Annotated in this window: 58 protein-coding genes and 1 tRNA gene (1 of these 59 running past the window's edge); 21 read left to right on the forward strand and 38 right to left on the reverse strand. The window is 37.6% G+C overall.

Annotated elements, in window-relative coordinates:
- Positions 1 to 157: 157 nt before the first annotated feature.
- On the reverse strand, positions 158 to 2,038 hold the full coding sequence (locus PQG52_RS09870) for a glycosyltransferase family 2 protein (RefSeq protein ID WP_271829293.1): 1,881 nt from the start codon (positions 2,036 to 2,038) through the stop codon (positions 158 to 160).
- 110 nt (positions 2,039 to 2,148) lie between these two features.
- Positions 2,149 to 3,120, reverse strand: coding sequence for an SDR family NAD(P)-dependent oxidoreductase (locus PQG52_RS09875; protein WP_271829294.1), 972 nt, complete (start codon positions 3,118 to 3,120; stop codon positions 2,149 to 2,151).
- 611 nt (positions 3,121 to 3,731) lie between these two features.
- Here PQG52_RS09875 and PQG52_RS09880 point away from each other — a divergent pair.
- Complete coding sequence (locus PQG52_RS09880; RefSeq protein ID WP_271829295.1) at positions 3,732 to 4,592, forward strand: hypothetical protein; 861 nt, start codon at positions 3,732 to 3,734, stop codon at positions 4,590 to 4,592.
- Positions 4,593 to 4,696: 104 nt separating this feature from the next.
- Positions 4,697 to 5,179 (forward strand): hypothetical protein, encoded by a 483-nt coding sequence (locus PQG52_RS09885; protein WP_271829297.1) that lies wholly within the window; start codon positions 4,697 to 4,699, stop codon positions 5,177 to 5,179.
- Here PQG52_RS09885 and PQG52_RS09890 read toward each other — a convergent pair.
- Entirely contained in the window at positions 5,166 to 5,423 is a 258-nt protein-coding gene (locus PQG52_RS09890) for a hypothetical protein (protein ID WP_271829298.1), read from the reverse strand. The two genes, PQG52_RS09885 and PQG52_RS09890, sit on opposite strands and share 14 nt — an antisense overlap.
- Positions 5,424 to 5,626: 203 nt before the next feature.
- Between PQG52_RS09890 and dps the strand changes: the two genes are divergently transcribed.
- Positions 5,627 to 6,121, forward strand: coding sequence for a DNA starvation/stationary phase protection protein Dps (gene dps / locus PQG52_RS09895; RefSeq protein WP_271790372.1), 495 nt, complete (start codon positions 5,627 to 5,629; stop codon positions 6,119 to 6,121).
- A gap of 76 nt (positions 6,122 to 6,197) precedes the next feature.
- Here dps and PQG52_RS09900 read toward each other — a convergent pair whose 3' ends face one another.
- Together PQG52_RS09900 and PQG52_RS09905 are read right to left on the reverse strand one after the other, a co-directional pair.
- Complete coding sequence (locus tag PQG52_RS09900; protein WP_271829414.1) at positions 6,198 to 6,713, reverse strand: DUF192 domain-containing protein; 516 nt, start codon at positions 6,711 to 6,713, stop codon at positions 6,198 to 6,200.
- A 55-nt stretch (positions 6,714 to 6,768) separates the two neighbouring features.
- Complete coding sequence (locus tag PQG52_RS09905) at positions 6,769 to 7,443, reverse strand: MBL fold metallo-hydrolase (RefSeq protein ID WP_271829300.1); 675 nt, start codon at positions 7,441 to 7,443, stop codon at positions 6,769 to 6,771.
- A gap of 332 nt (positions 7,444 to 7,775) precedes the next feature.
- Here PQG52_RS09905 and PQG52_RS09910 point away from each other — a divergent pair, with 332 nt between their 5' ends.
- Positions 7,776 to 8,528, forward strand: a complete 753-nt coding sequence (locus PQG52_RS09910; protein ID WP_408869550.1) for a CHAP domain-containing protein — start codon at positions 7,776 to 7,778, stop codon at positions 8,526 to 8,528.
- 8 nt (positions 8,529 to 8,536) lie between these two features.
- Here PQG52_RS09910 and PQG52_RS09915 read toward each other — a convergent pair whose 3' ends face one another.
- The 15 genes from PQG52_RS09915 to rfaD all read right to left on the reverse strand — a co-directional run bounded on the left by PQG52_RS09915 (position 8,537) and on the right by rfaD (position 20,864).
- The gene (locus PQG52_RS09915) at positions 8,537 to 8,995 is read right to left on the reverse strand and encodes a 23S rRNA (pseudouridine(1915)-N(3))-methyltransferase RlmH (RefSeq protein WP_271829302.1); all 459 of its coding nucleotides are present in this window, start codon (positions 8,993 to 8,995) and stop codon (positions 8,537 to 8,539) included.
- Positions 8,995 to 9,435 (reverse strand): ribosome silencing factor, encoded by a 441-nt coding sequence (gene rsfS / locus PQG52_RS09920; protein WP_271829304.1) that lies wholly within the window; start codon positions 9,433 to 9,435, stop codon positions 8,995 to 8,997. The genes PQG52_RS09915 and rsfS overlap by 1 nt, the downstream gene beginning before the upstream one ends.
- A 28-nt stretch (positions 9,436 to 9,463) precedes the next feature.
- Complete coding sequence (locus PQG52_RS09925) at positions 9,464 to 10,078, reverse strand: nicotinate-nucleotide adenylyltransferase (RefSeq protein WP_271801892.1); 615 nt, start codon at positions 10,076 to 10,078, stop codon at positions 9,464 to 9,466.
- The gene (locus PQG52_RS09930; protein ID WP_271829305.1) at positions 10,079 to 11,341 is read right to left on the reverse strand and encodes a glutamate-5-semialdehyde dehydrogenase; all 1,263 of its coding nucleotides are present in this window, start codon (positions 11,339 to 11,341) and stop codon (positions 10,079 to 10,081) included. It abuts the gene before it with no gap.
- A gap of 61 nt (positions 11,342 to 11,402) precedes the next feature.
- Entirely contained in the window at positions 11,403 to 12,497 is a 1,095-nt protein-coding gene (gene ychF, locus PQG52_RS09935) for a redox-regulated ATPase YchF (protein ID WP_271829307.1), read from the reverse strand.
- A 3-nt stretch (positions 12,498 to 12,500) separates the two neighbouring features.
- Entirely contained in the window at positions 12,501 to 13,073 is a 573-nt protein-coding gene (pth, locus tag PQG52_RS09940) for an aminoacyl-tRNA hydrolase (protein ID WP_271790365.1), read from the reverse strand.
- 29 nt (positions 13,074 to 13,102) lie between these two features.
- The gene (locus PQG52_RS09945) at positions 13,103 to 13,750 is read right to left on the reverse strand and encodes a 50S ribosomal protein L25/general stress protein Ctc (RefSeq protein ID WP_271790364.1); all 648 of its coding nucleotides are present in this window, start codon (positions 13,748 to 13,750) and stop codon (positions 13,103 to 13,105) included.
- Between the two features lie 122 nt (positions 13,751 to 13,872).
- Positions 13,873 to 14,097: a hypothetical protein gene (locus PQG52_RS09950; protein ID WP_271829308.1), complete on the reverse strand. Its 225-nt coding sequence runs from the start codon at positions 14,095 to 14,097 to the stop codon at positions 13,873 to 13,875.
- 530 nt (positions 14,098 to 14,627) lie between these two features.
- Positions 14,628 to 15,239 (reverse strand): histidine phosphatase family protein, encoded by a 612-nt coding sequence (locus tag PQG52_RS09955; protein ID WP_271829309.1) that lies wholly within the window; start codon positions 15,237 to 15,239, stop codon positions 14,628 to 14,630.
- A gap of 21 nt (positions 15,240 to 15,260) precedes the next feature.
- A complete protein-coding gene (locus PQG52_RS09960; RefSeq protein ID WP_271790360.1) occupies positions 15,261 to 16,196 on the reverse strand; it encodes a ribose-phosphate pyrophosphokinase in 936 nt (311 codons plus the stop codon).
- Between the two features lie 37 nt (positions 16,197 to 16,233).
- The gene (locus tag PQG52_RS09965) at positions 16,234 to 17,202 is read right to left on the reverse strand and encodes a hypothetical protein (RefSeq protein ID WP_271829310.1); all 969 of its coding nucleotides are present in this window, start codon (positions 17,200 to 17,202) and stop codon (positions 16,234 to 16,236) included.
- Positions 17,203 to 17,205: 3 nt separating this feature from the next.
- Positions 17,206 to 17,982: a peptidoglycan editing factor PgeF gene (gene pgeF / locus PQG52_RS09970; protein WP_271829311.1), complete on the reverse strand. Its 777-nt coding sequence runs from the start codon at positions 17,980 to 17,982 to the stop codon at positions 17,206 to 17,208.
- Positions 17,983 to 19,020, reverse strand: a complete 1,038-nt coding sequence (locus tag PQG52_RS09975; RefSeq protein WP_271829313.1) for a class I SAM-dependent methyltransferase — start codon at positions 19,018 to 19,020, stop codon at positions 17,983 to 17,985. It abuts the gene before it with no gap.
- Positions 19,013 to 19,840, reverse strand: coding sequence for a prolipoprotein diacylglyceryl transferase (gene lgt / locus PQG52_RS09980; protein WP_271829315.1), 828 nt, complete (start codon positions 19,838 to 19,840; stop codon positions 19,013 to 19,015). The genes PQG52_RS09975 and lgt overlap by 8 nt, the downstream gene beginning before the upstream one ends.
- 40 nt (positions 19,841 to 19,880) lie before the next feature.
- Complete coding sequence (rfaD, locus tag PQG52_RS09985) at positions 19,881 to 20,864, reverse strand: ADP-glyceromanno-heptose 6-epimerase (protein WP_271829415.1); 984 nt, start codon at positions 20,862 to 20,864, stop codon at positions 19,881 to 19,883.
- A 124-nt stretch (positions 20,865 to 20,988) separates the two neighbouring features.
- Between rfaD and PQG52_RS09990 the strand changes: the two genes are divergently transcribed.
- The 10 genes from PQG52_RS09990 (at position 20,989) to PQG52_RS10035 (ending at position 28,037) form a co-directional block, all read left to right on the forward strand.
- Positions 20,989 to 21,255, forward strand: a complete 267-nt coding sequence (locus tag PQG52_RS09990) for an accessory factor UbiK family protein (protein ID WP_271829316.1) — start codon at positions 20,989 to 20,991, stop codon at positions 21,253 to 21,255.
- A gap of 77 nt (positions 21,256 to 21,332) precedes the next feature.
- Entirely contained in the window at positions 21,333 to 21,665 is a 333-nt protein-coding gene (locus PQG52_RS09995; protein ID WP_271829318.1) for a tRNA-binding protein, read from the forward strand.
- 27 nt (positions 21,666 to 21,692) lie between these two features.
- Positions 21,693 to 22,490, forward strand: coding sequence for a pyrroline-5-carboxylate reductase (proC, locus tag PQG52_RS10000; protein ID WP_271829319.1), 798 nt, complete (start codon positions 21,693 to 21,695; stop codon positions 22,488 to 22,490).
- 57 nt (positions 22,491 to 22,547) lie between these two features.
- Positions 22,548 to 23,180 carry a TetR family transcriptional regulator gene (locus PQG52_RS10005; RefSeq protein WP_271829320.1) on the forward strand — a complete coding sequence of 211 codons (633 nt, stop codon included), beginning with the start codon at positions 22,548 to 22,550 and terminating at the stop codon, positions 23,178 to 23,180.
- Between the two features lie 72 nt (positions 23,181 to 23,252).
- A tRNA-Gln gene (locus tag PQG52_RS10010) sits at positions 23,253 to 23,327 on the forward strand.
- 304 nt (positions 23,328 to 23,631) lie between these two features.
- The gene (locus PQG52_RS10015) at positions 23,632 to 23,919 is read left to right on the forward strand and encodes a hypothetical protein (protein WP_271790351.1); all 288 of its coding nucleotides are present in this window, start codon (positions 23,632 to 23,634) and stop codon (positions 23,917 to 23,919) included.
- A gap of 135 nt (positions 23,920 to 24,054) precedes the next feature.
- Positions 24,055 to 24,552, forward strand: a complete 498-nt coding sequence (locus tag PQG52_RS10020; RefSeq protein ID WP_271829321.1) for a metallophosphoesterase family protein — start codon at positions 24,055 to 24,057, stop codon at positions 24,550 to 24,552.
- A gap of 60 nt (positions 24,553 to 24,612) precedes the next feature.
- On the forward strand, positions 24,613 to 25,398 hold the full coding sequence (locus PQG52_RS10025; protein WP_271829322.1) for a M48 family metallopeptidase: 786 nt from the start codon (positions 24,613 to 24,615) through the stop codon (positions 25,396 to 25,398).
- Positions 25,399 to 25,429: 31 nt separating this feature from the next.
- Positions 25,430 to 27,130: a SulP family inorganic anion transporter gene (locus PQG52_RS10030; RefSeq protein ID WP_271829323.1), complete on the forward strand. Its 1,701-nt coding sequence runs from the start codon at positions 25,430 to 25,432 to the stop codon at positions 27,128 to 27,130.
- Positions 27,123 to 28,037, forward strand: coding sequence for a rhamnan synthesis F family protein (locus tag PQG52_RS10035; protein WP_271829324.1), 915 nt, complete (start codon positions 27,123 to 27,125; stop codon positions 28,035 to 28,037). Before PQG52_RS10030 ends, PQG52_RS10035 begins: the two co-directional genes overlap by 8 nt.
- A gap of 15 nt (positions 28,038 to 28,052) precedes the next feature.
- On the opposite strand, the gene PQG52_RS10040 is transcribed toward PQG52_RS10035, so the two are convergent.
- From PQG52_RS10040 to PQG52_RS10055, 4 genes are all read right to left on the reverse strand, one after another.
- Entirely contained in the window at positions 28,053 to 28,730 is a 678-nt protein-coding gene (locus PQG52_RS10040; protein ID WP_271829326.1) for a T6SS effector amidase Tae4 family protein, read from the reverse strand.
- A 77-nt stretch (positions 28,731 to 28,807) separates the two neighbouring features.
- Complete coding sequence (locus PQG52_RS10045; RefSeq protein ID WP_271829328.1) at positions 28,808 to 31,564, reverse strand: glycosyltransferase; 2,757 nt, start codon at positions 31,562 to 31,564, stop codon at positions 28,808 to 28,810.
- A 75-nt stretch (positions 31,565 to 31,639) separates the two neighbouring features.
- The gene (locus PQG52_RS10050; protein WP_271829329.1) at positions 31,640 to 32,797 is read right to left on the reverse strand and encodes a hypothetical protein; all 1,158 of its coding nucleotides are present in this window, start codon (positions 32,795 to 32,797) and stop codon (positions 31,640 to 31,642) included.
- Positions 32,798 to 33,301: 504 nt separating this feature from the next.
- Entirely contained in the window at positions 33,302 to 34,735 is a 1,434-nt protein-coding gene (locus tag PQG52_RS10055; protein ID WP_271829330.1) for a beta strand repeat-containing protein, read from the reverse strand.
- A gap of 423 nt (positions 34,736 to 35,158) precedes the next feature.
- On the opposite strand from PQG52_RS10055, the gene PQG52_RS10060 reads away from it, so the two are divergent.
- The 4 genes from PQG52_RS10060 (at position 35,159) to PQG52_RS10075 (ending at position 40,816) form a co-directional block, all read left to right on the forward strand.
- Positions 35,159 to 38,260: a glycosyltransferase gene (locus PQG52_RS10060; RefSeq protein WP_271829331.1), complete on the forward strand. Its 3,102-nt coding sequence runs from the start codon at positions 35,159 to 35,161 to the stop codon at positions 38,258 to 38,260.
- A 62-nt stretch (positions 38,261 to 38,322) separates the two neighbouring features.
- On the forward strand, positions 38,323 to 39,204 hold the full coding sequence (locus PQG52_RS10065; RefSeq protein WP_271829332.1) for a hypothetical protein: 882 nt from the start codon (positions 38,323 to 38,325) through the stop codon (positions 39,202 to 39,204).
- Between the two features lie 123 nt (positions 39,205 to 39,327).
- Positions 39,328 to 40,050, forward strand: a complete 723-nt coding sequence (locus PQG52_RS10070) for a tetratricopeptide repeat protein (RefSeq protein WP_271829334.1) — start codon at positions 39,328 to 39,330, stop codon at positions 40,048 to 40,050.
- 184 nt (positions 40,051 to 40,234) lie between these two features.
- The gene (locus tag PQG52_RS10075) at positions 40,235 to 40,816 is read left to right on the forward strand and encodes a tetratricopeptide repeat protein (RefSeq protein ID WP_271829335.1); all 582 of its coding nucleotides are present in this window, start codon (positions 40,235 to 40,237) and stop codon (positions 40,814 to 40,816) included.
- Between the two features lie 66 nt (positions 40,817 to 40,882).
- Here PQG52_RS10075 and PQG52_RS10080 read toward each other — a convergent pair whose 3' ends face one another.
- The 6 genes from PQG52_RS10080 to PQG52_RS10105 all read right to left on the reverse strand — a co-directional run bounded on the left by PQG52_RS10080 (position 40,883) and on the right by PQG52_RS10105 (position 45,318).
- Complete coding sequence (locus PQG52_RS10080) at positions 40,883 to 42,919, reverse strand: NAD(+) synthase (protein WP_271829337.1); 2,037 nt, start codon at positions 42,917 to 42,919, stop codon at positions 40,883 to 40,885.
- A gap of 57 nt (positions 42,920 to 42,976) precedes the next feature.
- Entirely contained in the window at positions 42,977 to 43,498 is a 522-nt protein-coding gene (locus PQG52_RS10085; RefSeq protein ID WP_271829338.1) for a disulfide bond formation protein B, read from the reverse strand.
- Positions 43,499 to 43,660: 162 nt separating this feature from the next.
- Positions 43,661 to 44,194 (reverse strand): DUF2155 domain-containing protein, encoded by a 534-nt coding sequence (locus PQG52_RS10090; protein ID WP_271829339.1) that lies wholly within the window; start codon positions 44,192 to 44,194, stop codon positions 43,661 to 43,663.
- Positions 44,191 to 44,397, reverse strand: a complete 207-nt coding sequence (locus tag PQG52_RS10095) for a hypothetical protein (protein ID WP_271829341.1) — start codon at positions 44,395 to 44,397, stop codon at positions 44,191 to 44,193. Before PQG52_RS10095 ends, PQG52_RS10090 begins: the two co-directional genes overlap by 4 nt.
- 11 nt (positions 44,398 to 44,408) lie before the next feature.
- Positions 44,409 to 44,933 (reverse strand): outer membrane lipid asymmetry maintenance protein MlaD, encoded by a 525-nt coding sequence (gene mlaD, locus PQG52_RS10100; protein WP_271829342.1) that lies wholly within the window; start codon positions 44,931 to 44,933, stop codon positions 44,409 to 44,411.
- Between the two features lie 16 nt (positions 44,934 to 44,949).
- Positions 44,950 to 45,318 (reverse strand): NADH-ubiquinone oxidoreductase subunit NDUFA12 family protein, encoded by a 369-nt coding sequence (locus PQG52_RS10105; RefSeq protein ID WP_271829343.1) that lies wholly within the window; start codon positions 45,316 to 45,318, stop codon positions 44,950 to 44,952.
- A 404-nt stretch (positions 45,319 to 45,722) separates the two neighbouring features.
- Here PQG52_RS10105 and PQG52_RS10110 point away from each other — a divergent pair, with 404 nt between their 5' ends.
- Together PQG52_RS10110 and PQG52_RS10115 are read left to right on the forward strand one after the other, a co-directional pair.
- Positions 45,723 to 47,270 carry a TSCPD domain-containing protein gene (locus PQG52_RS10110; RefSeq protein ID WP_271829344.1) on the forward strand — a complete coding sequence of 516 codons (1,548 nt, stop codon included), beginning with the start codon at positions 45,723 to 45,725 and terminating at the stop codon, positions 47,268 to 47,270.
- A gap of 11 nt (positions 47,271 to 47,281) precedes the next feature.
- Positions 47,282 to 47,743: a RidA family protein gene (locus tag PQG52_RS10115; RefSeq protein ID WP_271829345.1), complete on the forward strand. Its 462-nt coding sequence runs from the start codon at positions 47,282 to 47,284 to the stop codon at positions 47,741 to 47,743.
- A gap of 76 nt (positions 47,744 to 47,819) precedes the next feature.
- Here PQG52_RS10115 and PQG52_RS10120 read toward each other — a convergent pair whose 3' ends face one another.
- The 8 genes from PQG52_RS10120 to gap all read right to left on the reverse strand — a co-directional run bounded on the left by PQG52_RS10120 (position 47,820) and on the right by gap (position 56,821).
- Entirely contained in the window at positions 47,820 to 49,136 is a 1,317-nt protein-coding gene (locus PQG52_RS10120) for an APC family permease (protein WP_271829347.1), read from the reverse strand.
- A 49-nt stretch (positions 49,137 to 49,185) separates the two neighbouring features.
- Positions 49,186 to 50,007: a carbon-nitrogen hydrolase family protein gene (locus PQG52_RS10125; protein ID WP_271829348.1), complete on the reverse strand. Its 822-nt coding sequence runs from the start codon at positions 50,005 to 50,007 to the stop codon at positions 49,186 to 49,188.
- A 147-nt stretch (positions 50,008 to 50,154) separates the two neighbouring features.
- The gene (locus PQG52_RS10130; RefSeq protein ID WP_271829349.1) at positions 50,155 to 50,619 is read right to left on the reverse strand and encodes a hypothetical protein; all 465 of its coding nucleotides are present in this window, start codon (positions 50,617 to 50,619) and stop codon (positions 50,155 to 50,157) included.
- Positions 50,616 to 51,062: a MarR family winged helix-turn-helix transcriptional regulator gene (locus tag PQG52_RS10135; protein ID WP_271829351.1), complete on the reverse strand. Its 447-nt coding sequence runs from the start codon at positions 51,060 to 51,062 to the stop codon at positions 50,616 to 50,618. Before PQG52_RS10135 ends, PQG52_RS10130 begins: the two co-directional genes overlap by 4 nt.
- A gap of 63 nt (positions 51,063 to 51,125) precedes the next feature.
- Positions 51,126 to 51,470: a GIY-YIG nuclease family protein gene (locus PQG52_RS10140; protein ID WP_271829352.1), complete on the reverse strand. Its 345-nt coding sequence runs from the start codon at positions 51,468 to 51,470 to the stop codon at positions 51,126 to 51,128.
- 616 nt (positions 51,471 to 52,086) lie between these two features.
- On the reverse strand, positions 52,087 to 54,399 hold the full coding sequence (locus tag PQG52_RS10145) for a nitric-oxide reductase large subunit (protein WP_271829353.1): 2,313 nt from the start codon (positions 54,397 to 54,399) through the stop codon (positions 52,087 to 52,089).
- Positions 54,400 to 54,569: 170 nt separating this feature from the next.
- Complete coding sequence (locus tag PQG52_RS10150) at positions 54,570 to 55,799, reverse strand: phosphoglycerate kinase (RefSeq protein ID WP_271829354.1); 1,230 nt, start codon at positions 55,797 to 55,799, stop codon at positions 54,570 to 54,572.
- 2 nt (positions 55,800 to 55,801) lie between these two features.
- Complete coding sequence (gene gap / locus PQG52_RS10155; protein ID WP_271829355.1) at positions 55,802 to 56,821, reverse strand: type I glyceraldehyde-3-phosphate dehydrogenase; 1,020 nt, start codon at positions 56,819 to 56,821, stop codon at positions 55,802 to 55,804.
- A 490-nt stretch (positions 56,822 to 57,311) separates the two neighbouring features.
- On the opposite strand from gap, the gene PQG52_RS10160 reads away from it, so the two are divergent.
- Positions 57,312 to 57,671, forward strand: partial view of a hypothetical protein gene (locus PQG52_RS10160; RefSeq protein WP_271829357.1) — the 5' portion only. The gene runs 90 nt beyond the window's last position; 360 of the gene's 450 nt are visible here — the first part of the coding sequence; it begins with the start codon at positions 57,312 to 57,314; its stop codon lies beyond the right edge, outside the window.

The following is a 57,671-nucleotide window of genomic DNA, read 5'->3' on the forward strand; positions in this document are numbered from 1 at the left end:
CTTTTCCTTAAATATAAAAAAATTAATTATCCCATATACTTATAAAAAATCATTGAAAATCCAGAACAACAGGAATCTACTAAATATAAAATATACGTGGAATACATAAAAGAAAAAACCTCATCACATTAAATGATGAGATTATTAAAAATAAGATTTACTCTTGAATGAATTTTAATAGCTGCTTTGCATTATGCCCTAATTGCTCTTGATTTTCTAACATAAAGTTCAACATATTGGTAACACGATCATCTGTAATCCTAAGGATCTGCTGAAATGCCTGATCTACCTTAGGCAAACTTAATAGCTGATCTACGACCTCTTGAAGTTCATATTCTTTAAAAAGATAATTTTCCAAAATCTTAGCCCCATATTTCATATGTTGCTGATTGAAGGTATCAATAGTATGCTCTTTAAATAAGCTCATATCCACAGGGCTATCTGAGTAAGCGTCTAAAACATCACCACGATATAAGCGAAGCAAAAATTCTTTTGCTGATTTAAAGTGATAATGAATTACGTTTGCTATCCCTCTATGATTATGATCCGCCCACATAGGATCATCAGAATAATTTCCAGAATTATGCGCAAAACGATGAATATCACCTTGTATCAAACGATAAGTTGCATGATATTTAGCACTCCAAACCGCATAATGGGCTCCCGAACTAATCATATACCGTGGTTTTGACATACTTTTTATCAGATTATTCGCCAATCCTATCACATCTTCGTTGATAAAATATTGAATACGCTTTGTAACAAAGTCTTTTTTATAATCCATCAGATTACTAGAGCAAGTATACTGCCAATTAAAACCAACTGCATCAACTTCGTTTCTTTCAATCCATTTCAATAAATCATGAATATTTTTAAAGCTATCACGATTGATTGATAGGAATTCATCAACATCCAGCAAAAGAGCCCATTCATAATCTAATATTTCAGGAAGTGAAGAAAACGTGTAGTTGCAAACCTTAGCCTGCGGTCTAACATCGCTCCCCATTTCATTTTTAATCCAGGTAATAACGTTAGCTTCTGCCAAAGCCTGCAACAGGGCATCGGAACCATCATCATTATTATTACTAAAAACAAAGAAATGCTCAAAACCAAGTTTACGATGCCAAGCTAGCCACTCTAAAATAGACGTTCCTTCGTTTCTTACCGTTGTCACCACACATGTTCTTTTACGTGGCTCGATAATACGTCTATAGGCACAATTCACCGCATGAGTAAAAGAAGAAAATTCATGCTTTGTAAAATGTTTTTGTAAAACATCAAACACCTGATTACATTCTATAATTTGTCTGCCTTGCCTATTTTCTTGCCAATCCAGCAGCGGATTCAAAGCATTCTTTACCCAATAGTCATCGCAAAAAACTTCTACAAAATCTTTTCTAAAATCCACAGAATTCTGCATTTCATAGGATATTTCGTTAAGATCTTTGACCCCTAAAAAAGGATAATACATATTAATAATATCGATTTTAAAATCATTTGGGCAGCGAGATTCAAGTATTCTCTTTACAAACTGAAGCCCAGGCAACCTATCAAAAACTTCATTTAAATATAAAAAGTAATCTTTTAGATTGGCTGAAATATTATTATATTCTGCAACCTCTAAAGATATCTCCTCCCAAGATAATTTTTGATCAACCATACGACACAAATGTAAGCCATAAGAAACTCTTAATCCTCCTAGATCTGCTTCTGTCGATAATGGAGGAATAGAGATCCAAGAGTGGTCTTGTAAATCATATAGCGATACAGTATGAGGAGAATACCCCCCTTCAATCCCAACGGGAAAGATTTTAGATGCAAATGGCCTGTCTCCTAGCAGCATGGGGAGATCACCATCTTCAGAAAACAAAAATAAAATACCTGGATATCTGTTTAAACAAAAAGCTATTATTTTCGCAACACCATGCTCTTCAGAAGCTACACAAATTTTTCCATATTGTTCTCTTCCATAATGATCTTTACTAGTTATTGCAGACAAATAACTACCTTCGGAATTTTTTAAATAAAAAGCTTGCATCTAACTCTGAACCCCATAGTATAATATAAATCTAAGACGCGTAATATACGCTTTCTTAAGTAAAAATGACAACTTATTTTCCTTGTAACCAAAGCAAATCACGCCAAGTGTTAACAAAAAAAACCATTACACAATTTTAACCAATTAGTAAACAACCATACCCCGTCCGATAATTTCGTTCTGGGTGACCAACCTGTGACGTTGTATATTGCACTGATATCAGATAAGGTTGCTTCTATATCCGTTTCGGGACGAGTAATGTAATTGATAATTGCTTTTTTACCAATATTTTCTTCTAAACAAGCAACAAGATGCTCAACTTTTTCCTGGCGACTATTGCCAATATTGAAAATCCCATAATCCTCTAAGTGAGAACATTCTAGCAAACTGAGTAATGCATCAATAACGTCATCAATATACGTAAAATCTCTGGAGAGATTTTGACCTGTATATAAAGTAATCGGTTTATCTTCGATAATGGCTTTGGCAAAAAGATAATATGCCATATCTGGTCTGCCCCAAGGTCCGTAAACTGTAAAAAAGCGCAACCCTGTTTGTTTTAATCCATATAAATGATGATAGGTGAACGATAAAAGTTCGGCAGATTGCTTGGACGCTGCGTAAACGGAACTTGGGCGATCTACTCTATCTGCTTCACTAAAGGGTAATTTTTTATTTAATCCATAAACAGATGAGGATGAAGCATAAAAAATTCTCTGTAAGTTAGGGAGCTGACGAGCCATCTCTAAAATAGCGACTTGCCCCATCACATTGGTTTGAATATACGAATACGGATTTTCTAAGGAATATCTTACGCCAGCTTGCGCAGCTAGATTAAAAATAATCTGAATATCAGAATGGCGTTGAACAATATGTTCCATTGCAGATACATCCGTAATATCTGCATGATAAAATGTAAAATTCTTGAATTGTTTTAATTGATCGCAACGTGCTTGCTTTAATATTGGAGAATAATAGTCATTTAGATTATCAATACCAATAACGGTTTCCCCACGTGCCAACAGGGTTTTAGAAAGATGAAATCCAATAAATCCACCCGCACCTGTTACCAAAAAAACCACACTCGATATCCTATAATTATTTTACTAGATTCAATCTATTTGTTTTAACAAAATATAGCAAATTGTCACTGTGAAATTATCATTTATATATATTATTATCTATCGTGCGGTTATAGTTACACATCTTTTATTTTTTAAACACTCTTATTTATAAATAACGCAACACGACATTTTTGTTTAACCTATTTGAAAATAAAAAATTAAGCAGCATGTCACCATACAAATACAACTTGAAGACAATATTTTACTCTTAGTGAGAAATTAGGGGCAACTTATTACAAAGTAATCTTGAATATATTAAATAATATTTAAAGTGATAACTCATTATATTATAAAAGATTTATCAACACTTTACTGGGACTCAATGTTTAACGAAATTCAAGTACAGACATTATTATATGTCAAGCCGTAAACCTGTTTTTTTGCCTTTCATTTCCCTGTCATTGATGCCCCAATTCTATTCAAATAAAAAACCATAAACTTTTCGGAGAAAATTGGATGATGTGGTTATAAGGTACTCATATTTCGACGTTTCCAGATCATTGATTAGATACTATACACGAACATTATCCTATTTTATCGTTCAACAAACAATGATAAGATGGTGCGATTTGAAACGATATTTTGAAGATCTTCTCTCTTTACTTCATTCTGATATGCGAAGATGGTATTATGCAGCAATGACCACCGCAAAGAATTGGATGTGCCATATAGATCGTTATCAAGAGTATAAAGAGCTTTCTAAACACGAAATGTTTGCCTTGGAAAAAAGCAATGATGGTTTAGCTTATGATGAAAAGATTTCATTTGAAAAAGCCGAAGTAATACTTAGCCATATCAATTTGGATATTTGCTCAATGACCCAAAATACTACGTTAAATTCCCCGATAGAAATAATTGTTGCCTATGTAGAAGGTACTCTTTCTTCCTCTGAGTTTATCAACGAGCTGTATCATAACCCAGATTTAGAAAAACTATTATCCGAGCCTATTCATATTGCCCCCTATGTAGATCAAATAGGAACGCTTTATTTATATTTACTATCGTTAGATTTAAATCATACTGGTGGCATACTCAATGCAACTCATACGCTTTCCCTCTATTTAACAAAAAAGGGAATATTGTTTAATCAATCAAAAATAACAAATAGTAATTTTGATATATATCTTAAAGTTCAGCCTAAATGGTTACAAATACCAGAATCTTATTTTCAAAAACTACTTGCTGAGACACAAGGTAAAACAGGAAAAGAATTAGAGTGGGCGTTAAAACAAAAAATCAAAGAGCATTTTCATTTTTTGAAAAAACCACCACGCTGGTTACAAGATACATTCTGGCCTATTGAGAATGATAAACCACTTATTTTTATCGATCAACTCAGTATTTCCCCACTATTTCATGATGAAACACAACTCTATATTTTTTACAATGAAGAAAATAATAGCTTTATAACGATCAAACAATCGATTTGAAGTCTATATTATGGCATCACCTATTCGATGATTAAAATTGCCAAATAGAAGATCGACCAGAAATTTGTTATAATACTTATCTATAGACCAAGGTCAAATCACTCATGGACGAACAAGACTTTATCCAAGAACTCGAGCAATATTCAGCCTTATTGACGCAACATAATGCCGAAGTTGTAGGTTGCACAAAAGAACAGATTCGAGAGCTAGAAGCCTTTCATAAAATTCAATTACCCACATTTTATAAAATATATTTACGTTATTTTGGTGTAACCGCAGGAACTCTCTTTTTAGGGAGCGATGCTTATTATGATTGCCTCATAGGTTCAGATAATATTACCCAAGGATTCATCGAGTTACTTCATGAAAATAATATCACTCCACCCGATCATTTATTCGCTATACTTTTACACCAAGGGTATGCAGGCGAATTCTTTATCACCAAACCTTATATGGATGACCCTATCATTTATAATTATTGTGAAGGCAGAAATATCCAAGAAGATTCTTTATTTAGCAAGAATATCCTTAGATTCTTTCAAGAACATATCGACTATTGGAAAAAAGGAATCATCAAAGCATCATAAATTTCTCGAAATAATATTGGATATTTGCTTTATTCACTTTTTCTAAAATAACTGCCTTAGAATCTTGAAAATATCCATTCGTTTTGATCTCTACTTCACATTCTTGTCCAAAACGTGCACTGTCATAAAAATTTATATAAAACTCTTGATGATCCACAATAATTGTAAAATTAAGTAAACAGCCCTTAACCTCAGATTCAAACTCGTATAAATCATCATACCAATGTGGAAATATGATTTGCATGTTACCCTGCCTTCAATGTGACCGTTATATTATATTATTTTATTAATAATTATTAATAAAATATTAAATTAATTAATATTATCAATCATGCTTATTTATATTTAAATCGATAAGTATCATGAATAATAAAAATATATTTTACTATTGAATTTCAAGTAAAATATACATATCCTTAATACATGTTATTTAAAGGAGATCTATTTATGCCTAAAACTAAATTATATCCTACATTAAACAACCTTCCCTCTAATACCAAAACAGTCGTTATTCAATTATTGAACGAACGTCTTGCAGACGGTCTTGATGTGGCATTGCTAACCAAACAAGCACACTGGAATATGAAAGGCCCTCAATTCATCGGCGTTCATGAAATGGTTGATGGTTTCCGTGGAGAGCTAGACGCATTTAACGATGATATGGCTGAACGTATTACAGCTCTTGGTGGAACGGCTTTTGGAACTTCTCAAGATATTGCTCATACCTCAAAAATTGCCGCTTATCCGACTAACATTGTTAAAGTCGAAGATCATATTGAAGCTTTGATTGAACGTTACGGCACATTTGCAAATGCAGTTCGTAAAGCTATCGATGAAGCTGATGAAGCTGGCGATGCAGATACTGCTGATTTATTCACCGGGATTTCAAGAGCACTCGATAAACAATTATGGTTCTTAGAGGCTCATAAACCAGTTAAATAGGTCGTCAACCAACTTTGGCAATCAAAAAGAATCTTTGTATAAAATTACAAAGATTCTTTTTTTATTTTAAATGATTCTATTTCTTTTTATTCTCTTGTTTAACTACAGACTTCTTTTCCGTAATTGTCCTAGGTGCATCGAAAGCAGGGCTTTCAATTTTATCACCTACTGTAATGCCTAATTTCTCTGTAATTCCGCCTTGTAACTCTAATGTTGCAATCACTGCACCCTGACTACTAATAGGGGCTAAACTGTAAGGAACTGTATTTTCTGCAATGGCTCTAATGTAATGGTTCATATCAATAAAAACCATATCCAAAGGCACTACTGTATTTTTCATCCACATATTGCTGACTTGCGGAGCTGGCCAAACAAATAACATTCCGCCATTTTCTGGAATGCTTGTTCTAAACATTTCACCAACTTCTTGTTGCATTGGGGTCTTGGCAATTTCAACTGAAAATTCGTGCTTTTGACCGTTTTTTGTCACAATAGTCAAAGGCTGCTTGGCTAATTCAGGTTGAGCTTTTGTAATTTCATGTTCGATAGACTCTGCCATCGTAACAGAAACATTTCCAAAACTGGTCATCATTACAGAAACCAAGACCAACGGTATAAAATGCTTTTTCACTATTATATTTCTTTCTTTAAATCAAAAATGGATTATTCAATTTTTCATAACCAATCGTACTACCAATACCATGACCAGGCAGCACATAAACATCATCACCCAAAGGTAACAATTTGTCTTTAATTGTTTGTATCAACAAATTCCCATTTCCATAAGGGAAATCAGCACGTCCAATCGTCCCTTTGAATAAAACATCCCCTGTAATCATAAAACGCGCTTTGGCTTCATAAAAAACCACATGACCTGGAGTATGACCTGGGACATGCAAAACTTCAAATTCCATACCCTCAAACGATAAAATTTCTTGATCTTTTAAAAACCGAGTTGGGTTTACATTCTGAACATGCTCTGCACTGGTGCCGAAACCTGCTGCATCTTTTGCGACTTTTTCTAATAAAAATTGATCTTCGATGCCCGGCCCCAAAATAGGAATTTCTCTTTTATATTTTTCTTGTAAATATTGTTGTAAAGCTGTGGTAACACCAACGTGATCAAAATGACCATGAGTTAATAAAATGGCTTGTATGTCCACATCATCTGCTTCAATAGTCTCGATAACAAAGGATAAATCGCCACCAGGGTCACTAATAATACCTTTTTTAATATTCTGATCCCACACCATCATACAGTTCTGGCGCAACATGGTAACTGGCATAATCTCTATTCTCAGAGATGCAATTGAAAGGAACAATAGATATACTCCATTAATATAGAAATCTTTCTATAGCTCTTACCATAGATAACGTCCTTGGCTTAATAAAATAATAAAATGAATGATCTATTTGAAATATATGTTCAACTATTTTTGTTGCTTCATTACATCAAAAAAACACACAACATCTTCAAAAACTAGAAAAAAATCATTAGATCAACATTTTATCTTGACCCAGACAATCATGACCCGTAAAAAATAACTACATTTCCACAATTTAGATAAATAATTTAGGGTTGCCGATGAAAAACGTCTACGTGCATAATTATGCTAAAACGAAATTAACCTCATTTCTTTTAATGTTTTCATGTATGGTGTTTTCAACATCATATGCACATGCACGTTCAACACATCATAATACAAAAAAAGTAACACACCATAAAAATGCAGGTGTACATGTTCAAAAAGCTTCTGCAACAAGCAAAAGCAACCATCATTCTAAAAAAAATAGCCATTTTAAAACACGCAAAGTAAGCTATAGACACAAAGGTTATCGCCACGGTGGTGGACACGTCATCCAATGTGTAACATTTGCACGCTCTGCCTCTGATGTTCAATTATCTGGAAATGCGGGAAATTGGTGGGCTAACGCTGCAGGTATTTATGAGCGTGGAAATACACCAGAACCAAACAGTGTTCTAAGCTTCCGCTCAACTCGTAAGATGCCTTATGGACACGTTGCTGTTGTTACACAAGTTGTCGATTCTAGAACGGTTATTATTGACCAATCTCATTGGGCACAAAGAGGCATCAGCCGCAATACCCCAGTGATTGACGTTTCCCCAAATAATGACTGGACTGCGGTTCGTGTTGCAACCAATGGTGATAAAAGCACTTTTGGTAGCATTTACCCAACCCATGGATTTATTTATCCAAACGGTGGCCGAAACGTAGAAACGCAGAATGTTTCTACACAACGTAAAGCGCCAAAACGCAATATCAAAACATGGTCTGCAGATGCAGCAACCACCAAAGGATATTCAAAAACAAATACACAGGTTGCTTTAAGCCCCAACGTATCTGATGATTTCTTTGCTGACGCGCCAGATCGCTCAATTCGATAGTTTAAAAATCAGGGGCGCCCTTGGCGATGATAAGGGTGTCCTTGTAGAATAGTTTGTACTCTATAAATCTGTTCAGCCAGTAAAATACGAACTAACATATGGGGCCAAGTTAAACTCCCCAAAGATAAAACTAAATCAGAACGTTCGATTGCAGCATGATGCAACCCCTCTGCCCCACCGATTAAAAAAGATATTGGCCTGGATTCCTCGATCCATGTTTGCATCTTGTTTGCAAAAACCAAACTGCTATAATTTTTTCCACCTTCATCAAGGCTAATTACAACAGAGCGATCAGGCAACGCATTTAATAAAGCTTGTGTTTCTTTTAATTTTGCTTCCTCGGGGCTACCTTTTGCCTCATTCACTTCGATAATTGAAAGTCTAGGGCGAATCCGTTTAGCATATCGATCCACAAGCTCTAATTCAGCTTTATGCCGCATTTTTCCTACAGCAATAATTGAAAACATTATTCTTGAGGTTCTTCAGTTGATGCTTGAGCAGCATCCAGAATCTCTACATTCCAGATTTTTTCAATATTGTAATATTCGCGTGCTTCTCCACGGAATAAATGAACAATAATATCCCCTGCATCCAGCAAGACCCAATCCGGACTTTGCTCCATAGTTGTTTTTTTGATGCCTTGTTCGAATAGTAATTTATCCAAATGGGTTGCCATTGCCAAAATCTGACGATCCACTTGGCCACTTGCAATAATCATCCGATCTGCAAAAGATGCTTTTCCAACCAAATCAATGACGACAACATTTTCTGCTTTATCTTCTTCCAAAGATTCAACCATCAAAGCCACAACTTGATTTAATCTTGCATCATCCAATATTGATACTCTCTTTGCAGCTTTTTCAGGGCCTGTTTGCACAACTTCTTTGCGTGAAATTTGTTCATTCATATTATTTATCCTTTTTTTGATCTAACTTTTATTGTTCTAATAACTGTTTGCGTTGCTGTCTTAACGCAGTTGCTGAAATACTATTCTCTGGTGCTGGAACAAATACCCATGCTGGAGGTTGGAAATCGGCTAATATTGTCGCATAACGAGAAGGCAACCGTGCTTTTCTGACCCATTGAGCTGCCTGCCCGTTTAATGCACTATATATATAGGATGGTCTAGGGAAAACCGCCATAGGCACAATTTTTAATATTTCTTGCCAGTGCGACCACAAAGCCATTTGTGCTAATCCATCCGCCCCCATTAACCATACAAATTTACAGCATGGAAAACGTTGTTTTAACAAACGAATACTATCGCAACTATATCGTGTATTTAATCGACATTCGATATCCGTCGGAAGCAACCGTCGCCCTGTTATACGCTCTTTGACCATTTGATATCTTTCTTCAAATGGAGCCATTTCAGTGCCAACTTTTAACGGGTTTCCTGGCGATACCATTAACCATACTTGGTCAAGTTGAAGGAACTTTAATGCCCGATTGGCAAGCTGCAAGTGTCCTTCATGTATAGGATTAAAAGAGCCTCCGAATAATCCGACTCGTATATTTCTGCGATCTCCCCAAGTCGGTATTGATGTCATTTAGGAACGCACCTGACCATCACCATAGACTTCATAACGATAGCTGGTTAATTGCTCTATTCCAACGGGCCCTCTGGCGTGTAATCTTCCAGTAGCAATGCCAATTTCTGCACCAAAACCAAACTCTCCCCCATCGCAGAACTGGGTTGACGTATTCCGCATCACCACGGCACTCGGAACCGAATCCATAAAATATCGAACGGCTTGATCGTCTTCGGAAAGAATTGCTTCGGTATGACCGCTGCCATATTTCACTATATGATGAATCGCCTCATCGATATCTTTCACAACTGCAACCGACAAAACTGAATCCAACCATTCCGTGGCAAAATCTTCATCTGACGCTGGTTCAATTACTTGGGCTATCTGACATGCCAGTTGATTGCCGACAAAACGACAGCCAAGTTTTTGTAAATCATCAACTAAAATGGGTAATAATTCATTTGCAATCGCTTGGTCAATCAAAAGCGTTTCTGTCGCCCCACAAATCCCTGTCCGACGCATTTTTGCATTCGCCAACACTTTTCGAGCCTTTTCGAAATCTGCTTTTTCATGAATATAAGTATGACATAGACCCGCAGCATGCGCCAATACAGGAACTCTTGCTTCTTGTTGAACGAACTTGATTAAAGAATATCCTCCTCTTGGAATAATCACATCAATAATCCCCACTGCATGCAACATATCCATGACATGTTGACGATTACTGTCGGGGGGCATTGCAATCGAATCAGGATTTAATCCTGCGTCAATCATCCCTTGTTGCATGGCTTTATGAATCGCCATAGAGGTTAAGTGAGTCTCTGATCCACCCCGTAAAACGATTCCATTTCCTGATTTAATACAAATCCCAACGGCATCAGCACCCACATTAGGGCGACTTTCGTAAATCATCCCAACAACGCCCAAAGGCACTGACACACGTTTAAAATGCAAGCCATTGGGCCTATCCCAACTGGCCAATTCTTTTCCCAAAGGATCAGGCAATTCGGCAATATCTTCTAATCCTTTGGCCATGGCTTCTATACGATCATGCGTTAATGTCATGCGATCTTTAAAAGCAGCAGAAACATCCGCTTTCGCCACTTCATCACCATTGACTGCTAAAATCTCAGCTTCAGCAGTACGTAATGCTTGGGCTGCACAACGTAGTGCTTGATTACGTTGTTGAATATCGGTACGTGCCAATTGAAAAGCAGCGTCTCTGACATTTTGTGCTAGTTCTTTAATTGTTAAAATCGTATTTGAACTGACAGAGACCATTGCTTTACCTTTCATTGACCTGCTTCAATATCTGAAAAATTGATATTTTCAGTAAAGCAAATTATACGTTGAAACGGAAGAGTAAAACATCACCATCTTTGACAATATATTCTTTTCCTTCGATCCGTGCTTTACCTGCTTCTTTGGCACCTGCTTCACCTTTAAACTGCACATAGTCAGCATAAGCAACCGTTTCACAAGCAATAAAGCCACGTTCAAAATCATTATGAATAACTGCAGCTGCTTGAGGGGCTTTGGTTCCTTTGAAAATTGTCCAAGCTCTGGTTTCTTTAGGACCACAGGTAAAATAAGTAATCAGATTTAACAAATGATAGCCCGCTGCAATCACCCGATCCAGACCACTATTTTCCAACCCTAGCCCTGTAAGGAACTCCATTTGGTCTTCTTTGCCTAATTGGCTGACTTCTGCTTCAATATCTGCAGACACAATCACCGCTTCTGCCCCTTGTGTTTTAGCCATTTCTAGAACTTTGGCTGAATATGCATTCCCAGTAGCTGCGGATTCTTCTTCAACGTTACATACATATAAAACAGGCTTGCTGGTTAACAGTTGAAGACGCGCAACCGCTTTTTCTTCACCTGCTGGAATCACGTCACGAACAGGTTTGCCGTCTTGTAGAGCCTTGATTAAAGGTTCAACCAATTCTAAGGTTGCTTGTGCTTCTTTATCATTTCCACGTGCTCTTTTTTGCAGCGCAACAGTGCGTTTTTCAAGGCTTTCAAGATCAGCAATCATTAATTCAGTTTCAATGATTTCCGCATCACGAATAGGGTCTACAGATCCCTCTACATGGGTAATATCATCATTATCAAAACAACGAAGCACATGAATAATTGCATCCACTTCACGAATATTCGCAAGGAACTGATTGCCCAGCCCTTCGCCTTTAGAAGCCCCTTTGACCAATCCAGCAATATCAACGAATTCTAAACTGGTTGGAATAATTTGTTTAGAGTTCGTAATTTCGGATAGAATATTCAACCGTGTATCTGGAACAGCCACACGACCCACATTCGGTTCAATTGTACAAAATGGATAATTTGCTGATTGTGCAGCAGCCGTTGCTGTTAATGCGTTAAACAAAGTTGATTTACCCACATTCGGCAACCCAACAATACCACAATTAAACCCCATTTTTTATTCCTTCATTAACAAAGAGACTTTGGTCATAAATCCATCCATTTTTTGTTCTACTAATAACGGTGCTGCTTTGGCAACCGCATCAATAAATGGATCCAACCATTCCTGATCTTTTTTTGAAAAATTGCTTAATACATAACTGGCGACTTGTGCTTTGTCACCAGGATGACCTATCCCCAGACGCACACGCCAATAGTTTTGATCGCTTAACATTTTATCCGTTGAACGCAGACCATTATGTCCTGCGGCACCCCCACCTTTTTTAATTTTTACGCGGCCAGGTGATAAATCAAGCTCATCATGAAAAACAACTAAATGTTCCAAGGGAATTTTATAAAAAGCAATTGCTTGTTGGATACTTTCCCCAGAAAGATTCATATATGTCATTGGTTTTAACAGGAGGATCTTTTCACCACCAATATTTCCTTCGGCAACTTCACCCCGAAAACGCTTACGCCATGGTGAAAAACCATGGCATTGCGCGATTCGATCGACCGCCATAAAACCAATATTATGGCGGTTTGCCTGCATTCCAGACTCAGGATTACCAAGCCCAGCCCACAGTAACATGATCTATTCTTTCTATATTTAAAAGAAAATTATTCTTCAGATGCTTTTTCTTCAGATGCTGCTTCTTCAGCTTCAGCTGCTTCATCTTCTACTTCAACAGCTACTGTTGGCGCAGCGATTGTAGCAATCACGAAATCTTCTTCATGTTGGTTGGTGTGGGTAACGTTTTCTGTTCCTTGTAGCTGTGACCAGCTAATAGTATCATGAAGATCCAAGCCAGAAATATCAGCTGTGAATGCTTCTGGAATATGATCCACATCACAATTAATTTCAACAGAGTGATAAACGGTATTTAATACACCATCACGTTTAATACCTGGGCATTCATCTTCACCAACAAAGTGAACAGGAATTTCAACACGGATTTGTTGACCAGCAACCATGCGTTGGAAATCAACATGTAATGGACGGTCTGTTACAGGGTGTAATTGTACTGCACGCATTAATGCAACAGATGTTTTTTTACCATCAACAACAATTTGGTATAATTGAGAACGCCATGAACCATGAAGTTCACGCATAATTAAACGTGGGTCAATCGCAATCATTACAGGTTCAGATTTACCGCCATATACCACGCCAGGTACAAGACCTTCACGACGTGTTGCGCGCGCTGCCCCCTTACCAGCCTTCGCACGCACTTCAACATTTAACTCTACAAATTTTTTCGCTGCCACTTTAAAAAACTCCTTAATATAAAAGGCAAAAATAAACACCAACCTCCAGGGGTGCTGGTGCAAAGTTACTCTTTAACGAAAAAACACTGAAAAAGCAAATATCTTTATAGAAAAGTTAAGTTTTATTGATCTTCTTCGGTTTCATTGGGTGGAGGAAGCAGTTTATGATCGTCAGGAGGTGGTAGTTGTGGATGTTCCGCAATATCTATTAAATGACCAAAAGACCTCATTACTTTATAAAATAGTTTGTAAGCGTATTCTAAGTTCTTACATCCTGCGCCAATAGCATAAGTTGTATCAACAAAAGCCATTTCAAATTTCTGTAAAGATGTTTTTGTTTGATCCAACTCTTTCTCAAAAGCACTTAACTTTGAAAATATAGAATTTCGAAGTCTTTCATTTTCTATATTTGCGTTATCTAATATAGTTTTAATCGTAACTACATAAGTGCGTATTCTACCCTTCCACTTAGCGTCAAAACAATAGAGCAATCATCGTCTTTTAATTCATTTAAAAATTTTATATTTTCAATTTGATCACAAATAATGAAAGCATGTTCAATGCAATCTTCTATAGGATGATTACTATTTATACTTTTTATTTCTTGAATGTCATATGATCGAGCTAACTTAATAATCTCACTTGATAATTGTTCAAGACCTACTCTGACTACCTCTCTATAAACACTGTTCTCATCATAACGTGTGCATAATCTTGCATCCTACTAGCTATAAGAGACATTTTATCTAACGCATTTTGTGGTATTTTTTCTTGCATTTAAAATACTACCTTATTCAACACTATAAAACGCTAAAACAACCAATAACCTATAAAAAAAGCTGCTTATATTTCTATAAACAGCTTTTTTATCAATCGCTTATTCTAAAGGCAGCGCATGCAAATCCCACACACTTCCCCCATTTTCAGGAGGGCGCGCGCACATTGGTTGAGCATTGGGCAAGCGAACATTGACTTTCAACCCCATCAAGCAACGTAATGCTCGGAAAACCCCACCATGAGCAACAATTAAAACTGTCCCATTTTGCGCTTTACAAATAGACCGATTCACTGCCTCTGCAATACGATTACATAAGACCGCAAAGGGCTCTGCATTTTCAGGTGTAAACGTTCCCGCAATCCAATCGTCATACCATGGTCCCATTGGCTGTGCTTCTTCAACCCCAAAGCAAACTTCTTTCAGTCCATCATCCAACTCGATTGGCAATGTCACGCCGACTTTTTGTTTAATAATATCAGCTGTCATTTCAGCCGTTTTACGTGCACGTCCCAACGGAGAGCTGACAATCTGGGTAATCGGTAATTCCAAATGATCCCAATGATTCGCAATTGCATTCCCCGCAGCCACCGCTTGGGACAGTCCCACTGTATTTAACGGAATATCAGTTCTGCCCTGTGATAAATTACGTGCGTTCCAATCTGTTTGACCGTGACGCAGATACCAATATGGACGAGTCAGTAAAGCAGACATTATACAAACCTTTTTATTAAATTAATCGAACAAAGAAGAAACAGAACTTTCATCCGCAACGGCACGAATGGCTCTGGCTAATAATTGATTTAACGAGATTTGACGTATCTTCGTCGCTGCGCGAACCGCATCTGTCTCGAGAATACTATCGGTTATCACCAACTCTCCCAACACAGAATTTTGCACTCTTTCAGCTGCACTGCCTGATAATACGCCATGCGTTACATAGGCATCTGTTCCCTCTGCCCCTGCATTAATCAATGCCTGCGCCGCATTACAAAGCGATCCACCACTATCGATAATGTCATCGACTAAAATACAATGACGACCTTCAACATTCCCAATGACGTTCATCACTTCGGACACACCAGCCCGTTCACGCCTTTTATCAATAATGGCTAAATCAACATCCAAACGTTTTGCCAATTGACGTGCTCTGACCACCCCACCAACATCGGGTGAAACGACCATTAAGTTGCTTTTTCCTGCATATTTCTTCTTGATATCTTGAGTAAATAGCGGAGCTGCATACAGATTATCCACAGGAATATCGAAAAAGCCTTGGATTTGTCCTGCATGTAGATCAAGGGTCAAGATACGACTTGCCCCTGCTTCAACCAACAAATTCGCAACCAATTTCGCACTGATTGGCGTTCTGGGGCCAGATTTACGATCTTGACGGGCATAGCCAAAATACGGCATCACCGCTGTAATACGTCTAGCAGACCCTCGGCGCAACGCATCCAACATAATTAATAATTCCATCAAATTATCATTAGTTGGATAGCTGGTGCTTTGCACAGCAAAGATATCTTCGCCACGCACGTTTTCGTAAATCTCTACAAATACTTCTTTATCTGCAAAACGCTGTACAGAAGCATCGCATAAAGGCATTTTTAACTCTGCGGCAACAGCTTCTGCCAATAAACGATTACCATTCCCAGAAATAATTTTCATCAACGCAACTCCGATATCAATAAAATATTCATCTAATTTACTTTTTACTTGTTAATTCTGGTGGAGCAATAAGACCTTTATTCGCTCCATTAGTTAATGGTTTCTCATCACGCCCAGAAAAATTGCTGATTACACGCTTTACGCCCCCTGCGGCTTCTTCCCCAACAGCAGAACCCGTATCGCCCCAATATACATCTAAACTATGTGCAGGCACATCATTAATTTGCATCACTTTCCCTGCTTCTTTACCAGCTTTATCAAGAATATGCCATGCAATTTCAACATGTTGCACCGGATTCCCTCTGGTTCCAGCAGCACCATCGGTCACACTCACTTTACAATCGACAATATAATCGGCTTTATCTTGCTTTGATTGTATTTCGTTTGATTTATCTTTTAGAGAAGTCACAAATTGTCTGGCAATCACAATATTTCCATCCCCTGGTGCCCCTGTGACCCCTTTGAAATAAATCTGAGCAGGGCGATTCTTTAGACTATGAGGGTCTTTTGCCATGACCCCAGCCTCTAACCCTTTTAATACATCAGTCACCACTGGGGCTGTTTGGCTTGCTACTTGTGCCAAGATTGTTTCATTACCACTGGCCCAATCCTGTACTGAAACAGGCATCATATCACGGGTGGCAGCGACTTTCCCATCAGGGGAAATGACACTAAATTGTGGAGTAACGACACCATCCTTGGATTGCGCTTTCATCATTAAAAGCCATTCGCCTTTTTGAGCAGTCCCAACAACAGGAGGCACCGTCTGATCGGTCATGGCTTTGACCATATCTTGAGCCAAGATTGCAGAATCTTTTTCGGTTAATAACGCTTCTGTTGGCACTGGAACGATTAATCGTGCTGGCGGAGGTGCCGTTAATTTCCCCCCTGCTGAGCCTTCTTTTTTCTCAAAAGGATGAGGCATCGTTACGCATCCAACCAAAGGGATCATAACCAATAAGCTCAATCCTACTTTGAATAAAGAGGTTCTCTGAATATTCAACATTTATTATCCCTTTTTATTACAAGCAATCACTGAAATCTGATGCCCCAAAGGTCCTCCACCAGCGAGTGTCCGACGACGGTGACTAAAGAAATGGGTTTCGTCCCCTAATGTATCTCTGCCTATTAACGCAGCAATGGCAACACGTCGCCTTCTTAAACGATCAACACAGTAATGCCCTAAATCAAAAAGATATTGGTCGTCAGTCACGTGTTTGAAAAATACACCGGCATGAGCATCTAGATCTAAAACTTGCTGTTTCATGTCTTCTTTGACCTCATAGCGAGAACCATCAATACAAGGTCCCACCACAGCAATAATTTCGTTTGTTTTTGCGCCCAACGCTTCCATCTGCATAATGGTTTCTTCTAAAACTCCACCCGCAGCACCTCGCCATCCTGCATGTGCAGCCCCAACAATACGCCCATCGAATGTTGTAAATAACACAGGACCGCAATCAGCTGTCAAAACGCTGACGGCAACATCTGGATCATCGGTAACACCACCATCGACTTCACAACGATCGCAATTTTCTTTGGTAACATGCATGACTTTGGCACTATGTACCTGCATCCCGCCCCATAAATATTCATCAGACACCCCAATATTTTGAGCAACACGATGACGATTTTCCTGAATGTGTTCTGGCTTATCTTCGGTTTTAATCCCACAATTCAACGAAGCATATCCGCCTTGGGACACGCCCCCTACTCGTGTAAAAAAGCCGTGTCGAACTTTATCTTTCAGCAAAGAGTGACGAATCACCAAAAGCTCAGAACTCATTTATTTTATTTCCTTATTTAATTCAAATGCAGGAGGTATCGGTAAATCAGGATGCATAATCGCCATAACTTTGAATAGATCGCCCATTTCACTGGGGTCTATTAAGCGATAAACAGCCTCTGCAATTTGTTTTTGTTCTATTTCCGTAGCACGTGCTGCTAACATTTTTGCTCTGACAAGTAATCCTAGTTGTTTTAAAAACTCACCCTGAGTTTGAATACCATAAGCCCGCGCGCCTGTTGCTATCACAATTTCTTTTAATGCTAAAAAATCAACATGAGCCGTTAAATCTGCTTCACCAGGATCAATAAAAGGGGAAACTTTTTTCCCACCCGCAATAGCTTGCAACGTATCACCCCATACAGGGCTGGCATATCCATAATCAATAAACAACGCTGCCCCACCGTCTTTATATATTCTTTGTGCTACATTCTTGATAATATCTTGTCCAGCTTCACAGACCTCGACAATATCCCCATCTTTCACGGGACGTTGAAAGATGGGAGCTTTCGGCAAATCGGCTACTTGTTTTTGGAATAATTGTCCTTGATATACATAATGCTCTGCCCATTCACCAGAACTTACTTTTACAAATTGACGAATAGGCAGGGCATCTAAAAACTCATTAGCCACCAAAATCATCGGCTGAGAAGGAATAGAATCAATGGAAGCATACCAACGCACGGATATATCTGTATGATATGCAATGGCTTGTTTTTGTATTTGCCGCAACCGTTCAGAGGTTTCGACAAAAATAACCGAACAATTTTGATAAATATCAGGTGCAGCTTGGCGAATGACGCGCAACATATCTGCCATTAATGTGCCTTGACCTGGTCCAGCCTCTACTAACGTGATGGCTGAATCACCAGGCATAGCGTGAATAACTGCAATGACCCACGCCGCAATTAATTCGCCAAACATTTGGGAAATTTCTGGTGCTGTTATAAAATCAGCAAAAGGATTTTTTTGTCCATAATAGGCAGCATTCGCAGCCGCCATAAAGTGATCCAGTCTGATGGGTTGACTGTTAGTCATTCTCGACGGTTAACCCTTTAAGTTTAGGAAGACGGAAAGATTGCCAAATAAAGAATGATCCCGCAATAACCATCGGTATACACAAAATCTGACCCATTGTAATCCCCCCAACAATAAACCCTAGGAAATCATCTGGTTCACGGAATAACTCACAAAAACTGCGTGCAATCGCATAACCTAGCAAGAAAATCCCAGACAGTAACCCTGCATGTTCACGAATGGATTTACGATAGGCTAAAATCATCATAATGCTGAATAATACAACCCCTTCCAACAGACATTCATACAGTTCAGAAGGATGTCTGGCACCCACTACATTTGGATAAAACATTCGCCATGGCAGCCAATCAGGGGCAACTCGTCCAACCAATTCATGATTAATAAAATTGGCAAAACGCCCCAAGCCCAAGCCCAATGGTACCACTGTCGTTACACGATCAGAAAACCCAAGGAAGCTCAACTTATATTTACAGCTAAATAAGATCAGGGCAATAATTACACCCAACGCGCCACCGTGAAAGGACATGCCGCCATGCCAGACTTTAAAAATCTCTAAAGGATGAGGCAAATAATATCCAGGTTGGTAAAAGAGACAATATCCCAATCGCCCCCCTAAAATTACCCCAAGTGTTGCCCATGTTAGAAAATCATCGACTTGCTCTTTAGTTGCGACAATCGGGTCTTTACGCACCAAACGACGCACCAATAACCATCCGCAAATCAATGCCGTGATATATGCCATTGCATACCAACGAATGGATAATGGACCAATCTGTAGCATCACAGGATTAAAATTAGGATAATACAATGGACCAAACATAAGCAGCTTTATCTTTCAATGAAATAATCAAAAAAATTATTTACAGGTAAGAATCTGATTTACGCAAGTAGTCGTGAATATATTGTCCTATTCCATCCTCTAATGATGTGAATGATTTCGTATATCCAGCTTTTCTTATTTTATCCATGTTGGCTTGCGTAAAATATTGATATTGCCCTTTTAACGCCTCTGGCATTTCAATAAAATCAACTGTCTTATCTACATTCATTGCACTACAAACTGCATATGCCAAGTCTAAATAAGTTCTGGCTTGTCCTGTCCCACAATTATAAATACCGCTGATCGCAGTAGGATTCTCTAGGAACCATAAAATCATGTCAACCACATCCCCAACCCAGATAAAATCACGGGCTTGCCCACCATCAGCCAAATGAGTTTGATCTGATTTAAAGAGTTTTGGAGCATTTCCTTGGACAATATCGTCAAACTTTACTTTGACAACTGAAATCATTTTTCCTTTATGATATTCATTTGGCCCATACACATTAAAGAACTTTAACCCTACCCACTGTGGGGGAGTAGGTTGATGATTTCTTACCATTTTCAATATTTGCATATCAAAAACTTGTTTAGACCAACCATATAAATTCAAAGGTTTTAACTGATGAATAATGCTGTGGTTATCTGTGAATTCCGAGGCTTTATTCGCCCCACCATAGGTCGCAGCAGAGGACGCATAGATAAATCTGACCTGATGTTCAGCACACCATTTCCATAACTTCATCGATAAATCGACATTGGTCTGCCAAACCAAATCCCCATCACGAGCAGTGGTTTCACTAATTGCGCCCAGATGAACAACAGCGGTCACATTTTTAGCGGTCTTTAGAAATTCGTCTAAGGCTTCTGGCGCAATCACAGCATCTGGAGCATGCTTGGCAATATTACGCCATTTCCCTTGATCCCCTAGCCAATCAACGATAATTGTTTCTTCTTTTAACGCATACAGCTTGGCTTGTAAGCAAGAACCAATAAATCCAGTCGCACCAGTAATAATAATCATAATATGTTTCGAATACAAAGATTGTAAGTTAAAAACCAAAGACAAATTTACAAATTGCATGATACCTAGCTATAATGAATTATACTAGTCTCTATATCCACTTTTTTAACTGGGAATATAAATTATGTCTGATCCTAAAAAAATATTTGGCGACGCGTCAAAAGCCGCTGGCAGTGCTTTTTCTGTCTTTGGCGGAATCAAAGAGGAAATCTCTGGCATTGTCAAAGGACGCGTGGATGAAATTTTATCAACATTGCACCTTGTACGCCGTGAAGAATTCGAAATTATGACCGAAATTGCTAGCCGCACCCGTTCTGCACAAGAAAAATTAGAAGAACAAGTGCAAGCACTAGAAGAACGCCTTGCAAAACTGGAAAATAAAAATCAATAAAATCGACTTTGACCATCGCTATTTTATTGAAAAATAAAATCAAGCCCGTCATCCTCTTTTTGAAAAGGAAACCTTAAATGGATATCATTGAATGGACAGATTTTGAAAAAGTCGTGATGGTTGCTGGCACCATTATCAAAGTCGAAGAATTCCCAGAGGCTCGGAAACCTGCTTATAAAGTATGGGTAGATTTCGGAGCCTATGGCGAACGCAAAACCAGCGCACAAATTGTCAGCCTTTATACAAAAGAAGAATTAATCGGCAAACAAATTATCGGTGTCATTAATTTTCCAGAAAAACAAATCGGTTCTTTTCGATCACAATTTTTACTAACGGGGTTTGAAACAGATCAAGGGATCGTTATTTCAACCATTGAACGCCAAGTTCCCAACGGAACAAGGATCTCTTAATTTATAACTCATTAAAGGAATTAACTCATGGCAAATTTACCCTCTATTCTCTTGATTGGTTGCGGTCATATGGGACATGCAATGTTAAAAGGATGGTTGAAAAAAGGGCTAGAGACCTCGGTTATTGTTCATCGGCACACACTTGAGTTACCGTCACCGCATCAACATGTACAATCCATTGCCGAAATTCCCAAAGCGTTCAAACCCAAAGCCATTATTTTAGCCATGAAACCTGCCCAAGCTGCGGAAATTATCCCTTCTTTGGCACCTTGGACAAAAGAAGCTGTTATTTTATCTGTCTTAGGGGGACGTGATCTTACTTGGCTGAAAAACCAATTTGGAGACCATCAGCCTGTCGTGCGTGTTATGCCAAATACTCCATCAGAACTTGGGCTAGGAATGACTTCTGTTGTTGCTGACCCGACAGTAACCGACCAACAAAAACAACTTGCGGATGATTTATTGCATGCTGTTGGTGAAGTTGCTTGGCTCGATTCAGAAAAAGAAATGGACGTAGCAACGGCAATTGCAGGCTGTGGTCCTGCTTATATTTTCTTGTTGGCTGAATTATTACAAAAAGTTGGTGAAGAAAAAGGACTTTCAACAGAGTTGGCTCGCTTATTGGCAAGACAAACTGTTGTTGGGTCAGCAGCGCTGTTGGGCAATTCCAGTCAAGAATCCGAAATATTACGCAAAGCCGTCGCAACACCAGGGGGCATTACAGAGCGCGCCGTTAATGTCTTAATTGATTCAAAAGCATGGCCTGATTCTTTATCCAAAGCCATTCAGGCCGCTGCTGATCGATCAAAAGAAATGGCTTCTTAATTGCAATCAATAGACTTATTGTGATCAATAAGTCTTTCATAATCTTGGACGTATACGATGAATAACGAAGAACTAAACCTGAGACTTCTTAATAGTGCAATGAACATTGCTGCAGAGCAAGGATGGAACCAAATGTCTATTGTCGAAGCTGCACGACAAGCAGACATTCCCACTCATACAGCACGTCAACAATTCCCATGTAAATCATCTTTGCTGCTATACTTAAATCGTTTAGCGGATGAATCTGCATTGGAACAGGCCTATCACGGCCAAGTTGTGGCAGATTATTTATTCGATTTATTCATGAGCCGTTTTGATTTTTTCCAAGATTATCGAAAAGGTCTTATCTCTGCATTGCATAATTTGCCTTTTAACCCTGCCCTTGCCGTTATCATGGGCGTTGCAACCCAGAACAGTATGAAGTGGATTGCAGAATCAGCACAAATTAGAACAAATGGAATCAGAGGACTTGCTTGTATCAAAGGATTAACAGGCATCTGGGCACTCAATATACGTGTTTGGATCAAAGACGATACCGCTGATTTATCACAAACGATGGCATCCCTCGATCAAACCATTAAAAAAGCAGGGAAATTTGCACCTTATTTTGTCGTAAAAAATGACCATTTAGCACCAGAGAACCAGCCTGAACATCAAGATGAGCCCTTTATTTCTGAAAAAAATGAATAAAAATTAAAAAAATGCATTTTTCCTCTTTACGTCCATAAAGAAATCGTCTAAAAGTTGCTTCGTGACCAACGTTGGGGTGTAGCCAAGCGGTAAGGCAGCGGATTTTGATTCCGCCATTCGGAGGTTCGATCCCTCCCACCCCAGCCACTTAATCAGCGCATATATAGCTTTAACAATTTATATGCTTTATAGTCATATTTACTCCCTAAATTTTAACACTATTTTTATCCTATGTAATCCGTAGACTCTATACTGATAAAAACCGTATTTAATACTATTATAATATATTATGCGTTTTTTTTTATAAAATGCGTGATTATTTGCACACAACTAAATATTTAAAAATTCCCAATGAAATTCAACTTGTTATGTTTTTTTATTTATTATAAAATCGATATTGTCTCATATATGCATTGAGATAATATCGTTATATAACATTATGGTGATTAAAATGAGAGAACTTAGTATCGTAGAAATTCAAACCGTAGCTGGTGCTGGATTTATCAAAGATGGTTTGTCAAGCATCGGCGGAAATGTCGGAAATTTCGGCTATAACTTAATCAGCTCATATCTAAATGTTCAACTTCCTGTTCTAGGTAATGTAAACCTCTCAAACTTACTTCCTACCCTAGGAAAAGATGTTGGGACTGCTATCGGTTCCCAAGTCGGTGGACAAATTGAATCCACACTTACCAGCCTTCCATTAGTTGGTGGTGTAATTGGTAAAATACTAGGATAATTTCTTAAAAATGTATGTAAAATTAAATTTTACATACATTTTTAGCTAATACTGTTCATGATAATATCTTTAATATAATTGTTAATACCGTTAGTATACCCACTTACTCTACTCTTTTTATTTATTGAAATTATCATGACAACTTGGTTTACATCAGACACACATTTCGATCATAAATCTATTATCACTTTGTGTAACCGTCCCTTCAACAATGTTGAAGAAATGAACCAAACATTAATATTGAATTGGAACAAGTCCGTAAAACCAGAGGACGAAATTTATCATCTTGGCGATGTTTGCTGGTCAAAAGATGCTTCCCCGCTATTATCCCAGTTAAATGGAAAAAAACATTTAATTATTGGAAATCACGACTCCAAAGCTATTCAAGGAGCATCGGAATGGACATCCGTTCATCAATATAAGGAACTGAAAATAGAAGGAACTCATGTCGTTTTATTTCATTACCCTATAAGAGAATGGGCTGGATTTTATCGTGGCTCTATTCATCTATATGGTCACGTGCATGGTTCCATTGAGCCTTATGAAAATGCCTATGATGTTGGGGTTGATGTCTGTAATTTTGCACCTGTTGATTTACATTCACTTCTTAAAGAGAAAATAACTCCATCATAGACTATATTCTCATCAACTTAATATTTCATATATAATTTTATCTAATTTCTAAGTAAAATAGTGGCTTTATATCCAAAAAAATTCAATTTCAATTATCATGGCTATTTAATTCCTTGTGAATTATATCTCCCTCATCCTTTAACCAAAAAACCGAAAATCTCTTTATCTATAACCCCTGAACAGATTCTCAGAATCCGAGCTCCACAAAAAACGCCCCGTACATATCTGATTGGCGTTATCGAAAAACATGCAAGTAAGATCGTTCAGCATATAGAAACACAGCAAAACCACCTGAAGAAACGAGAAAAGCTTCAATTTATACAATCTGAAAAACATCTTTTTCTCGGAAAGTATTATCCTTTAAATATTAAAGAAAATATTCATTACAAACCCAATATCCAACTTATTGATGGTATACTAAACATCAATATACGCCAGAATACCCCACAAAAAATTGAGCGTCTGTTGGATAGCTGGTATCGCTTTCAAGCACTTGATCTATTTTTCAAACGGATTCTTGTTATAAAACCTTCCATTCCATGGATCGATTGGGAGAACCAGCCACCAATTTTGCGTATTAAAAAAATGACCAGTCGATGGGGCAGTTATATTAATCGTTCCCCCAGCATCATAACATTAAACCAACATTTAATTAAAGCACCCTTGTCTTGCATCGATTATGTCATCATACATGAGCTATGCCACGCAAAAGAGCTTAATCACAGCAAGAAATTTCATGCCTTAGTTGCCAAAATCATGCCAGATTGGAAAATCTACCAATCACAACTGAAAGAACGAGCATCTTTATTGCTTTACAATGCTCAATCAAAGGCAGAAGATAAATAGATTAAAACGTTCATTTATTTTATTTTGTAGCATGAAAATTCAATTACCTGCTGGAATACGCTCTTTACGTGGTTTAACCTTACCTATTGCTTTTAATGATATTATCGCAGGGATCTTAGTTTCAAGTGTGGCTATTCCTGTTGGGCTGGCATATGCAAATTTAATGGGTGTTCCTGTTATCATTGGATTATATGCCTGTATTATACCAGTTCTGATTTATGCAATCTTTGGGTCTTCACCGTTCTTGATTGTTGGTCCTGATACAGCCGTCAGCAACATCGTTGGGGTCAGTTTAACGGCATTTGCTTTGACAACACCTGATGCAAGGATCCAAGGTGCGGCAGCGATTGCTATTGGGGTGGGTATTGTCAGTATCATTGCTGGCAAATTGCGATTTGGATTTATTGCCAATTTTTTATCTCGCCCAATTTTGACAGGGTATTTAGCAGGTATTGGTATACAACTAGTCATTTCGCAATTATCAGTTATCACGCGTATCTATAGCCCCCCTGGCAATTTTTTTGAGCAAACTTTATTCTTTATCAACCATTTATCATCTATCCATTGGATGACGTTTGGATTGTCTATCATCTTTTTCATTTTTATTAGGGCTTGTACCTATTACAAACCTTCAATTCCTGCACCTATTATTACTGTAATCATTTCTATACTGCTTTCATGGGGATTTAGTTTAAATCAACATGGGATTATGATGCTTGGCACTTTACCCTCTGGCTTACCCAGCTTCCACATTCCCTCTTTTAATTTCCCTTTAACTGATTTTATCGAAACGATTATCGCAATTACACTTATCAGTTTTTCCAGTGGTATTATTACCGCACGAAGTTTCGCAGCAAAAATAGGCCAACAAGTCGACGGAAATAAAGAACTGATTAGTTTTGGGGTTGCAAATATTTGCTCTGGGCTATTTCAAAGCTTTACAGTCACAGGGGCAGACTCCAGAACGGCTGTTGGTATAAACTCTGGAGGGAAAACCGCACTGGTAGGAATCAGTTCAGCGATTACAATTGCTCTGATTATTACTTTTTTTGCTCATCCGCTCAGCTTTTTACCTTCCGCAATTCTGAGTGTCATTCTGATCTCAACCGCCATCAATCTTATTGATGTTAAAACTTTTCGCTTCCTATCAAAAGTCAGTCACCGAGAAGCATTTTTTGTTTTATTAACTGTGTTAGGCGTATTGTGGGTAGGAATTTTACAAGGTATTATTCTTGCAGTCTTTATCACTCTGCTACACGGCCTATCTCTCTCTGCCAAACCAAGAGACACCCAACTAGGGATGCTGCCCAATACCAAAGAACTTGTCAATTTACATTTAGAACCAACAGCTGTTCCTGTTCCTCATTGTATTATCTATTTGTTTGAAGCCTCTGTTATTTTCTATAACGAAGAATATTTTTCTAATCGATGTGCAAGTATTATCACGCAATATGACGAACAAAAAATCCGTTGGTTTATTATTGATGCCTCTGTAATGACCCAAGGGGATGCAAGCACTTTATATGCTTTCAATCAACTTTGTGTTCTATTACAAAGCAAAAATATACAACTTGTCATTGCTGGAGGTCATTATGAATTTCGTAATATTATCTATAAAAGCGACCTAATTGAAGAAATAACTGGTAGGAAAATCTATCAATCAGTTGAAATTGCCTTAGATGAAATCAATAATCTATATAAACCACCTGTGGAACCACTAACTTATGTCTAAAAAAACATGTCTGTTTGCCAGTTACACGCAATCCACTATTCTGCCTAATGATGTAAAACATTACTTAAAAGCATTATATGATTGCGGATGGGAAACACACTTAGCTTTGTCTGGACAGACCATTTTATCCGAAGATACGGAACATTTTTGCAAACAACATCGCATTACCCCTCATCTACGTCCCAACGAGGGCCTTGATTTTGGCGCATGGCAAGCGTTAATGCAGAAGAATGTCATACAAGAGGCAGACCATATTTTACTGACCAATGACAGCACCTTTGGCCCTTTATATCCCATGGATACGATCTTTTCCCAAAGATTAAATCAGCCAATTGATGTTTGGGGGATGGTTGAAACTTTAGAAATTAATTGGCATTTTCAATCGTGGTTTTTATGTTTTACCAATCAAGCATTTCATCATGAAAAAATACAAGCACTATTCAACCTACCTTTTAAAGACATGCTAAAACCAGAAATCATTCAAAAAGGTGAGCTTGGGCTGGGAAGAATATTACAACAAATTCCTAATTTTAATTATGTCGGACAATGGTCGAAACTGAAAAAATATCCGCTGCGAGATCCTCGACAAACTAACCCAATGCATATGGATTGGTATAGTGTAATTGCCTCTGGTCAGGTACCTTTTATTAAAAAAGAAGTCATTCGCGATAATTATTTTGGGCTTTTCTGGCTGAATTATTATCGAACGCTGTTAAAAGATAATACTTATTTTCCTTTGGAATATGTTGATGATTATTTGAGACAGTTCCCAAATAGACCTTTACCTCTAGTACCAAAATGGAAGCGGTTTTTATACTTAATCAGCACTTACGATACCAAACTCGCTTGGAAATATTTCCTAAAACAAGGGATTGCTTGTCCTATCATAAATCCACCTCACAAATAAATAGCGTAACAAACATTACTTCACTTCAAAAAAGAGTATTTTCTTTGAATCTGCTAAATTAGGTAAAATGCCATATCCATAATAATATCCGCCATTATAGATTCCCCGCCCACCAAATGCAAAACGAGAAAAATTAGCTAGGATACCAAACGTGCCATCGATACTAATGCTTGGGGATGGATATGGAAAACGAGTTTCATTCCAAAGATCAATGTGACCTCCCGTTTGATTTTTGCCCCAATAATTGGAAAAAGCAATGATTCCTGTCCTGCCATAAACTTTATTTTTCCAATCTTTGCCTGTGATATTTTCAGCTTTTCCCAATCCACAAAAGGGATATTTCTGCAACCATAATGCCATTTCATCAGCGCGCGTTGCAACAGACAAACCATCAATGACAATCCTGCCAAGCGTTTGACGTCCAGGCGCAGGGTTGATTGTCTTTTGGGAAAAAGATCTCATATCCACCCCCACGCGATGTAAAGTCAAACTTAATCTAATTGCACACTGATAATAATATTCAGGGGCAGGATTTCCTGTCTCTGCATTTTCCCATAAATCAGAAAAGCGTATACATTGAGTTTTGTGTTGTGAAGAAGAATAATTATTAGCTCCCAGGCTATCATTGATCCCATATAAGAAGCAAACGCAGCCCACAATTATTCCTAAGGAAATTCGATTTATCTGTTGCATTCTGAATATCTTCATAAAAATCAACGGCTCATTTCCATAAAATCACATACTTGAAATATTTATGAGACAGAATTTGATTACGACATTTCTTCTTTTATTTGTCGATAATATTCCAATAATTCCTCAGCTTGACCTTCCAAAGTTGCTATTTGATCCTTATAAGGATTTTCATAATAATCGAACATAGAGGCTTTATCCAACACCTCTTCAATTACGTTCACAAGCTCTGAAACATCTCCTTTTAAAGAAACGTAATTTCCATTTATTCCATCAATTACATCTTCAGATTGACCACCTGGATGACTACAAATAACCCATACGTCTCTCAACAATGCCTCGCGAACAGTTAAACCATAACTTTCTTTCCATTGCGAAGGAAATAATAATACATCAATACCATAAAAGAAGTCATCTTTACCTGCCTCATCGTACGGCGGAACAGTCATCACTTTCCCTCTTACGTTCCAATTGCTGACATCAATAGGAGGAAATCCCATATCAACTTTACTATCGATAATCTTTAGTTCCCAATCTGATCGAGATAAAGATTTGAAAGCCTTTTTGATAATAACAGCACCTTTGATGACCTCATCCCCAGCTACAAAACCAAATCTTATAGGAGCGTTTTTAGGGCGCTTTGGTCTAATTTTTTTAGGTCTTACGATGCCATTACGATTTACTTTAATCAAAGATTCATCAACATCATTTGCGATGTAAAGTTGACGATGTGTTTCACTGGGACTCAGTAACAAAGCAGCTGCTTGGATTCCCTGTTGCATCATCATCATGCGTTCGGTCAGATATCGAGACTCTGGTTCACATCTCTGACACGCCTGCAAGTCAATTCTCTTTTGAAAACAATATTGCCCATTTGATTTAACCATGAACTGACGATTACATAACCACCATGAATCATGTAAAGTAATGATATAAGGGATATGCTTACTTTGACAGACCAACAACATTTGTAAACCCATATTCTGTATCGAGTGAAAATGAACGATATCAGGTCTCTCAGCGGCTAAAACCATTTCAAACGATTCAATAGTTTCTATATTATTAAATTGCTGAGATGCGTGTGCTGCTGGTGATAAATCTGCAGAATAAACTATGATATTCTCTGATTGATATCTACATAGACCTCGTTTATCCCCTTGAAGAGGTCTAGTCGTAAAGACTGTTACTTCGACATTATTGGTTTCATGAATACGCCGCGCCATCTCCTCTGCGACAAAGGTAGCACCCCCAAATGAATATGGGGCATAATATACGTTAACAACTAATATTTTAAGATTTTTATTCACAACGCGCTGAGCATAACCAAACACTGGTTCAACTTGTCGAATAGTAATCTCATCAGGAGAATAGTAGGCAACAACATCATGATATGCTTGTAAACCTATCGTTTGTCTTATTTTAGCATTCTCAGCAAGATATAATATTTTTTCTTTCCACTCTTCTGCCGTATTCGCGAGCAGCCCATTCTCTTGATCGCGAATTATATCTTTAAAGGCTTGTCTTGGCGAACAAATAGACGGAATGCCTAAAATTGATGCCTCCAAATATTTTATATTACTTTTTGCATCGTTGAAAAGAATGGGTTCCAATGGTGCAATGGCAATGTCCGCCTGGGCTAACAATTCTAAATATTGCTCATAAGATTGAGGAGGAATATACTTTATTTGATGAATACACTCTTGGAATGTAACGGGGAGTTCAAGCTCACCTATGATCCATAAACGTAGATTAGAATTATGTTTCAAAGCAGATAGAATACCGCTAGAAGCAATCAGAAAATCTGCATTATGCGTATTTGTACCAGACCCATATACAATTACAACTTCATCAGAATACTCGGATGTTTTTTTCTTTTGAACACTATTAGGATATAATTTCTGAGCAATACGCAAAGTGTCTTTGTCTAGCGCATTTTCAATCACACAGACTGTTCTTAATCCAGCTTGAGACATAACATCTGCCAAAGTTTTGGTTGATGCAATTGCACGATCACAAGATAACATTGTTTTACGAAATAAATCTGCACCAAAAAATAATAGATCTTTCTCTTCGGTTGTAAGATGGTGCATAAAACCGCATTCTGCATAACGATCTTGATCTACAATCAGATCATCAACCTCCCACCAGGGACTTAATCCTAATCGTTTTGCTTCATTAATTTGCTCTGTGACATTTGGAAACGCAGGAACACGATAAAATATAACTTCTTTACAAATTTGTAAAAATGATAACGTCGTTTTTTGTTCACGCCAATCAACTATCTTAACATCCCAACCCAACCGCTCTAAATGTTCCGCTTTTTGTTGAACGCGATACTTGTAACATTGTGGCAATGTCACTTCTGCTATAATTAGTATTAATGAATATTTATTTATCGAAAAATCATTAGTAAATTGATCTTGATAAATTCTATTTAACTTATCATCAGAATGATTTTTATTTGTAATTAGAGCATTACTTTCTAATTTAGTCTTTAATTCGTTTTTCTCAAAAGAAAGCTTACTTACTATATTTTTGGTTATAGGAAAACGAAATATAAATTTATTATAAATCCCTTCTATACCGTCTTCTCTATATATTTCTAATAACCGTTTTCTTACAATTTTTAATGGGTATTCTTTAAAAAATTTCCCTTTAGCAATGTATCCTAATATTCTGACAGGTAACGTAATTTTCCAAGAAAGCGATTTTTTAATTCGAGCAATCAAAATATCTTTATCATTTATTTCACTTTGTAGGGCTGATAATTGTAAAGCAGATAATTTCAAACTATTTTTATAGCTATCCAAAATCTTATTTTGATTTTTATTATTCATTCAAATTTTCAACCTAATTAAAACAAAAAAAGCCAGCTACATAAGTAACTGGCTTTTAAGTAAAATCAAATATAATTATGATGATTTAATAGAAGGGTTACCAACATCAAACTGATTTACTGTCAAATCAGATACAGAGACACCTTCGACTGTAATGGTATGACCATTCAGATTTAATACTGCATCACCTTTATCATTGTTCTGAGAATTACGCAATAATTCTGCAAGGCTATCGCTATCAAGACCAAAATTGTAAAGCGCAATTTTGTTGTTACTTCCGGTGTGAGAAAAATCTTTAATAAGCGTTTTTCCGTCTTCAGAATTATTTTTATCAAACATAAAGAAGTTATCACCAGCACCACCAGTGAAAGTAGAGTTCCCTGTTCCACCAACCATCACATCGTTGCCAGAACCACCAGTAGCTACAAAATTAGTGCCACCGCCCCCAACAATTGTATTTGCATAAATGGATAATCCAACTGTTGAACCAGAAGCATTCAATGTCTCATTACCAGCATCAGCAACAAACAAACCTGCATCATTGCCAGTAGCATTCAACGTATAATTCAATTCATTAGCACCAAAGCCAAGAGCCTGCCCTTGTGTATTTGCTAAGGTGTTACCTTTACCATTTAAGAATGTGAGGGACTGACTTGCATTAATCGTATTTGAATCACCTTGAACAACTTGTAAGTCACCTGTTGCTTGAACAGTGCTAGATAGACCACCAGCCATATGGTTCAAACTAGAATCGTATGATCCATCGAATGTATAGTTACCATACGTACCACCTTCAATTGTACTACCACCACCAACAGTGACTACGTTGTAAAAACTGGTATCACTAACAGAAGCACCTTTGTTGATTTCGACAGTCGCATGATAATCCTTATTACCCCCGCTTAGAGTAACACGATTTTGTGCCGTGCTACTTTTGGAAGCAAAAATGCTATCTTCACCCTCAGAACGTACTTGGTTGCGAGTCCCATATGTAATATCAATAGAGTTTACACCAGTAGATGCATAAACTGTGTTATTACCACTACCAGTAACAATGGTATCGTTCCCAGTTCCAGTTCTAATATCCCAATTACCACCGTTGACGGTGTTGCCTCGAAAATTAACATTACTCTCAGCATTACCTGCAGCGATCTTTCCGCTTTCTTGACCGGCCACATAAGTGAAGCCACCTGAATTACCAGCCACAACACTTACATTTTGGTTAGCATTCATTCTTTCTGAGTTGATAGCAACAGGCGCATCTAGAGAGTATTCTGTTGTTGCAGTTTCCTTGTAATTTAAAGGATCTGAAACATTATTGAAACCGCCTACGACTATGTAATCATAACCGTTACCAAGATTATAGGCACCACCAGCAGTGATAATCCCATACCCAATTTTATCAGTAGGTGTTTCCGACTCTTCTGGATTCGCTAGTAATTTATTATTTTGATAATAATTTTTAATATCTTCACTAAATTGTTGTGCCAATCTATAAGCCTGTGAACCATCTAAAGTCACAGATATGGCGTTATCGCTTCCGCCAACAACAGTTATTCTCTCACCCATTTCTACTTCACTCTATTATTTTTCATTATTACAATTTTTATAATTTATTATAAACATTGGCATGCTTATCTCTTAACTTATACTATACACATATATAAATATCAACATTAAATTAAACAATAACTTAGTCTTTTGAATAACTAAGTTATTGTCAGCAACTCAATAGAATTACGCAGTTTTAACGCTAGGGTTTCCAACGTCAAATTGATTTACTGTCAAATCAGTAACAGAAACGCCTTCAACCGTAATCGAATGACCATTCAGATTTATTACTGCACTGCCCTGTGCATCATTCTGTGAGTTATGCAACAATTCTGTAAGGCTATTCGTATCAAGGCCAAAGTTGTAAATAGCAATTTTGTTATTGCTTCCTGTTTGTGCAAAGTCCTTGATAACTGTATTACCATTTTCAGAAGTATTTTTATCAAACATGAAGTAGTTATCACCAGCACCGCCAGTGAAAGTGGCGTTCCCTGTTCCACCAACCATCACATCATTACCAGAGCCACCAGTTGCTACAAAGCTTGAAGTAGCACCAGAAACGGTATTCGCATAAATGGACAATCCAACCGTTGAACCAGAAGCATTCAATGTTTCATTACCGATATCGGCTACGAATAATCCTGTACTATTACCACTTGCATTGACCGTATAATCAGAACCTTGCGCACCAAATGCAGCCATTTCCCCACTAATGGTGATTGAGGTTTTGTTAAAAGAGTTTAAAAATGTCGCTTTGCCATCAATTCCATAAGTATTCCCATCACCGTGAACAACTCTTACATAAGCATCAGCACCGCTCGCATTGATTGTACTATCGGTTCCGCCTTGGTACGTATTTTGACCACCGTTATTGAAAGTAACTTGTCCTTCGACCCCACCGGTAATGGTACTGTCTTTACCGATTGATAATTTATTTTTGCTACCATTACCGCCATCTAACACTAACGCACCATCACCAAGATTAATGTCAGAATTCGAACCATTTACAGTTACTGATTGATAGTTTGATGCACCAGTAATAGTATCTTCACCTTGCAAATACAGGCTATTAACACCAGTCCCTAATTGAATTGTATTTTTGCCTGTACCTGTATTAATTCTGTTATTGCCATTTGTTGTTGCAATAGTAGCATCACCGTTACCTGTATAAATAGTCCAAGCACCCGTTTGATCCGCACCGTTGAAACTTAAATTGCCACTTGTATTTACAATTTGTCCAGATTCGTTTCCTGCATTATAAACAATACCAGACTTTCTGCCTGCCAATACATCAACAAAATTGTTATTAAAACCATTATTATTTAATACTACTGAACCAGACTGAGCATCTGTACCATCCGCCACAACTATATAATCATATGCACTTGGTAATTGATACATACCAGCTTCTGTGATAATCCCCACAGGAGTAACCCCTGTTGGAACATCGGGATTACCAGAAGCGGTTCCAATATCAAAAGCTTGAGCTTTTCCTGTTGCAATACCATTATTAATATCATTTTGTAACTGTGTCACTGCGCTTTCATCACGCTTAGTAACATCACTACCTAAGTTTATAACATTTCCATTTGCACCAGAAATTGTAACTGTAATGGCCATTTTTTTATACCTCAACGTAAATACTTGTTAACTATCTCTTGCTCTATGCCTTAGACCTCATAATGGACCTTTAAGTACATTACTCAATGATAAGGTTTACAAATCAAGAATAACCCTACTGATCTCAACATATATATTTATAGATTGATATTAAAACTTAAAATAATCTTATTGTTACTTTCTAATCTTCGTTTCAAAATCAATCTAAAATTAATATTCAATTCGATATGGTTATTTTCTCTCATAACTCCCACACATCATATGAAAAAACGCACATAAAAAGCAATCTTTTTGTTAAAGCAACCTTTTCAAATAAAATTTTTTTTATTTATTTTTACATTATATGTATTTAAAGTCACACCATTATAACAGATCAAACCGCAATTAATAGAACAAAATTAACACCGTGTGGGAAACATTATTATGACTCAGGTTCCTTCCTCTTTGGATACCATTTCTTTAAAAGAAATGTTACATTATCAGAGTGAGTATTTCTTTTCGTCTTTTCCCACGTCACTTAATAGTTTACATCCTCATCAAACATTTTTGACTTGGCTTTTAACGAAAACACATCCTCAGAAAATAGCAATTTTCGATAATACAGAACAGGGTACACAGGCATTTTTTTGCAATTTAGTACAATCACTTACCATAAATAGCGAATGTTATAGCAATATAAGCCAGTTCAACAATCCCCAACAAATTAATACGCTTATCCCTCTAACGCCAGAGATAGATTTCACCGCGTTTTCTGTAATATATATAGATATCAGCAATGACATTATCAAGAGCAATCCCCTTTTATCATTTGCAGAACAAAGCATTCCAGCAGATACGACTTTTATTTTTAATAATTTGTATTGTCAAAATTCGATTGCTAAACAAAATCGTTACTTGATTAATCAATGGAAAATACAATATCCGTTTCTAGAATTCTCGCACCATCAAGGATTAGTAATCTTACATACTGGTGTGCCAACATGTAAAATATTGAACGAATTATTTGCCTTAAAAAATACCCCCAAACTAGAATATGCTTTTAAAAGGCATTGTGCTGTCATAGATGAATATTGGCGATTAAAGCTTAATTCCAATATAATAAACAACATAAATACAAAAAAGCAGATCGTAGAAGCAAAAACAGAAACATATCTCTTACAACAAGATATTTACTATCGTGAGAAAGCACTTCAAAAGACCGTCGAAAAGAGCGAAGAGACAGCACAAGAAAGAATCTCAGCTTTACAAGAAAAGCTAGCGGCGCAACATAATCAACTTAACGCATCAACCCAAGAGCTACAGAAATTTGACGATGCTCTTCGTCAATTCACATTGTGGAAAGAGAATACACAAGAGAAATTAAAAAGCATCGAATATTTATTAGAAAAATACCGCTTTATTACGTTTTTTTTTCCAAAGAAACTACGACAACTTCTGACCTTTTTGCCTGCGCCAGAACTTCCTTTACCCGACAAAGAGCATCGTAACATAGATCCTTTAATTCTAGATAGCGCCATTGAGTCCCCTTTAACTCGAGAAGAATCTGTCCATCGTCCTTGTCACATTATCTTTATTGCTGGTGAACCTAATACCCCTGGTGTTGTTTATCGTTGCCATCGTAATGCAGCAGCATGCATCATGGCTGGACACAAAGCCAAAGTTATTCATGCTGCTGATATTTCCCCCCAAGATATTGAGTGGGCAGATATTCTGATCCTATGGCGAGTTGAATTTAGCGGTCACATTCTTGGAATTATTGAGTTGGCAAAAGAATATAATACATTAACCGCATTTGATGCAGATGATATCGTCTTTAAGCCTCACTTTGCCTATATTGAAATTATTGATGGTATTCGCACTATTGGTACGACAGAAGCAGAAACATCTCGTACCTTTGGAAATATGAAACAAACTCTGATGCGCACTGACTTTGCAGTTGCCACAACTCAAGAAATGCGCGTGCATATGGCGCAAGAACTCATTCCAAAACATGCTGGCCCATTGGTATTTACTCTACCTAATATTTTTGATGACGACTGTGTGCGCATTTCACGTTTTTTCAGTCGTATTAATAAAGCTCACAAAGATGATAACTATATCAGAATTGGTTATGCTTCTGGCACACGCACCCATCAGCGCGACTTTGCTTTGGTCACCCCTGCCTTATTATCAATTTTCAAAAAACGCCCTCAAGTCCGTTTAGTTTTATTCAGAGAACCTGATAACCATCGCCCTATTCTTCATATGAATGAATTTCCAGAATTGAATGATTTTCAGGATCGTATTGAATGGCGTGACACGGTTCCTTTAAAACAACTACCCCAAGAGTTAGCACGTTTGGATATTTCCATCGCACCCTTGGAAGCGGATAATGTGTTCTGTAATGCCAAAAGCGAGCTTAAATTCTTCGAGGCTGCATTAGCGAATGTTTGCTCTGTCGTATCTCCCACAGGGCCGTTAACGCGATGTATTCAACATGAAGTCACTGGCTTTTTAGCCAAGAACACAGAAGAATGGGAAGAATATTTACTAAAACTCATTGATGATCCTTCTTTACGCCAACAAATGGCGCGAGATGCTTATCATGACGTTTTATGGAATTTCAGCATACAGCGTCAGTCGCATCTATGCGATACAATGCTTTTAAGCCTCACAGGAGAAAAAGGGGCTGCGCAAGCAATGGAAACGATGATTGCACGCAAAGAATATAAAAATCTGAGTATGCCCATCATTCCAGAAAGCGAAATCCTATTCGACCATGATGCGTTACAAGAAGCCGAAGTTACCGTCATCATTACGTCATACAATTACAGCCAGTTTATTATAGAAGCGATGGAATCAGTCAGGGCACAGACCTTAAAACATATTGATATGATTATCGTCGATGATGGTTCTGCTGATGATTCCGTTGATCTGATTATCGCTTGGGCAGAAGAGCATAAGAACCGTTTCAATCGCTTGCAACTTCACCGTTCCCTCAAAAACACAGGGCTTGGCGGTGCAAGGAATATTGGCATTGCAGCAAGTGAAACCCTTTATTCCATGCAACTTGATGCCGATAATCGTTTGTTACCTAACACATGTGAAAAGCTTTTAGAAAAAATTAAAAATACTGCAATTGGATATGCTTATCCTCACTTGCGTCATTTTGGTGCTGGTGAAGCAACAGGTGGGCATGTGCCATTTCATCCTTTACGATTAACCGTTGGGAATTATATTGATGCTATGGTGATGTTAGCCAAATGGGCATGGGCAGCAGCAGGCGGCTATTATGTGCAACGCGATGCAATGGGTTGGGAGGATTACGATATTTGGTGTCGTCTGGCTGAATTAGGTATTCAAGGTACTCAAGCAAAAGACGCTATAGCTGAATATCGAGCCCATTTTTCTTCTATGACCAGCACTGTCACTGAACAAACATACCATAAACCCAAAGTGACGTCGTACCTTGCCGAACGACACCCTTGGATTAAACTTGTCTTGCCCGAAGAATCCCCATGGATCAAGAAAAAGAACAACGAATAAACGATCGGCCTATATTCTTGTAATATAGGCTTTTTTTATCAACTAAAGAAAGATTACCTCTGTTGAAAAAAATTCTTTTCATTGCACTCATATTGTTCCCTTTTTCCGTTTTAGCACATGCACCGCAATTTGCTAATTATCTTGTTACAGAAATTTATTCTGGGATAAATCATTCCGCTATACCAAATCAATATTACGATAATAGCTTTTCTGAACGCCAAGCTGCTTTGGAAAACGAAAAAGTAAATTATGCAGGACATTATATTATTTATACAAAACAATGTGGAAAAGATTGTATTACAACTTATATTACTGATGTCAAAACAGGGCAAGATATCGCCAGTCTAGGCAACGCTTATAAAAGAGATAAACAATATCCTCAATTCTCAATTGAACACAAGTCTGACAGTAATCTTTTAATTATCTCCAACCCTAATCCCTATCCTGCTCCACCGCCACCTTACTCTAAAAATAAAGAGAAAATCCAGAGCGTTACATTAGCTTATTGGATGATAAATCAAAGCAAATTGTTAAGACTCAATTATTATGACTTTCACCAAATAGAACAAAACAAAGCCGATTTTGATCAATACTGCAAAGAGTTAAATAAAGATAAACCCTTTAGAGGGACTTCGGATTTTTTATGCATTTATCCCAACAAAACCATCAAAGATATACATGAAAAACTGAAAAAACATTCATCAATTAGACATTTTCTGAAATATCCTCTCCCAAAAATCGGGAAAACACGATCATATGTATTTAAAAATGATGGGGATGACCTAGGAATATCTTACGAATGGTTTTCTCACAACAATTTAAAAATCATTATTAATCAATTGAGTGTTGGCAAAACAATTTATAATATTACTCAAAACAACAATACAGTAACCGTTCAAATCCATACAGAGCAGAAGCATAACAAAATAAATTTCTATAAATGATGTTAAATTTATCGTAACGAAAAAATTAAAACAGATAATCATCAACCAGTTAATAAAAATACGAGACTAAAATGTAATTTTTATATATATTAGCAGGTAATAAACATTATAGGGAGATTTTCGATGAATCTAAAATATGCTTTACTTGCTGCTGTTGGTTTTAGTTGTTTAACTAGTGGTGCTTTTGCTATTACCCCTGCACCTCAACCACAACCTCAAGCGATTACACCTCAAACACAACCGCTTACCCCTCAACAACTTGAAGTGGTGAAACAAAATGCAATCGCTGGAAAAGATTTAGCCAATCAACCTAATATGACCCCAGCATTATTAGAAACCATGAAACAAAGAGCTAATCAAGGTGACGTTCAAGCTCAAAGCATTTTAGGGCAAGTCTATCAACATGGAAAATATGGGGTAAAAAAGAACCTATTCACAGCCAGAGATTGGTATGAAAAAGCTATCAAACAAGGCAATGTCCCATCGATGATTAACCTTGGTGATATGTATCAAAAAGGTATGGGCGTTCCAAAAAGCTATACAAAAGCCAGAGAACTCTTTGAACAAGCTGCTGCTAAAGGCGATGCCGTTGCCCAATATAACCTTGGTGTTATGTACCAAAACGGCAGAGGCGTCAAAAAAGACGGCCAAAAAGCCATTGAATGGTATCAAAAAGCATCTATGCAAGGATATGGCGACGCATTTAACAATACAGGCGTTATCTGTGAACACGGAATTGACGTTTCTAAAAGCAAAGAAAAAGCTGAAGAAAACTACAAAAAAGCTTGTGAATTTAAAAGCAAGCAAGGTTGCATAAACTATAAAAGACTACATGATAAAAAATAAGTAAGTCATACATTAATTGACGTTTTATAATACTGCAAAGTCACCTTGGCTTTGCAGTATTTTTTTGCCTAATTCTAGAAAACTATAAAAAATAAAAATTTTTGTAATAAGTGTTTAGATGCATTAATTTCATATAATAAAATTGATTCAATAAAGGAAATTACAAATAAAGTTAAAATATACCTTGTTTATTGCTGTTGGATTAACTTGTTTTACAAGCCACGCTTTTGCTGAACAAGAGTTGTCGCTAGAAAAACTTGAATTAATAAAACAAGATGCAAACAAAGGAGTCGCAGAAGCACAGGAACTTCTTGCTGAACTATATGAAAATGGTGATAATGGTATTGAGAAAGATCCTTTTGCAGCTAAAGAATGGTATGAGAAAGCTGCTCAACAAGGAAACACAGATGCTATGATTGGCCTCAGCAACATGTATCAAAAAGGAAATGGGGTTCCACAAGACTATGCTAAATCAAAAGAAATTCTTGAAAAAGCAGCAGAGCAAAATGTAGCTGCTGCTCAATATAACTTGGGAATATTATACTCAAAAGGTCTGGGCGTTCCAAGAAACTATACAAAAGCCATAGAATGGTATCAAAAAGCTGCTACTCAAGAATATGGAGCAGCATATAATAATATAGGTGTAATGTACTACGCTGGAGCCGGCGTTCCAGTAAATATGACAAAAGCCAAAGAATACTATAAACAAGCCTGCTTACATAAAAACATAAAAGGTTGTAAAAATTATAAAAAGTTAAATAATTAATAATTATTTATTCTTAGTCTTTATACTGTAAAGCAATGTGGTCTTTACAGTATAATCGCAAACTCCTCAGCCCTCTGGCACATTCTCTAACAACTCATTCACCCAAATCGTGGCGTTCCCGTCAGAGGGTGCGCGCCAATCTCCACGTGGAGATAACCCTCCTCCAGCAGAGACTTTGGGTGAATTCGGCATAGCAGAACGCTTAAACTGACTGAATGCAAAGAAGCGTTTAACAAAAACCTCTAACCAGTGGCGGATTTCAGATAATGGGTAGGCTTTCTTTTTCTCTTCTGGAAAACCTTCTAACCATGTACCTTGTTGGATATCTGACCAAATAGAATAAGACAAAAAAGCTACTTTTGAAGGTTTTAATCCATAACGTAATATATAATATAAGTTAAAATCTTGCAGCGCATAAGGGCCAATTTTTTGCTCAGTACTTTGCAGAGTTTTACTATCCTGGGATGGAATTAATTCTGGTGAAATTTCGGTATCTAGAATCCGTTGTAGAATATCCTCTGCCTCATCAGAAAAACGCTTAGATTGAATGACCCAACGAATTAAATGTTGTATCAATGTCTTAGGTAACCCACCATTCACGTTGTAATGCGACATTTGATCGCCCACACCATAAGTACACCATCCTAATGCTAATTCAGATAAATCGCCCGTGCCAATTACAATGCCATGATGATGATTGGCCAATCTGAATAAATAATCTGTTCTTAACCCAGCCTGCACATTTTCAAAGGTTACGTCATAAACGGCTTGACCTTCTGCATAAGGATGCTTCATATCCTTTAACATTTGTTCAGCTGCGGGGCGAATATCCAAACATTCCCATTGAATACCCAAGGTCTCCATCAAAGCTTCAGCATTCTGCTTAGTTTCAGAGCTTGTCCCAAATCCTGGCATGGTATAGCCTAAAATAGCATCCCTACCCATTTGAAGCTCGTCAGCAACTTGAACTGCCACTAATAGAGCCTGTGTGGAATCGAGCCCACCTGAAATCCCAATGACCAGCTTCTTTGCTCCAATGGCTTGGATCCGTTGCTTTAACGCAGCAACTTGGATCATATAGGCTTCAAAGCAATCTTGTTCTAATCGGTGCGCATCTGAAGGCACAAAAGGAAAGCGTTCCAAAGGTCGCTTTAACCCAAACGTGTCAAATGAAGGTTTCAGTGTAAACTCAATCGTGCGATATCGATAACGCGCAGATTCATTTTGATGGAAACTGCCCATTTGCAACCGTTCTTGACGCAAAATATCCAAATCTATATCTGCAATTAAACAATTTTGCCCTTCTGGGAAACGATCGCTTTGCGCCAGAATCTGACCATTTTCTATGATTGATAATTGTCCATCCCATGCAACATCCGTTGATGATTCCCCTTGCCCTGCTGCTGCATATAAATAGGCACAAATCCCTCGGGATGATTGAGCTTGGCATAACAATGTGCGTTTTTCCGCTTTGCCAATGGTAATATTACTTGCAGATAGATTCGCAATTACCGTAGCCCCTGCAATGCAAGCATGGCTGCTGGGAGGAATCGGCACCCATAAATCTTCACAGATTTCAACACCCATTACAAAATCAGGATAATCAATGGCGGTAAAAAGTAAATCTACCCCAAAAGGCACTCTCTGCCCCAATAATAATATTTCCTCTTGTGAAATATGCTGTCCACTAATGAACTGACGAGCTTCGTAAAATTCACGATAATTGGGTAAAAAGGATTTAGGAACGATCCCTAAAAGATGCCCTTTATGCATTATTACGGCACAATTATATAGTGCACCTTTGAATATAATCGGAGCACCAATGACTAAAACCGAAGTTAACTCTTTTGTCTCATCACAAATTTTTCCAATAGCTTTGACGGTTGTTTCGAGCAAAATCTGTTGTAATCTGAGATCTTCTATAGAATAACCTGTCAAAGAAAGCTCAGGGAAAACACATAACCCAGCCCCTTCTTGGCTCGCCTTTACCGCGAGCTCGATGATATGTTGAGCGTTCGCAAAAGGATCAGCGAGTTTCACAGAAAAATTACATGTCGCTCCTCTTAAGAAATTATGTTCATAAAGAGAATAAAAATTTTTCAAAAGAAGCGCTCCTTGAAGGCGTTATAAATTAAACTTTATATAACTTAAACCAAATAATTAACGAAATTTTCCAGAACAATTTTTTTCAATTTGATTACTAATCAGCACCCATATTAATAGAACAAGTGAATATAGCCCATTCATCATTGTCAAAGAAATAGGCAACCAGTCAAATAAATAAGATGGTAGATCACAAGGTTTATGAGGACGATCGGGCATTTCCATAAAGCGTGTTGATAAATCTTGAGTATTGCTTGCAACCGCATAACATTCTGGTAACGGGCTGGCCCACCATCCTTCTTCCACACCAATATGAACAAAGGATAACCCAAGACTAGCTACTAGAATCAAGACAATGATCGCTTTTGCCCACGGAACCAATGCTCCACGAGCCATTAACAACAATATTCCTGCAGCAATTAAAATACGATAGAGCCAACGCTCCAGCAAGCATAAACCACAAGGAGCCATATTCCATATACTTTGTGCCAACCAAGCAAATCCCAAGGCAAACAGACCTGCAAGAATTATCGAGATTCCTACAAGATTATTAATATGTTGTCGCTGTTGATAAGACACAAAAAAAACTTTCAGAATATAATTAATCGCAAACCGTTACATTTTACTATAAAACTAAGCAATCCAACAATTAGTAAATTAATATGAATCATATTATTTATAACAAATAAACCGTTATACACAAAAGCTTAATGCTTTATTTATTATATATTCTGTATAATCTTAATGCTGAGATTGAATAGAACGTTCCAAAGATTGCTCTATATCATTTGGCGCATTTTGCCCCGTTTGCCCTGTTGTCGAAGTTGATGATGGTTTTACGACGAGTGGTTTACTATCTATCTCACCAGCACATCCAGCAATACTGACATTATAAAGAGGATGCTCAAATACAGATACCCCAGGTTCTGCCACAAAAATCCACGCATTAAACGGATTCATAGGCAATTTGCTATCTTTGATAGTTACAAAAGCCGCACTATCTGGTGATAGATTCTCAGGTCTGACAACACACTTGCTAATGGAAATGGTTAATGTTTTATATTCTGCAGTTCCACCGACAGGAATAGTCAATGTCGTAACGCTAGATTCCAATTTATTCAACACACGAATTTTTGCTTTGGGTTGGCTATACCAAATATTTTCTGACACAGATTGTTTAGCATTATCAGATGAATTATCAGAAGGAGCAGCATTCGCACTCATCCCACCAACTGAAAATAAACACATCAATAAAACAATAGAACTATTTTTCACACCATTGGACTCCGCAACTGATCCACTATTTGTTTTAATATATTCCGCATCGCCTGTTCATCGACCCCCATAATCATTGCATCATCAAAAGAGTCTCGCATCATTTGCCGTAGTTCTGCATAATTTTCATTTAAAATTTTAATTTTTTCTTTGCAGGCAACAGGCTCTTGATTCGATTGAACCCATATAGGATACTCGATCATTTGATAACTCCTTACTCTAATTTCGAAGAAGGAGCCGTCTCTCCTGTCGGTTTATTATCTGATTTGGTTTTATTATCGGTGACAGAGAAAATAAATTTACTCAGCAATTCTTGCAGACTAATAGAGCCTTGAGTATGGCTTAAAAATTGTTCAGGTTTCAAAACCGCATCATCGCCACCAGGTGAGAGATCAATATATTTCCCACCCAATAAACTGTCACTGGTAATCACTGCTGCGGTATCGACAGGTAACCGAACATCAGGACGCACTGTAAAGGTAACCGTCGCTTTGAAGTCTTTAGGATTTACTTTTTCATGGGTCACTTGACCAATCGTAACCCCCGCCAGCTTAACATCTGATCCAACGCTTAGTCCGTCGATATGTTCAAACGAAGCCTTTAAAGGGTATCCACTGTCTTTACTCTGCCCATGTCCAATAATGGCAAAAACAACACTGGTCAGGAATGCTGCAATAACAACAAACCCTGTAATGAGTTCAAAAACTTGTCGTGTGTTTTTTGAAGAAGTAACAACCATTATGACTAAACTTTACCTATTCTTCTGGAGACCAGCTTTCGTAATCGCCAGTTGCTCTTGCCCGTTTCCCGCCATCATAATCGCTACCTTGTGGATGATATGCTTTGGCAGTACCTGTGGCATTAGCATGATATGGTGCTTGCCATGGATGGCGTTTTGAAACAGGAACTGCCGCATCCGCACCATGATGCAACCATACCCACCATTCAGGAGGAACCGCAGAGGGATCCTCGCCTTTTTTATAAATAACCCAACGCTCATGACGGAGCTCCCCACCGCCAAGGCGGTTTTGTTTACGAGATTCATAATACGAACGCCCGTCCGCGTCCTTGCCAACCAAGCGTCCTTTAAACATCGTGTGAAGGCGTGTTCCAAATGTTGTCATGATCCTAGTTCAGTATATACATCTATTAATAACGATTACTTCAAATTCTTGTATAGAATTCTCTTAGGTAAAAATATACCCTTTTCATCAAAAAAGAGCAAAAAACTTTTTTAATTAAATTTTTTAGTCAGTAGTTATTCAGTAGTTATATAGTACAGCTTACTTATTATAAGGATAATTGATTATAGTCTTATCCTATATATTAAACTCTCGTTGATAAGACCCAAAGTGCATCAATAGCACCGTTGTCCTAATATTATTGGTAGAATAAATTTTATCCACAATATCCACTATATCCATAGGGCTGTATAAATATTTACGCCATTATCCTGCTTATATTTCATATAAAAAGTGATTAGACTTTATCTATTATGAAAGCACAACATCTTTGGAATGGCGTTAGGATGCGCAATCTGCAAACTGCGATTGACCCCGATGCACCTTTATATTCTGTCACAATCCCAGAAGATTGGGAAAGCAACGCAGCAACGGCGATCCTTCAACTATGCCCCGAGCATCTGTTAGATGTATCCCCTATCAAAGCTGAGATTTTAACGGCAAATTGGTTATTGCCTCTTTGTGAGCAAACCGATCAATTCACCATGCATGATTGGGAAAAGATCCTTTTACAAAGACAGGCTTGTCCGAATGCCAGCATTTGGAAACATGATACCAGCCAAAAATTAGGGATTACGATTAATCTGGCGGCTTTTGCCTCTGCTGAGACTGGGTTTGACGCCCAATCCTATCGGCATGTATTGCAAATAGCAGTTGAAACGCTGCGCGTTTTATATAGACAACAAGCCAATTTCATGAATGGCGAACTACCCTTTTTAGAATTAACAGAGTCTGTGCATCCTAAAAATGACGATCACCAATTAGAGCTGACCCCTCAACCGAGCGCTGGTATTCTTTACCTTTCTAATTTAGATGCGTGTTTGGCCCAACTTGGTTTTGACTATGACAGTAATGACGGCAGAGATATCGCCTGTTGCTTAACCTGTTTTGCTACTTTATTAGCCAATGCTGGTTGTGGTGCTGACTTCTTACCTTTATCCCCTGATTGGAATGCGTTACCCGAGCTTGCTTCAACCGCCAAAGATATCTGGGCATTGGCTTCTGATGAGCCACAATCTCGCTTGGAACGAATTGATACCAGCTTTTCTTTACCTGGCAACCCAAGTGACCTTTTGCTGGGATCAGAAGCATGTGGATTGGCACCAATTTTTTCCCCTTTAAGAGAAGATGGTTTCTTAAATTTCAGTACATTGGCCAGATTGGCCCATAAAGGATTAACCTTAGAATCTGCTTTGGCAGCCTCTCTTGCTGGGGAGCAAATTCTAACGCCACCTTCTATGCAAGCCCATTATGCCATGCACCAAGCATTGGCAGGCTTTGTAACCCATATGCCTGCAAGACCGCATCAAATTACCTATCCTTTGTCAGCAAAAGCAATGCTGACCCGTGGAACGAAAGTGCCTCTTCCTCCACGTCGTAAAGGAATTACCCAAAAGGCAAGTATTGCTGGCCGTGGACTATTCCTACGCACTGGGGAATATGAAGACGGAACCCTTGGCGAGGTCTCTATTGCTGCGACAAAAGAAAGCGCAATGGTCAAAGGGTTATTAGAGAGCGTCAGCCAAGCTGTCAGTATTGGTTTGCAATATGGTGCTCCTTTGAAAGAATATGTGACGCAATTTGCCTATAGTCGATTTGGAATTGCTGGCACTGTAGAAGGCGACCCAAATGCTTTATATGCAACCTCATTCCTTGATTATAGTTTCAGAGTGCTGTCAGACGTTTATTTAAATGAACCCCTTGCCGATGCGCCCAATAATTTACATGTTGGTGAGGATATGGTTCCTATGTTACCTTTGGAATTACCAGAGGATGATGAAACTCCTCCTTCTTCACCGCATCCTCGTAATCGCAAATTCAAATTGGTTAGTTAAAGGAAAGCAGTATGCCAACCATACAAGAACGCCTGAAAGCATTAAAAATTATTCTGCCAACTCCTGCTGCACCCGTAGCAAATTACGTACCAACCGTGCAAACTGGAAATAATTTGATCATTTCTGGTCAACTTCCTTTGGTCGATGGCAAATTATTCGCAACAGGCTTATTAGGCAAAGATGTCGATGTCGATGCTGGTGCCAAAGCAGCCCATTTTTGTATGATCAATATCCTTGCACAAGCTCAAGCTGCGTTAGTTGACTTGGAAAAAATCAAGAGACTGGTTCGCCTTGGTGGCTTTGTTGCCAGCGTTCCAGAATTTACTCAACAGGCGGTTGTTATGAATGGTGCCTCTGACCTTGCTGTTGAAGTCCTTGGCGATGCTGGGCGTCATGCACGCTCTGCTTTTGGAGTGGCTTGTTTACCCATGAATGCGTGTGTCGAAGTCGAAGCATGGTTTGAATTAAAATAGTTTAAACTCTATTTTGACAATTTAAAAAGCCCTTTTACCATCACGATAAAGGGCTTTTTTATTGGTAACAATCATATTAATCAAATTGCATTTCTGGTGGATCTTTTTTAAACATATCCGTTAAAAATGCTAGATAAATAATACCAAGACATAACCAGATTATACCCAACGTAAATGCGAGTTTATCCAGACTAATAAATAACCAAAAAGTTGTTCCTAACCCTATTACCGGAAAAATGAGATAAGAGAGAAATTGTAATCCAGAACGTTGTTTTTCTCTGACCCAAAAATGATTAATAACTGATAAATTGACAAATATAAACGCTAAAAACGCCCCAAAATTAATAAAAGATGCAGCGGTTAACACATCTATTTGGGTACCAATCAACGCAATCACGCCACATAAAAGAATATTATTAGCAGGTGTTGAAAAACGATTATTTAATTTCCCAAAGAAATTCTTTGGAATGACGTTATCCTTCCCCATCGCATATAATAAACGTGACGCACTTGTTTGTGCAGAAACACCAGACGCAAATTGCCCAACCACTAAACCGATCAGAAAGAATGAAACAAACACATCCCCACCAATTTTTTTAGCAATTTCCATCGCTGCGGAATCAATATGTTGAAACGCAAACGAAGGATGAGCCAATTGCACAAAATAAGAGGTGACAATGAAAAGAACACTGCCTGCCAACGTCACCAAAATAATCGCTCTGGGGATTGTTTTTTGTGGGTCTTTTGTTTCATCAGCAAGTGTCGTAACCGCATCAAACCCAAGGAATGAATAACAAGCAACTGCCCCACCGGCCAAGATATAGGATAAATGTGCATGTTCATTCCAAAATGGTTTTAACGAAAATAAGGGCGTTGTGCCATCCGTTGTTATATAGTGAATGCTCAAAGCAACAAATGCCGCAATTATTAAAATTTGAATAATCATTAAGAGACTATTCACACTTTTCGCAAATTCTAATCCAATAACATTAATCACCGTTGTCACAACGATAAAAGCAATCAACCAAATGCTCAAAGAAATACTTGGAAACGCGTCATGCAAAAAAGAAGCCCCAATCAGCCAGATCACCATCGGGATAAAGAAATAATCTAGTAAAATAACCCAACCCGCTAAAAACCCTAGTTTATTACTGATTGATTTACGAACATAGGTATATGAAGACCCTGCAACGGGATAGGCTTTGGCCATATGGCTGTAACTTAATGCGGTGAAAAACATCGCAACAGCAGCGGCCAAATAAGCCATTGGAACATTGCCTTTGGTTTCATTGGCCAGCTCTCCAAATGTTCCCAAAACAATAATGGGAGCCATGTAAGCCACACCAAATAAGACCACCGCTGCTAATGAAAGAGTTCGTGTTAAATGAGGCACAAGTTCTTTTCCTAAAAAATATATCGTTTAAAAAGAAGTCCAAGAATAATTAGGAAATAATCCAGTCTGAATGCTTGGCATGATGTTGTTTTTTGTGACCCGTTATTTGCATTCTGCGTTCTTTTAAATAATTAAATTCAGTTTCAAATTGAGTCATATGTTTAGGGTCTATCGTCATTCTGATGTGACATTCCTCACGACCAGCCTCGCACAGCAAATGCCCCATGGGATTGACCATGCAACTACCACCGTGAAAAACTAAATCATCATTTCCATGACCTACACGATTAGTCATCACCGCAAACATATGATTCTCTTGCGCTCTGGCCATAATCGCTGTGCGGTGGGTTAACCCATAGGGATCCATATTCCCATTGGTAACGATCAATAATTCTGTTCCTAGCTCTCCTAATGCACGGGCAGATTCAGGGTATTCAATATCAAAGCAAATCAAGAATCCAATTTTAATGCCTCGCCATTCAATGCAACTATACCGATCCCCGGCATCAAAAATACCATGATCCGTTAGCCATAAATGCGTTTTACGATAATAAGCAAGCAGACCATCCTCTGGGGTAATAAACACGGTAGTATTATAAAATTTACCCTCGTGTTCCTCTGCCATGCCAATCGCAGTGGCGACATTCTTTTCTTTGCAAAGTGTTTGTAATGTTTGAACATGAGAACCGTTCAAAGATTGTGATATTGCTTTTAAATTCTCGTTGGTTGGAAAACCACTTAAATAAGTTTCAGGAAACACCAATAAATCGGTTGAAGCTGCACAATTCATTATGGCATGACATGCTTTGCCTAAATTATACTCAGGATCTCCGTCCTTACATTTCAATTGGACTAATTCAATTTCTATCATCTTAATCTTACTATTTTACTATAATTACAAAATATATAATTTTATAATAACAAACTATCTTTCTATAATAAGAATAAAATATAATATTTCAAAAGTAATATTAATGTGTAGCGTATGCAACATACTATATGATGGAAAAAATCAGAACTATTTTGAGGTTTTGACTTGTTTATTTTTAACTAATTGTAGCCCTGCCTTTACGTTCAATATCAACAAGGCAATATTAATGCCACCTACTATCAATTCAATTATTTGTATAAATACAAAAACAAGATCAAATTGTTCATGAATTGCAAGATACCGCAAATAAAAAGCACAAGGAATTAAAATCACCAAGCCATTAAATGCAATAAAAGGCATTCGTTTTTTCTTCTTTTGAAGAATAGGTGTTTGCAACTTCCCCGCCAATTTAAATCCTGTTCCCCCCACGATCATCAGTGCAGGAATAAGCAAAATGAAGCCGTAAGGAATGCAAGATTTAACATTTTTTATATAGTCAACATTACCCATTAACTCTGTTATCACCGTTGAAAACCAAAAGATCATCAACATCGTTAAAGCAATGATTCCAGCAGTCCTATGTGAGAAGGATAACAGAGATTTCTTGGTCATTTCATCGCCTCACTTTTGGTTATCATCTGCGTTAACACATTGACGGTACTATCAATATCATGAGGGTTTAGATCTTGAAAAATGGTTGTAGCCATTTTATTCCATTCTATATTAATGGCGTCAAAAGTTTCCTCACCTAAGCTTGTCAGTTGAAACAAAAAGGATTTTTTGTGCGCTGGATTATGAAGCTGTCGGATGTATTCCAGCTTTAACAACTCATCAATCGTTCGTTGCACCGCTTGGCGGGTTAACCCCATCAGTCGAGCAATATGTGGCACGGTTAATGCGGTATTTTCCAGCCGTATTGCGCCCAACACTTTCCATTTTGAGGTCGTCAATCCATGCTCAGATGCCAACTGATCGCCGATCAAGCTGATATCGTGATAGGCTCTGAAAAGTCCAATAATAATTTTATTTTGTTGAGATATAGTTTGCATTGTCATAATGACAACAATTTAACAATATGACAATATATTGTCAATATATTGTCATATTGTTAAATTCAATTAATTTGAGTTTAAACCATAAACTCGACTTCCTAATTTTTCTTTATACAAATTTTCATATCTACATACTTCTTCACTACTCATCCCTTTTGGTAATATGAGTAAAATAGAAAAAGTAAAATTTAAATGCTGATTTTCATTTTGTTCATAAATAGTCTTTAACTGCTTGTTACCACCATGTTTTGTATAAACATAATCCGTCCATCGTTTCCACAAACCACCTTTATTACCATAAGCAGAGCCAATATATTGTTTGCCATTAGAATTATCACAAATTAAATACACAGCACTAATACTCGATAAAGCATAAAACCAATCTTTATTTGCGTCTTGGTTTTGAACCAACCGTTCTAACTGAGCAAAAGATAAAATAATATTATCGTAACCTGGAAAATTACCAATATAGCCAGGAGGATAAACCTCTATCAGTTGTTTTTTATTATGTTCATTAAGATATTGATGCCACCTTAACGTAGCTTTTCCCCATTCAACAACAACTCTGAATTTTAAATCTTGAAAGATTTTAACTTCTTCAAGTTCATAGAAAAAACTATTGCTCGGCGTTAGCGTGACTTGCCCGACTTTGAAAACGCTCCAAAATAAAGCTTTAGTCCCTTCTAAACCTACAAAAGAAATAATATAATATATATTCTTAAAAACCGCATTTGGTTGATCCTCTTGATATGCAAAAAGTGATTTCTCATCAATATAGTTCTGAGTTATCTTTCTATACTGCTACCGTGAATCTTTATGTCTAACATATTTAATTTTATAATTATGTTTAAAAAAATCTGGATCATAAGCTGATATTAAATAACAAATATCAAGCATTATAAATTACTCCATTGAATTACTTTGAACTTTATATATATACATATCAATAATCAACATTATACATACCATTAAAAAACCCTAGAACTAATCATCTAGGGTTTTTCATACATAATTTAAAAAAAACGAATTAACGATTTCTTATAAAGAAGGGTTTTAATTTAACAAGAAAATCAAATACCATTATCAATGCACCACACGCAAAGAGAATATCACCAAACATTCTCATCCATTGCCAAAGAGTTTTAGTGTCATAGAATGAAAGGCTTCTTGCGAAATTCAAACCATGTTCGTAAACAGCATTTAATTGCGGCCAGCCCACTGGGAAAAATGTTAACCAAGTCCATAAAACAAGGGCAATATTAAATAAAAATAATGCAATATATCCCCATCTCTCTATAAACGGATATTTATTTCCAGCGGCATAACGTAGACAGAAATAAATCATGCCCAAGCCTAATAATCCAAAAGCACCAAACATTGCAGTATGTGCGTGATTAAGCGTCAAAGACGTTCCGTGTTCATAATAATTAGCAAGAGGAGCATTAAGAACCCCGCCCCCAAAAATACCAGCGCCAACAAAATTCCATACTGCTGCGGCAATAATAAACATATAAGCAAGCTTATATTGAAATTCATTATGTTGATTAATAATACGATATTGATCGACAGATTCGATGACTAGCAATACTAAAGGCAACACTTCGATAAAAGAGAACATACTTCCCATTGGGATCCAAATAGAAGGTTCACCCGCCCAATACATATGATGCCCCGTTCCAATAACACCACCAAGAAAGATTAAAATTAACTCAAAATAAACCGTTCTTTCAGCCAATTGACGGGAAACCAAACCAATACCCATCAACAAGTAAGCAGTCACGCAAGCAGCAAAGAATTCAAAAGATTCTTCAACCCATAAATGCACAACCCACCAACGCCAAAAATCATCCATCGTATAGGATTTTCCAACTTCAAACATCGGAATCATGCCACAGACATATAACAAAGCAATATTGACTGTTGAAATCCAAAATAAATGTTCAAGGCGAATTTTACCGACAAAAAATGACCTCCGCGCCTCCTGCCAAATATGTTTATTTGGCCAAAATGCACGAAAAACAAGATAGCTCCATAATAAAAGCGCGCCAAAGAAAGCATATTGCCAATCCCGACCAAGTTCTAAATAAGAATTCCCTTGGTTTCCTAACCAGAACCATAATTTAGGCATATATCCCATAAGGCTGAAATAATTACCAACAACGATACCAGCAATTACGACGACGGAAGCATAAAATAGAATATCGACCAATACCCCTTGAAATTTTGCTTCTTTACCACTGACAATTGGACCAAGAAACAATCCCGCTCCTATCCACGAAAAAGCAATCCAAACAATGGGTGTTTGCAAGTGAATACTGCGCAAAAAATTAAAGGGCAAATATTCTCCGATCGGAAAGCCATAAAAGTCAGCACGCTCTGAATAATAATGAGCCATTAATCCGCCCATTAAAATTTGTATTAAGAAAATACAACCTACAAATATAAAATATTTTCCAACTTTTCTTTGACTAGGAGTTAAACCATTAAAGCCTGCAATGACTTGATCCATGGCTCCCTTATCTTCACCAGATAACCAAAGTTTGTTAATCAAGATAACAAACCCAAATCCTGCAAAAGCAAAGCAAATACCAACCCACGTCCATATAAAAGTTTCAGAAGTTGGTACATTTCCAACAATCGGCTCATAAGGCCAATTTTGTGTCCAAGAAATATTACTGTTAGGACGATGTCCAACAGAGGTTAATGCTGTGTAAATAATAAAATCAGACGTATTCTTTGCACCAACTGCATCCAAAGATCTGGCGCGGGAATATCCTGCCTTTGGATCATCTTTGAGTAATTGTTGAGACAATTGCTCTCTTACATCGGCAATTGCTTTGGCAAAAGGGGGTGCAATTTTTACATCTTGCTGAGTCAAATCAACGCCATGCAACATAGATTGCATTTGTTTTTGAATACGAAACTGTTGATCCTCTGGCAGCTTTTCATAAGAATTATTAAATTGTTCTTGCGCTAGATAATTCTGAGTGGCATTAGCAAGCTCAACCAAAGCTAATGCGGTATAATCAGGACCAAACATTGAGCCCATACCATATAAACTACCATAATCAATCAAATCTGCTCTTTGAAATCCTTGTTTCCCAAGATATATATCATCTTGGGTGATTATAGTATGATTGTCTATAGAGCTGATCTTTTGAGGAATAGGCGGAGCATGATCGTAAGTATAACCAGTGGCCCACCCCATTAAAATAAAACAGCATAAAGCCGTAAATAATAATATCCATTTCAAGACTCGGTTAACGGGATTATTATTTAACCGTTCGAGATCTTCTGATGTCAGATGGCTAATGACACCATTTTTTGCATAGTGTTTCATTTGTTTTCTTTAATTAAAATAAATTAAACATGTATTAAAAATACACTTTTTAATTATCATAATTTTTATAAAAACAAAGCCCTTTCTTTAAAAAGAAATCAATTATTTATGTAGTATTGTAATTTAATCAATAAAAAAGGATTGAATAATTTCAACCCTTTTTAAATATTCTATAAAGGAAAGCTTTCTCTTGCTAATGTTGTCAAAGCAACAATACCAGGAAGAGCCTTGCCCTCAAGCCACTCTAAGAATGCTCCACCAGCGGTGGAAACATAAGACATATCATGGATCACGCCTGCATGTTTCAATGCAGAAACTGTATCCCCACCACCAGCAACACTTTCCAGCTTGCCAGCTTTGGTTAATTTCGCAGCTTCTTGAGCCACAGCGTTGGTTGCTTTGTCAAATGGTGTAAATTCAAATGCACCCAACGGACCATTCCAAACCAATGTTTTTAGTTCAGTAAGTGCTTTATTCAATAACTCAACCGTTTTAGGACCAACATCTAAAATCATTTGGTCATCAGGCACTGCGTTCACATCGACGGTATGAGTCGCTGGGTCATTTTTCAATTCAGCTGCAACAACAACATCCACAGGAAGAAGGATTTTACATCCTTTTTCTTCCGCTTTTGCCATTATATCACGTGCTGTATCGTGCATTTCTGCTTCTTGCAATGATTTACCAACCTTAACGCCCTGAGCCGCAAGGAAAGTATTTGCCATTGCCCCACCGATGACCAACACGTCAACTTTAGCAATCATATTGGATAAAAGGTCAAGTTTCGTAGAAATCTTAGAACCACCCACAATCGCACCGACTGGGCGTTTTGGATTTTCCAATGCACGGCTAAGCGCATTGAGTTCATTTTCCATCAAACGACCCGCAAAAGAAGGAAGATATCTTGTAACGCCCTCTGTTGAAGCATGTGCACGATGAGCCGCAGAGAACGCATCATCGACATAATAATCTGCTAATGAGGCCAAATCTTGAGATAAAGTTGGGTCGTTCTTTTCTTCACCCGCATGAAAGCGAGTATTTTCAAGTAAAAGAATATCGCCATCTTTCATTGCATCCACAGCTTTTTCAGCATCTGGGCCAATGCAATTATCAGCAAAAGCAACCGGCAACTTCAAAATAGAAGCCAATACTTCACCAACCGGGCGCAAAGACATTTCTGGAACCACTTTCCCTTTAGGACGGGCAAAGTGACTACATACAATAACCTTAGCACCTCTTTTTACAAGCTCTTGGATCGTAGGTGCGAGCCGCTCTAATCTTGTCGTATCAGAAATTTTGCCATCATGGACGGGGACGTTCAAATCGCCGCGCAATAAGACTTTTTTACCTTTACAATCGGCAAGATCATCAAGCGTTTTAAATGCTTTTTGATCAACCATGATTATTTGCTTCCTAACAATACTGCTGTATCTGACATACGGGTTGAGAATCCCCATTCATTATCATACCAACCAGCAACACGGATCATTTTACCACCTTCGATAAACCCTGTTTGAGTTGCATCAAATGTTGAAGAAACGAATGTATGGTTGAAATCAGAGCTTACCAATGGCTCGTCATTATACGCAAGAATACCTTTTAATTCACCTTCAGCAGCATTTTTGAAATATGCATTTAATTCTTCGATTGATCCAGGAATTTTGCTTGGAACGAATTCTAATGCAACATAGGAAACATTAGGGGTTGGAACGCGAATGGCAATCCCGTCTAGTTTTCCTTTTAATTCAGGAATAACCAAAGCTACAGCTTTTGCTGCACCTGTTGTTGTTGGGATAATATTTTGAGCAGCAGCACGTGCACGATGTAAATCTTTGTGCAATGTATCCACTGTACGTTGATCACCTGTATAAGAGTGAATGGTGATCATGCTACCAAATTCGATGCCAACGGTGTCTTGTAATACTTTAGCAATCGGAGCAAGACAGTTGGTCGTACAAGAAGCATTAGAAATCACAGTCATATCGCCTGTAATCACATGTTGGTTCACACCATACACAATTGTTGCATCAACTTCTTTACCTGGTGCAGAAATCAATACTTTACGCGCACCTGCCTTTAAAAGCTCACCCGCTGCAGCTTTGCTTGTAAATAAACCTGTACATTCCATCGCAACGTCCACACCTTGTAGGGGAAGTTTGCTTGGATCTCTTTCTGCAGTGATTTTAATCGGACCAAAAGTTTTACCTGCATGCTTGATGGTCATTGTGTTATTTTCAACCGTAATATCTGCAGGAAGACGACCATGAACGGTATCATATTTTAATAGATGTGCGTTTGCTTCTGCACTGCCGAGATCATTAATTAATACAACCTCTACGTCCGTACGGCCTTTTTCAATAATACTACGTAGTACTAAACGACCAATACGACCAAAACCGTTAATTGCAACTTTAATAGCCATGATTATAAAATCTCCTTAAGATATATAAGTTACTTAGAACTTAAAAACATGTTCCGTAAATTTATCAAGCTTTCAATATCATACTCAAATTTTGAAAATCCGTCACATTTTTTTAATGAACTAAAGGTTAAAAATTGACTTTTTTTATCATTTGAAAATTCTTGATTTTCTAGAAATAAATTAATCTGAGAGCCTTATTGTAAACTTGTCAATAATTTTTTGATTGAAATCGAAAATTATAAAGCAGAGCCATAGTTACACGTTTTTTTTACAAATAGAAGATTGTATTAAATTTTATAATTTCTTATGATGGTAAATCTGTGTGTAATTTATGCTGGTATTGATAAATTATTTTTAATTTCATGTTTATTTTGCAGGTAATCTTCTTTTGAATATGATAAAAGCAAAATTCTAAGTGCATAACTTATCTAAGCTCCTTTTTTAAAAAAAAGAACTCTTCAGTCAAGATCGTTTGTAAATAGTATAAAACATGACCAGATATTCTCAATTCATTCTCAGCACCAGTTGTCTTTTGATGCTAGGTGCTTGTCAACTGATTGACCAAAGAACCTTTAACCCAAGTGCGGGACGCAAACCTATTCCATATGTTCCACCCGCACCCCCTGCGCCACCGCCACCAGCACCGCCGATTGAAATTGTGCAAGGCACGCCTTCTGAACAATGGGCCAAACCTTTAATCAGCTTGGTCAAAGATGCTCTCCAAAGAAAATCAGATGCGATGTTCATCGTTACGATTTTAACCCCAATTTCTCAAAGCCCAGACGCACAACAAGAACAGATGCAAAAAACAATTCAACAAAATGCTGCAGATATTGCAAATGCCATCGTC

This window comes from Commensalibacter communis, assembly GCF_947179105.1.
GTDB classification, from domain to species: domain Bacteria; phylum Pseudomonadota; class Alphaproteobacteria; order Acetobacterales; family Acetobacteraceae; genus Commensalibacter; species Commensalibacter communis.

Excerpts from the sequence above, each read along its gene's own strand:
- PQG52_RS10015 (WP_271790351.1), top strand. The coding sequence starts at position 23,632 with ATGAGAGAACTTAGTATCGTAGAAATTCAAACCGTAGCTGGTGCTGGA.
- PQG52_RS10125 (WP_271829348.1), bottom strand. The coding sequence starts at position 50,007 with ATGATAGAAATTGAATTAGTCCAATTGAAATGTAAGGACGGAGATCCT.
- rfaD (WP_271829415.1), bottom strand. The coding sequence starts at position 20,864 with ATGATTATTATTACTGGTGCGACTGGATTTATTGGTTCTTGCTTACAA.
- PQG52_RS09870 (WP_271829293.1), bottom strand. The coding sequence starts at position 2,038 with ATGCAAGCTTTTTATTTAAAAAATTCCGAAGGTAGTTATTTGTCTGCA.
- PQG52_RS09890 (WP_271829298.1), bottom strand. The coding sequence starts at position 5,423 with ATGCAAATCATATTTCCACATTGGTATGATGATTTATACGAGTTTGAA.
- PQG52_RS10150 (WP_271829354.1), bottom strand. The coding sequence starts at position 55,799 with ATGGTTGATCAAAAAGCATTTAAAACGCTTGATGATCTTGCCGATTGT.
- PQG52_RS10130 (WP_271829349.1), bottom strand. The coding sequence starts at position 50,619 with ATGACCAAGAAATCTCTGTTATCCTTCTCACATAGGACTGCTGGAATC.
- PQG52_RS09915 (WP_271829302.1), bottom strand. The coding sequence starts at position 8,995 with ATGTTTTCAATTATTGCTGTAGGAAAAATGCGGCATAAAGCTGAATTA.
- gap (WP_271829355.1), bottom strand. The coding sequence starts at position 56,821 with ATGGCTATTAAAGTTGCAATTAACGGTTTTGGTCGTATTGGTCGTTTA.
- PQG52_RS10095 (WP_271829341.1), bottom strand. The coding sequence starts at position 44,397 with ATGATCGAGTATCCTATATGGGTTCAATCGAATCAAGAGCCTGTTGCC.
- PQG52_RS10050 (WP_271829329.1), bottom strand. The coding sequence starts at position 32,797 with ATGAATGCTAACCAAAATGTAAGTGTTGTGGCTGGTAATTCAGGTGGC.
- pgeF (WP_271829311.1), bottom strand. The coding sequence starts at position 17,982 with ATGAGTTCTGAGCTTTTGGTGATTCGTCACTCTTTGCTGAAAGATAAA.
- PQG52_RS10055 (WP_271829330.1), bottom strand. The coding sequence starts at position 34,735 with ATGGCCATTACAGTTACAATTTCTGGTGCAAATGGAAATGTTATAAAC.
- dps (WP_271790372.1), top strand. The coding sequence starts at position 5,627 with ATGCCTAAAACTAAATTATATCCTACATTAAACAACCTTCCCTCTAAT.
- PQG52_RS10105 (WP_271829343.1), bottom strand. The coding sequence starts at position 45,318 with ATGACAACATTTGGAACACGCCTTCACACGATGTTTAAAGGACGCTTG.
- ychF (WP_271829307.1), bottom strand. The coding sequence starts at position 12,497 with ATGGGGTTTAATTGTGGTATTGTTGGGTTGCCGAATGTGGGTAAATCA.
- PQG52_RS10135 (WP_271829351.1), bottom strand. The coding sequence starts at position 51,062 with ATGACAATGCAAACTATATCTCAACAAAATAAAATTATTATTGGACTT.
- pth (WP_271790365.1), bottom strand. The coding sequence starts at position 13,073 with ATGTTACTGTGGGCTGGGCTTGGTAATCCTGAGTCTGGAATGCAGGCA.
- PQG52_RS10060 (WP_271829331.1), top strand. The coding sequence starts at position 35,159 with ATGACTCAGGTTCCTTCCTCTTTGGATACCATTTCTTTAAAAGAAATG.
- PQG52_RS10115 (WP_271829345.1), top strand. The coding sequence starts at position 47,282 with ATGCCAACCATACAAGAACGCCTGAAAGCATTAAAAATTATTCTGCCA.
- PQG52_RS09955 (WP_271829309.1), bottom strand. The coding sequence starts at position 15,239 with ATGTCTGCTTTACTGACTCGTCCATATTGGTATCTGCGTCACGGTCAA.
- PQG52_RS09990 (WP_271829316.1), top strand. The coding sequence starts at position 20,989 with ATGTCTGATCCTAAAAAAATATTTGGCGACGCGTCAAAAGCCGCTGGC.
- PQG52_RS09925 (WP_271801892.1), bottom strand. The coding sequence starts at position 10,078 with ATGACATCAATACCGACTTGGGGAGATCGCAGAAATATACGAGTCGGA.
- PQG52_RS10040 (WP_271829326.1), bottom strand. The coding sequence starts at position 28,730 with ATGCAACAGATAAATCGAATTTCCTTAGGAATAATTGTGGGCTGCGTT.
- PQG52_RS10110 (WP_271829344.1), top strand. The coding sequence starts at position 45,723 with ATGCGCAATCTGCAAACTGCGATTGACCCCGATGCACCTTTATATTCT.
- PQG52_RS10035 (WP_271829324.1), top strand. The coding sequence starts at position 27,123 with ATGTCTAAAAAAACATGTCTGTTTGCCAGTTACACGCAATCCACTATT.
- PQG52_RS10020 (WP_271829321.1), top strand. The coding sequence starts at position 24,055 with ATGACAACTTGGTTTACATCAGACACACATTTCGATCATAAATCTATT.
- PQG52_RS09910 (WP_408869550.1), top strand. The coding sequence starts at position 7,776 with ATGGTGTTTTCAACATCATATGCACATGCACGTTCAACACATCATAAT.
- PQG52_RS09900 (WP_271829414.1), bottom strand. The coding sequence starts at position 6,713 with ATGATGACCAGTTTTGGAAATGTTTCTGTTACGATGGCAGAGTCTATC.
- PQG52_RS09975 (WP_271829313.1), bottom strand. The coding sequence starts at position 19,020 with ATGACTAACAGTCAACCCATCAGACTGGATCACTTTATGGCGGCTGCG.
- rsfS (WP_271829304.1), bottom strand. The coding sequence starts at position 9,435 with ATGAATGAACAAATTTCACGCAAAGAAGTTGTGCAAACAGGCCCTGAA.
- PQG52_RS10045 (WP_271829328.1), bottom strand. The coding sequence starts at position 31,564 with ATGAATAATAAAAATCAAAATAAGATTTTGGATAGCTATAAAAATAGT.
- PQG52_RS10005 (WP_271829320.1), top strand. The coding sequence starts at position 22,548 with ATGAATAACGAAGAACTAAACCTGAGACTTCTTAATAGTGCAATGAAC.
- PQG52_RS10145 (WP_271829353.1), bottom strand. The coding sequence starts at position 54,399 with ATGAAACACTATGCAAAAAATGGTGTCATTAGCCATCTGACATCAGAA.
- PQG52_RS10070 (WP_271829334.1), top strand. The coding sequence starts at position 39,328 with ATGAATCTAAAATATGCTTTACTTGCTGCTGTTGGTTTTAGTTGTTTA.
- PQG52_RS10030 (WP_271829323.1), top strand. The coding sequence starts at position 25,430 with ATGAAAATTCAATTACCTGCTGGAATACGCTCTTTACGTGGTTTAACC.
- mlaD (WP_271829342.1), bottom strand. The coding sequence starts at position 44,933 with ATGGTTGTTACTTCTTCAAAAAACACACGACAAGTTTTTGAACTCATT.
- PQG52_RS09930 (WP_271829305.1), bottom strand. The coding sequence starts at position 11,341 with ATGGTCTCTGTCAGTTCAAATACGATTTTAACAATTAAAGAACTAGCA.
- lgt (WP_271829315.1), bottom strand. The coding sequence starts at position 19,840 with ATGTTTGGTCCATTGTATTATCCTAATTTTAATCCTGTGATGCTACAG.
- PQG52_RS09885 (WP_271829297.1), top strand. The coding sequence starts at position 4,697 with ATGGACGAACAAGACTTTATCCAAGAACTCGAGCAATATTCAGCCTTA.
- PQG52_RS09995 (WP_271829318.1), top strand. The coding sequence starts at position 21,333 with ATGGATATCATTGAATGGACAGATTTTGAAAAAGTCGTGATGGTTGCT.
- PQG52_RS09965 (WP_271829310.1), bottom strand. The coding sequence starts at position 17,202 with ATGTTGAATATTCAGAGAACCTCTTTATTCAAAGTAGGATTGAGCTTA.
- proC (WP_271829319.1), top strand. The coding sequence starts at position 21,693 with ATGGCAAATTTACCCTCTATTCTCTTGATTGGTTGCGGTCATATGGGA.
- PQG52_RS09960 (WP_271790360.1), bottom strand. The coding sequence starts at position 16,196 with ATGAAAATTATTTCTGGGAATGGTAATCGTTTATTGGCAGAAGCTGTT.